45 protein-coding genes are annotated in these 45,157 nt (G+C 35.1%); 14 read left to right on the top strand and 31 right to left on the bottom strand.

Annotated features, from left to right (window positions below; all coding sequences use genetic code 11):
* Positions 1-625: 625 nt before the first annotated feature.
* From perR to bcp, 3 genes are all read right to left on the bottom strand, one after another.
* A complete protein-coding gene (gene perR, locus KM149_RS04640) occupies positions 626-1,093 on the bottom strand; it encodes a peroxide-responsive transcriptional repressor PerR (protein ID WP_016425479.1) in 468 nt (155 codons plus the stop codon).
* A gap of 84 nt (positions 1,094-1,177) precedes the next feature.
* The gene (locus KM149_RS04635) at positions 1,178-2,128 is read right to left on the bottom strand and encodes an NAD(P)-dependent oxidoreductase (protein WP_214971698.1); all 951 of its coding nucleotides are present in this window, start codon (positions 2,126-2,128) and stop codon (positions 1,178-1,180) included.
* 7 nt (positions 2,129-2,135) lie between these two features.
* Positions 2,136-2,594 (bottom strand): thioredoxin-dependent thiol peroxidase, encoded by a 459-nt coding sequence (gene bcp, locus KM149_RS04630; RefSeq protein ID WP_050330570.1) that lies wholly within the window; start codon positions 2,592-2,594, stop codon positions 2,136-2,138.
* An 81-nt stretch (positions 2,595-2,675) separates the two neighbouring features.
* Here bcp and KM149_RS04625 point away from each other — a divergent pair, with 81 nt between their 5' ends.
* Positions 2,676-3,962: a glutamate-1-semialdehyde 2,1-aminomutase gene (locus tag KM149_RS04625; RefSeq protein ID WP_165546126.1), complete on the top strand. Its 1,287-nt coding sequence runs from the start codon at positions 2,676-2,678 to the stop codon at positions 3,960-3,962.
* A 92-nt stretch (positions 3,963-4,054) separates the two neighbouring features.
* Positions 4,055-5,149, top strand: a complete 1,095-nt coding sequence (locus KM149_RS04620; RefSeq protein ID WP_165546127.1) for an FUSC family protein — start codon at positions 4,055-4,057, stop codon at positions 5,147-5,149.
* A gap of 95 nt (positions 5,150-5,244) precedes the next feature.
* Here the strand turns inward: KM149_RS04620 and KM149_RS04615 are convergent, their stop codons facing one another.
* The 4 genes from KM149_RS04615 to mutY form a co-directional block, all read right to left on the bottom strand.
* Positions 5,245-6,837 (bottom strand): FMN-binding glutamate synthase family protein, encoded by a 1,593-nt coding sequence (locus tag KM149_RS04615; protein WP_241415555.1) that lies wholly within the window; start codon positions 6,835-6,837, stop codon positions 5,245-5,247.
* A 237-nt stretch (positions 6,838-7,074) separates the two neighbouring features.
* On the bottom strand, positions 7,075-8,811 hold the full coding sequence (locus KM149_RS04610; protein ID WP_182281166.1) for an ABC transporter ATP-binding protein: 1,737 nt from the start codon (positions 8,809-8,811) through the stop codon (positions 7,075-7,077).
* A 420-nt stretch (positions 8,812-9,231) separates the two neighbouring features.
* Positions 9,232-9,774 (bottom strand): nucleoside tri-diphosphate phosphatase, encoded by a 543-nt coding sequence (ntdP, locus tag KM149_RS04605; protein ID WP_126496349.1) that lies wholly within the window; start codon positions 9,772-9,774, stop codon positions 9,232-9,234.
* A 63-nt stretch (positions 9,775-9,837) separates the two neighbouring features.
* Complete coding sequence (gene mutY, locus KM149_RS04600) at positions 9,838-10,881, bottom strand: A/G-specific adenine glycosylase (RefSeq protein WP_214971701.1); 1,044 nt, start codon at positions 10,879-10,881, stop codon at positions 9,838-9,840.
* Positions 10,882-10,971: 90 nt separating this feature from the next.
* On the opposite strand from mutY, the gene KM149_RS04595 reads away from it, so the two are divergent.
* Entirely contained in the window at positions 10,972-11,949 is a 978-nt protein-coding gene (locus tag KM149_RS04595; protein WP_060829685.1) for a metal-dependent hydrolase, read from the top strand.
* Positions 11,950-12,026: 77 nt separating this feature from the next.
* Here the strand turns inward: KM149_RS04595 and KM149_RS04590 are convergent, their stop codons facing one another.
* The 5 genes from KM149_RS04590 to sgtB form a co-directional block, all read right to left on the bottom strand.
* The gene (locus KM149_RS04590; RefSeq protein WP_050331946.1) at positions 12,027-12,800 is read right to left on the bottom strand and encodes a teichoic acid translocation permease; all 774 of its coding nucleotides are present in this window, start codon (positions 12,798-12,800) and stop codon (positions 12,027-12,029) included.
* Positions 12,801-12,808: 8 nt separating this feature from the next.
* Positions 12,809-14,338 carry an ATP-binding cassette domain-containing protein gene (locus tag KM149_RS04585; RefSeq protein WP_214971704.1) on the bottom strand — a complete coding sequence of 510 codons (1,530 nt, stop codon included), beginning with the start codon at positions 14,336-14,338 and terminating at the stop codon, positions 12,809-12,811.
* A gap of 14 nt (positions 14,339-14,352) precedes the next feature.
* On the bottom strand, positions 14,353-14,667 hold the full coding sequence (locus tag KM149_RS04580; RefSeq protein WP_037559167.1) for a YfhH family protein: 315 nt from the start codon (positions 14,665-14,667) through the stop codon (positions 14,353-14,355).
* Positions 14,660-15,463, bottom strand: coding sequence for a recombination regulator RecX (recX, locus tag KM149_RS04575; protein WP_214971708.1), 804 nt, complete (start codon positions 15,461-15,463; stop codon positions 14,660-14,662). The genes KM149_RS04580 and recX overlap by 8 nt, the downstream gene beginning before the upstream one ends.
* Positions 15,464-15,649: 186 nt before the next feature.
* Positions 15,650-16,456, bottom strand: coding sequence for a monofunctional peptidoglycan glycosyltransferase SgtB (gene sgtB, locus KM149_RS04570; protein WP_050330561.1), 807 nt, complete (start codon positions 16,454-16,456; stop codon positions 15,650-15,652).
* Between the two features lie 197 nt (positions 16,457-16,653).
* Here sgtB and KM149_RS04565 point away from each other — a divergent pair, with 197 nt between their 5' ends.
* Entirely contained in the window at positions 16,654-18,399 is a 1,746-nt protein-coding gene (locus KM149_RS04565; RefSeq protein WP_216342122.1) for a pyruvate oxidase, read from the top strand.
* A gap of 260 nt (positions 18,400-18,659) precedes the next feature.
* Here KM149_RS04565 and KM149_RS04560 read toward each other — a convergent pair whose 3' ends face one another.
* Both KM149_RS04560 and KM149_RS04555 read right to left on the bottom strand, forming a co-directional pair.
* The gene (locus tag KM149_RS04560; RefSeq protein ID WP_060829681.1) at positions 18,660-19,175 is read right to left on the bottom strand and encodes a type 1 glutamine amidotransferase domain-containing protein; all 516 of its coding nucleotides are present in this window, start codon (positions 19,173-19,175) and stop codon (positions 18,660-18,662) included.
* 76 nt (positions 19,176-19,251) lie between these two features.
* Complete coding sequence (locus KM149_RS04555; protein ID WP_164905411.1) at positions 19,252-19,413, bottom strand: SE1561 family protein; 162 nt, start codon at positions 19,411-19,413, stop codon at positions 19,252-19,254.
* Between the two features lie 113 nt (positions 19,414-19,526).
* Between KM149_RS04555 and yfkAB the strand changes: the two genes are divergently transcribed.
* Positions 19,527-20,663 (top strand): radical SAM/CxCxxxxC motif protein YfkAB, encoded by a 1,137-nt coding sequence (gene yfkAB / locus KM149_RS04550; RefSeq protein ID WP_165546136.1) that lies wholly within the window; start codon positions 19,527-19,529, stop codon positions 20,661-20,663.
* Positions 20,664-20,857: 194 nt separating this feature from the next.
* Here yfkAB and KM149_RS04545 read toward each other — a convergent pair whose 3' ends face one another.
* The 3 genes from KM149_RS04545 to KM149_RS04535 are packed head-to-tail and all read right to left on the bottom strand — an operon-like array spanning position 20,858 to position 22,854.
* Positions 20,858-21,379, bottom strand: coding sequence for an acyl-CoA thioesterase (locus KM149_RS04545; RefSeq protein ID WP_182280724.1), 522 nt, complete (start codon positions 21,377-21,379; stop codon positions 20,858-20,860).
* A 20-nt stretch (positions 21,380-21,399) separates the two neighbouring features.
* A complete protein-coding gene (locus KM149_RS04540) occupies positions 21,400-22,632 on the bottom strand; it encodes an aminopeptidase (RefSeq protein ID WP_214971713.1) in 1,233 nt (410 codons plus the stop codon).
* Between the two features lie 18 nt (positions 22,633-22,650).
* Positions 22,651-22,854 (bottom strand): DUF1128 family protein, encoded by a 204-nt coding sequence (locus tag KM149_RS04535; RefSeq protein WP_165546139.1) that lies wholly within the window; start codon positions 22,852-22,854, stop codon positions 22,651-22,653.
* A 132-nt stretch (positions 22,855-22,986) separates the two neighbouring features.
* On the opposite strand from KM149_RS04535, the gene KM149_RS04530 reads away from it, so the two are divergent.
* From KM149_RS04530 to KM149_RS04515, 4 genes are all read left to right on the top strand, one after another.
* Positions 22,987-23,445: a low molecular weight protein-tyrosine-phosphatase gene (locus KM149_RS04530; RefSeq protein ID WP_050345426.1), complete on the top strand. Its 459-nt coding sequence runs from the start codon at positions 22,987-22,989 to the stop codon at positions 23,443-23,445.
* A gap of 7 nt (positions 23,446-23,452) precedes the next feature.
* Positions 23,453-23,740 carry a YtxH domain-containing protein gene (locus KM149_RS04525; RefSeq protein ID WP_050345425.1) on the top strand — a complete coding sequence of 96 codons (288 nt, stop codon included), beginning with the start codon at positions 23,453-23,455 and terminating at the stop codon, positions 23,738-23,740.
* Positions 23,741-24,031: 291 nt separating this feature from the next.
* Complete coding sequence (locus KM149_RS04520) at positions 24,032-25,291, top strand: YihY/virulence factor BrkB family protein (RefSeq protein ID WP_060829677.1); 1,260 nt, start codon at positions 24,032-24,034, stop codon at positions 25,289-25,291.
* Positions 25,292-25,324: 33 nt separating this feature from the next.
* A complete protein-coding gene (locus KM149_RS04515) occupies positions 25,325-25,897 on the top strand; it encodes a beta-class carbonic anhydrase (protein ID WP_165546140.1) in 573 nt (190 codons plus the stop codon).
* 54 nt (positions 25,898-25,951) lie between these two features.
* On the opposite strand, the gene vraR is transcribed toward KM149_RS04515, so the two are convergent.
* The 5 genes from vraR to map all read right to left on the bottom strand — a co-directional run bounded on the left by vraR (position 25,952) and on the right by map (position 29,573).
* A complete protein-coding gene (vraR, locus tag KM149_RS04510; protein ID WP_050330550.1) occupies positions 25,952-26,581 on the bottom strand; it encodes a response regulator transcription factor VraR in 630 nt (209 codons plus the stop codon).
* The gene (gene vraS / locus KM149_RS04505) at positions 26,571-27,614 is read right to left on the bottom strand and encodes a sensor histidine kinase VraS (protein WP_165546141.1); all 1,044 of its coding nucleotides are present in this window, start codon (positions 27,612-27,614) and stop codon (positions 26,571-26,573) included. Before vraS ends, vraR begins: the two co-directional genes overlap by 11 nt.
* Positions 27,611-28,312: a cell wall-active antibiotics response protein VraT gene (gene vraT / locus KM149_RS04500; RefSeq protein WP_050345423.1), complete on the bottom strand. Its 702-nt coding sequence runs from the start codon at positions 28,310-28,312 to the stop codon at positions 27,611-27,613. The genes vraS and vraT overlap by 4 nt, the downstream gene beginning before the upstream one ends.
* A gap of 12 nt (positions 28,313-28,324) precedes the next feature.
* On the bottom strand, positions 28,325-28,714 hold the full coding sequence (locus KM149_RS04495) for a hypothetical protein (RefSeq protein ID WP_050345422.1): 390 nt from the start codon (positions 28,712-28,714) through the stop codon (positions 28,325-28,327).
* 97 nt (positions 28,715-28,811) lie between these two features.
* Complete coding sequence (gene map / locus KM149_RS04490) at positions 28,812-29,573, bottom strand: type I methionyl aminopeptidase (protein WP_050330546.1); 762 nt, start codon at positions 29,571-29,573, stop codon at positions 28,812-28,814.
* A 97-nt stretch (positions 29,574-29,670) separates the two neighbouring features.
* Here map and KM149_RS04485 point away from each other — a divergent pair, with 97 nt between their 5' ends.
* A complete protein-coding gene (locus tag KM149_RS04485; RefSeq protein ID WP_214971727.1) occupies positions 29,671-30,669 on the top strand; it encodes an FUSC family protein in 999 nt (332 codons plus the stop codon).
* Between the two features lie 93 nt (positions 30,670-30,762).
* On the opposite strand, the gene gatD is transcribed toward KM149_RS04485, so the two are convergent.
* Positions 30,763-31,485, bottom strand: a complete 723-nt coding sequence (gatD, locus tag KM149_RS04480) for a lipid II isoglutaminyl synthase subunit GatD (RefSeq protein ID WP_050345420.1) — start codon at positions 31,483-31,485, stop codon at positions 30,763-30,765.
* Positions 31,478-32,797: a lipid II isoglutaminyl synthase subunit MurT gene (gene murT, locus KM149_RS04475; protein WP_182280730.1), complete on the bottom strand. Its 1,320-nt coding sequence runs from the start codon at positions 32,795-32,797 to the stop codon at positions 31,478-31,480. Before murT ends, gatD begins: the two co-directional genes overlap by 8 nt.
* Before the next feature lie 194 nt (positions 32,798-32,991).
* On the opposite strand from murT, the gene KM149_RS04470 reads away from it, so the two are divergent.
* Both KM149_RS04470 and KM149_RS04465 read left to right on the top strand, forming a co-directional pair.
* On the top strand, positions 32,992-33,495 hold the full coding sequence (locus tag KM149_RS04470; RefSeq protein WP_016425518.1) for a ferritin: 504 nt from the start codon (positions 32,992-32,994) through the stop codon (positions 33,493-33,495).
* Between the two features lie 228 nt (positions 33,496-33,723).
* On the top strand, positions 33,724-34,284 hold the full coding sequence (locus tag KM149_RS04465) for a 3'-5' exonuclease (protein ID WP_214971730.1): 561 nt from the start codon (positions 33,724-33,726) through the stop codon (positions 34,282-34,284).
* Here the strand turns inward: KM149_RS04465 and dinB are convergent.
* Positions 34,279-35,349 carry a DNA polymerase IV gene (gene dinB, locus KM149_RS04460; RefSeq protein ID WP_165546144.1) on the bottom strand — a complete coding sequence of 357 codons (1,071 nt, stop codon included), beginning with the start codon at positions 35,347-35,349 and terminating at the stop codon, positions 34,279-34,281. The genes KM149_RS04465 and dinB overlap by 6 nt on opposite strands.
* Before the next feature lie 289 nt (positions 35,350-35,638).
* On the opposite strand from dinB, the gene KM149_RS04455 reads away from it, so the two are divergent.
* A complete protein-coding gene (locus KM149_RS04455; protein WP_165546145.1) occupies positions 35,639-35,992 on the top strand; it encodes an SdpI family protein in 354 nt (117 codons plus the stop codon).
* A 172-nt stretch (positions 35,993-36,164) separates the two neighbouring features.
* Here the strand turns inward: KM149_RS04455 and KM149_RS04450 are convergent, their stop codons facing one another.
* From KM149_RS04450 to gatC, 6 genes are all read right to left on the bottom strand, one after another.
* Positions 36,165-36,719, bottom strand: coding sequence for a metalloprotease family protein (locus KM149_RS04450; protein ID WP_182280732.1), 555 nt, complete (start codon positions 36,717-36,719; stop codon positions 36,165-36,167).
* 75 nt (positions 36,720-36,794) lie between these two features.
* A complete protein-coding gene (gene rlmD / locus KM149_RS04445) occupies positions 36,795-38,156 on the bottom strand; it encodes a 23S rRNA (uracil(1939)-C(5))-methyltransferase RlmD (protein WP_182280733.1) in 1,362 nt (453 codons plus the stop codon).
* Between the two features lie 154 nt (positions 38,157-38,310).
* Entirely contained in the window at positions 38,311-39,243 is a 933-nt protein-coding gene (locus KM149_RS04440) for a diacylglycerol kinase (RefSeq protein ID WP_016425524.1), read from the bottom strand.
* A gap of 717 nt (positions 39,244-39,960) precedes the next feature.
* On the bottom strand, positions 39,961-41,388 hold the full coding sequence (gatB, locus tag KM149_RS04430; protein WP_214971733.1) for an Asp-tRNA(Asn)/Glu-tRNA(Gln) amidotransferase subunit GatB: 1,428 nt from the start codon (positions 41,386-41,388) through the stop codon (positions 39,961-39,963).
* Between the two features lie 13 nt (positions 41,389-41,401).
* On the bottom strand, positions 41,402-42,862 hold the full coding sequence (gene gatA, locus KM149_RS04425; RefSeq protein WP_016425527.1) for an Asp-tRNA(Asn)/Glu-tRNA(Gln) amidotransferase subunit GatA: 1,461 nt from the start codon (positions 42,860-42,862) through the stop codon (positions 41,402-41,404).
* Between the two features lie 2 nt (positions 42,863-42,864).
* A complete protein-coding gene (gene gatC, locus KM149_RS04420; protein WP_050345415.1) occupies positions 42,865-43,167 on the bottom strand; it encodes an Asp-tRNA(Asn)/Glu-tRNA(Gln) amidotransferase subunit GatC in 303 nt (100 codons plus the stop codon).
* Between the two features lie 358 nt (positions 43,168-43,525).
* Here gatC and putP point away from each other — a divergent pair, with 358 nt between their 5' ends.
* On the top strand, positions 43,526-45,079 hold the full coding sequence (gene putP, locus KM149_RS04415) for a sodium/proline symporter PutP (RefSeq protein WP_060829670.1): 1,554 nt from the start codon (positions 43,526-43,528) through the stop codon (positions 45,077-45,079).
* Positions 45,080-45,157 lie beyond the last annotated feature (78 nt).

The following is a 45,157-nucleotide window of genomic DNA, read 5'->3' as shown; positions in this document are numbered from 1 at the left end:
CAAAGTACGTTGAAGTACTCAAATTATCGGAATTAACGTTGACATATTGTCATTCAGTTTTCAATGTTCATTTTTACCGTTACAAGAATCAATTATACTTTAAATATTTTGTTGTGTCAACAATTATTTAAAAGTTTTTTTAATTCTTTGTTAATAAGTTGTTGTCTTTCATTCAACATTTATTATCTTATATTGTTATCAGAGAAGATTCAAGCGTTAATTTTACACTTTTAAAACCTGATTTACAAAGTAAAGTTAATTTAAATATTGTTTGCTCGAAACGACTTTTATATCTTATCAAGCAGAATGAAATACGTCAACAGAAAATAGAGATGTTTATTAATAAATATTACTATCATTTTGTAAACTGACGCGTTAAGAGAGAATTTTATATCTTTGCATAAGAAAAACGTGGTTTAAGGATGGATAATATGCCCCTAACTTTCACATAAAAGGTCTCACTTTATTAAAAAGAGGATTGACTTCTACTTACTCATGAACATTTTTGTATCTGAAAGTCTGCACTGCGAAAGTAATAATAGGATTATGGAAGCCATCAATAAAAAAGACGCATTTAATGAAAGGATAAGTCACGTACCCTATCATTAAATGCGTTTGAAAGTTTCTATGATTCTTTTTTCTTTTCTTCAGCTTCTTTACATGATTGACAAATTCCATATATTTCCATTCGATGGTGTGTTACATCGAAATGTGTGACATGCTGCGCAAGTTGTTCAACTTCATGCAATAGCGGATAATGAAAGTCAACGATTTTCCCACATTTTTCACATATCACATGATAGTGGTTTTGTGTATCGAAATCAAAACGACTAGATGCATCACCGTATGTGAGCTCTTTGACTATACCTGTTTTCTTAAAAACTTTAAGATTATTGTAGATTGTAGCTACACTAATATTTGGAAAATCAGGCGATAATGCTTGATAAATTTCATCAGCAGTTGGATGTGAATGTGCTTTAATTAGGAAATTCAATATTGCTTGACGTTGTGGTGTAATACGAACGCCTGCTTTTCGTAAAGACGCTATTGACTCTTGTAATTGATGTTCATGAGATTCCAATTCAGCAGCCATTAGTTTCACCCGTCTCTCTAGTTAATAATAATTCTTACTTAATAACAATATAAAGGTTAAAGACTGCTTATGTCAATGGATATGTTAATATCCTTTATTCACATCAACTACATTCTCATTAACTTCACCGTTATTGAGAAAATTTTCTAAATTATTTAAAAATATGTCTGTTGCTTGTTTTTTATTGTCATCACGATTTCCTGAAATATGCGCTGTAATATAAACATTATCAAGATCATATAGTTTAGATGTAGCTTCTAATGGTTCTTTGTCAAATACATCCAAATAAGCTTTTCTAATCTCATGTTCTTTTAAACTATCTACTAAAACCGCTTCTTTTGTAATTGTTCCCCTCCCAATATTGATGAATAAAGTATGTTGATTCATCGCTTGGAAGTCTTCACGTTTTAATAAATGATAGGTTTCCTCAGTCTCTGGTAATAAGTTGACTATAATATCAGCTGATGAATAAATCTCTTGGCGTCGAGCTAACGGGTATGTTCGATCAAAATAGTCAGCCTCATGGCCAGTCGTATTAAGTCCTATAGTCTCCATACCTAAAACTTTAGCAACTTGTGCCGCTCTCTGAGGTATTTTACCAGTACCTAAAAAAAGAATACGTTGTTCACTGACAGATGGTGTCACACGTTTATGATTGTAGATTCTTTCCTGTTGCTCACTATAAGCTTCTTTCAGTTCTTTATAGTCATCTAAAATATAAGCAAATAAAAATTCCGTCAATTGTTGTGCATGGACACCCCCTGCGTTCGTAAGTGTAATACCTCTTTCATTCAAAGTTTCAAACGGTAGCGTATTGACACCCGTTGCATACCATGCAATCCATTTTAAATTTGGTGCCTTTTCTATAAATGTTTGATTTACTTCTGCGTGGTAAGTAATTAATACATCCATTTCTTTTTGAATATCATGAGGTAATTCTGATGGGTGCTTATAAAAATGAAATATCACATCTGGGTAAGCTTCTTTTAGACGCAATTCTTGATCATCTAATCGCATTAAACTGACAACAATCATATATACATCACCCTTCTAATATAGCTTTTAATTGTTCCATCTGTTCCTTAACTTTAACTTTTTCAATTACATCTAAAACTTTACCGTCCTCGTCAATCACAAACGTCGTTCTAACAATTCCCATAGATTCTTTGCCAAAAGATTTCTTTAATTGATATACACCCACTGCTTCAGATAATTGATAGTCTTCATCTACAAGTAAGTCAAAATTCAAATCATGTTTTTGAACAAAATTTTGATGTTTTCGTTTGGAATCACCACTAATACCATAAACTTTGACATTCAAATCATTAAAATAGCTTAAATTATCTCTAAAGTCACATGCTTCTGTTGTACACGTCGGTGTGTTATCACGAGGATAAAAATAAAGCACTGCTTTTTGACCTTTTAATGTGTCATTTGTAATCCATTCCTCATTTTGTGTTTCTAATTTAAATTCTGGAAATTGGTCGCCTTTTTTTAACATCACAATCCCTCTTTCTAATAACGTTTAATTTTATGATACGATAAGAGGTGAAAATATTAAATTAAAAGAGGTTGGTTAAATATGAAATTTACATTAAGTGAAGCACTTCAGAAACAATCTGATGAATATATATTAGGCGGTGTGAACTCCCCTTCCCGTTCTTATAAAGCAGTGGGCGGTGGCGCACCTGTTGTCATGAAGTCTGGTAAAGGTGCATATCTCTACGATGTGGATGGTAACCAATATATTGATTATTTACAGGCATACGGCCCAATTATCACAGGACATGCACATCCTCATATTACGAAAGCAATTCAAGAACAAGCTGCGCTTGGCGTATTATATGGAACACCGACAGAATTAGAAATTGATTTTGCACGTAAATTACGTGACGCAATCCCTTCTTTAGAAAAAATACGTTTTGTCAATTCTGGTACAGAGGCCGTGATGACAACAATACGTGTCGCAAGAGCTTATACAAAACGAGATAAAATCATTAAATTTGCTGGTTGTTATCATGGACATTCAGATTTAGTCCTAGTGGCTGCAGGAAGTGGACCATCTCAACTCGGTTCTCCTGATTCAGCAGGTGTACCAAAAAGTGTCGCACAAGAAGTGATTACCGTACCTTTTAATAATGTTGATGCCTTTAAGGAAGCAATGGCACATTGGGGCGATCAAGTTGCAGGTGTACTTGTAGAACCGATTGTCGGCAATTTCGGTATGGTTGAGCCGCAACCAGGTTTTTTAGAAGAAGTGAATCGTATCACACATGAACATGGTGGTCTTGTTATCTATGACGAAGTGATTACTGCTTTTCGTTTCCATTATGGCGCTGCACAAGATTTATTAGGCGTTTATCCAGACTTAACGGCATTCGGTAAAATTATCGGTGGCGGTCTACCGATTGGTGGTTATGGTGGCCGTCAAGATATCATGGAACAAGTTGCACCATTAGGACCTGCTTATCAAGCGGGTACAATGGCAGGTAATCCATTATCAATGAAAGCAGGTATTGCATTATTAGAAGTGTTAGAACAAGACGGCGTATATGAAAAGCTTGATCAACTTGGTAAAAGACTGGAAGAAGGCTTACAAGCAGCAATTGATAAATATAATATAAAAGCTACAATTAATCGAATTCGAGGTGCGTTAACAGTCTACTTTACAGATGAAAAAGTAACGCATTATGACCAAGCAGATGCTTCTAATGGCGAACAGTTCGGTAAATTTTTCAAACTTATGCTCAATCAAGGCATCAATTTAGCACCTTCTAAATATGAGGCTTGGTTCTTAACAACAGAACACACAGAAGCTGATATCGATAAAACAATAGCTGCTGCTGATTATGCGTTCAGCCAATTGTAAACTTCTATATTGAAAAATGCGTTACAACAGTGTATAACATGATTAAACATATTCAATATTAATTGAAATATAACATAAAGGAGCGCGATGACTTGAAACTGGGAGCTCGAATATTAAAAACCGGTATCGCCATTATACTTGCGGTTTCAATTGCTTCATTGTTACCCGGATCAACAGGCATGGTGACTGTAGCAGGCATTGCAGCGGTTGTTGCGATGCAGCCTAGTGTCTATCGTACTTTCAAAACAATTGTTGACCAATTTCAAGGTAATGTGATTGGCGCATTACTCGCTGTAACGATGGTTACGATATTTGGTAACAATGTCATCATTATGGGTGCGACAGTGATTTTGCTCATTGCTTTGCTTTTTAGAATGAACATTGCACACGTTGCAACTTTAGCTACAGTCACTGCCCTAGTCATTATGGGGCAACACAATGGATCGTTTTATATATCCGCATTTTATCGTTTTTCACTTGTCATGATTGGTGTCATCAGTTCTTTTATCGTCAATTTAACATTTTTACCTCCGAAATTTGAGACAAAAATTTATTATAATTCATTAAACATTTCAACAGATATTTTCAAATGGTTTAATTTAGTCCTAAATGATGCAACGGAGTTTAATCATGTAAAGCAAGATTTGGAACATTTACGACAAAGAATCGTAAAACTAGAACAATTTTTAGAGTTTTATAAAGAGGAACGCGCTTTTACAAAAAAACAGGTCTTTGCTCAAACACGTAAGAAAATTTTATTTAAAGAGATTGTGTTATCGACACGTGATGCTTATGATGTTTTACGTCGCATGAATCGATATCAAAATGACCTTGTCCATCTCACTCATTCGTTGCTACTTCAAATTAAGTTAGAGATTGACGAGCTAACACAGTTTCATGAGCAAATATTAATTAGTATTACTAAAAAAGCAAAATTTGACGTCTCGCACGATCAGCAATTTGTACCCAATCCTCTCAAAAAAGATATTATGACAGCATTTCAAGAGGAAGTGATTCATAATCCGAATCCTTGTGGGTTCTCTTATGCGAATATTATGCATATCATCTCTTCATTAGAAGAATATCGTTATAATCTGGAACATTTAGATCGACTGCGTGTTAGTTATTTTAAATATCATGCGACAGATCCGGATATTGATATTATTGAAGAGGACTTTGACTTATAAAAAGACATTGCCTGTTTTATTATGAACGGCGTTAAAAAAGACGGCTAAGCACATCAACACTTTAATGTGAGATGAGATAGGCCGTCTTTTTATTTTTACTCCATCAAACTGTCATTGACCAGTTTGAGTTGATAACGTTTAATAGTATCCAATTGTCCATTTTGATGTTTAATCGTAACATGTCTCGGTCCGATTTCTGTAGGGCTTTCGACGCCAACTGCTGCAGCAATATTAAACAAGCCCTCATGCAAACTCGTAATATAATTAACAACACGATATTGTTTTTCATCTACCACTAAGGCGCGTTCTTTCTTTGCATCTGTTGTCGCTACACCTGCGGGACAAGTATTTTTATGACATTGTTTACTCATAATACATCCGACACTGATCATCATCGCTCTTGCAACATTAACTAGATCTGCCCCTAATGCTAAAGCAATAGCATTTTTATCTGGTGTTATTAATTTTCCAGAAGCAAATATTTTGATACGTTCTCTAATCCCATGCGTTTTAAGCAACCCGTCTATGATTGGTAAAGATGTAAATAAAGGTAATCCTACACCATCTTGCAATTCTTGAAAAGATGCGCCAGTACCCCCTTCACCTCCATCTATCGTAATAAAGTCAGGATAAATGTCTAAATGTTTCATCGTTTCAATGAGTGTTACAAATTCATTTGCATGACCTAATACCATTTTAAATCCTACAGGTTTTTGGCCTAACTGACGTAATTCTTCTAGCCATTCTAATAAATCTTTAGCATTTTGTATAAATTCAAAGCGGTTAGGTGAATCGATTGTTTCATATGGCTTAAGTCTTCTAATTTTAGCAATCTCTTCTGTTACTTTTTTACCTTCAATATGTCCTCCTCTTGTTTTAGCACCTTGAGCCAGTTTAATTTCAAAAGCTTTTACTTGATCTTTTTTGGCAATTTCAACAAATGCTTTTGAATCAAATTGACCTTGCTCATTTCTAACACCAAATAGTCCTGGCCCAATTTGAAAAATAATATCCGCTTCCCCTTTTAAATGATGTGGGGAAAGTCCGCCTTCACCTGTGTTCATCCATGTGTTCGCCATCCCTAGACCTTTTGAAAGAGCGGTTATGGCATTCTTCCCTAACGCACCATAGCTCATACCCGATTGACCGACAAGACGCTTTGCAAAATAGGGGTGCTCAATATTTTCACCAATTTTAACGTACTGTTCAGGTGAAAGTAAAAAAGGATCGACATTTTTTTCTACTGCTTTTTCTTTACGATTGACGAGACCCTCATTTTTTATTTGATATAAGAAAGTTGTAATTTGATGTGTATTATCAACTTTTAAAGCAGGCTTTTGTGTTGGAAACATCGCATTGTTAATAAAAAAGCCATGTTGATAATTTTTTTGTGTCCCAAAACTAGCACCTCTATTTTTATATTTCCCTGCTAAAACAATATCTTGATAATCTAGTCTAGAAAAAGGTTTATCTTCATTATCATTTAAAAAAAGATATTGCCTTAATTCAGGACCAATATGTTCAAGAAAGTATCGGACTCTCGCAAGAACTGGATAATTCCTGAGAACGCTATGTTGCTTTTGACCTTTATCAAAAATTAAAAATGCTACTGTAGCAATAATTAAAAACAGAAGTAACCCCACTAAAATGATATTGACGATCAATTGCAATATTGTTAGAAAAGACACTTGCCCATCCCCTTATATTTTTGATTGTATTATACCCTATATTGTATCGTCATATCATATTTGACTCCTTTTTAGTTTCAAATCAAAAGCAGGATTGTTCTGTCTTTCAAAGCAGAATAACCAAAATCTCACAAAAGAATATCTTTTGAAGTCTCATTACTAAAAAAGAGCAAACAAGAAATCTTATTCAACAAAGATTCCATTTGTTTGCTCTAATTTAATACCCTTTTTCGATTATTATAGATTTTGTATAGAATAAAGTCGTTCATATGCGCCTTGCTTGTCAATGAGTGTTTGATGTGAACCTTGTTCTACAATTTCACCATTTTCAATAACTACAATTTTATCGGCGTGTGTAATGGTTGACAGGCGGTGCGCCACAATGATTGTAGTTCTATCATGACTTAATGTATCAAGTGCTTCTTGTATGATTGCTTCACTTTCTAAGTCAAGTGCACTTGTTGCCTCATCAAGAATCAAGATAGGTGGATCATTTAAAAAGATACGTGCAATAGATAATCTTTGTTTCTGCCCACCTGATAATTTCACACCTCGTTCGCCTACTTCAGTATCATAGCCTTGCGGTAAGTCCATAATAAAGTCATGGGCATTCGCAAGCTTAGCAGCCTCAACCACTTCTTCAAAAGTTGCGTCAGGTCGTCCAAGCAAGATATTTTCTTTTACTGTATCAGAAAATAAAATATTGTCTTGTTGTACCATACCGATTTGTCGTCTCAAACTACCCATATCGAACGCTTTAATATCGTGACCATCAATGGATATACGTCCCTTTGTAACATCATAAAATCGAGGAATCAAATTGATTAAAGTTGACTTACCGCCTCCACTCATGCCTACAAAAGCGACTGTTTCACCATGTTTAATATCTAAATTCAAATGCTTTAACACATCTTTTTCATCAGGTTGATAGCGAAAAGAAACATTTTCTATTTCGATGTGACCTTCCTTAATCGCTATCGGTTTTGCATAGTCAGTATTTTTAATATCATATGGTTCATCAAATAGTTGAAAAACACGGTCCATTGATGCAAAACTTTGTGTCAATGTAGTAAAAGAAGAGACGAGTCTTCGTAAAGGGCCATAGAGTTGTTCTAAGTAACTCACAAAAGCAGCTAGTGTCCCTACTGTAACTGAACCTGTAATTGCTAAATAAGCACCGTAGCCGATTACAATTAATGGACCAATATCAGTTACTGTATTAATCGCTGAAAAAGAATAGGCGTTCCAACGTGTATGTTGAAATGCTTTATTTAGAAAATTTTTATTTCGATGATCAAAGTTTTTGGCTTCATTATCTTCAATAGCAAAACTTTTAATGACTGCCATACCATTTACACGTTCATGTAAAAAACCTTGTGCTTCAGCTAATTTTTGAGAACGCTGACGTGTAAGTGCTCTTAATCTTCCAAAGAAAAAATACACAGTCAGCACGTAAAATGGTAAGATGACAATCGCCGCAAACGTTAATTGAACGTCTAAAAAGAACATGACAGAAAGTGCGATTATAATAGTGATACAATCGAGCCAAATATTCATTAGGCCTGTCATAATAAAGTCTTTTGTCTGTTCTACGTCATTAATGACACGTGAAATGACTTCGCCCGCTTTATTATTCGCATAAAACTTAGCACTTAAAGCTTGAAGATGATCATACAATTTTTTACGTATATCGTATAAAATTTTGTTACTTGTCCACTGTGCCATATACTGTCTCAAAAACTCAATAGGTGGACGTACAATAATAAAAATAAATGCTGCAATTAACATTGCAACAAACAGTCTCATTAGCTTATCATCCACAGTTAGTGCAACATTGTTGATGACATCATCAATGACAAACTTGATGAGGAGTGGTATGAGTAAAGGAATACCAAATTTTAATATCCCTATAATAATTGTTCCAAATATTAGCCATTTATACGGCTTCACAAACTCTAAATAACGCTTAATCATGCGCTTGCCCCCCAAAATTATATACTTCCAATTAAGAATTTGTGCGCACATTTTTGATAATTCGTTTTCAAATAAGTCAGCTATTCTGCGTATTGCTTCAATTGAACAACCGTCATCATCATCTCACTGAACCTCATATATTGATTAAAATAGGTAATCGGTCAATATAATATGATTGTATTGATATAAAGTACAACGATTTGAACGGGAGTAAGACGGAACACCATTCGCTTCCAAATCTTACTCCCGTATTTAAAATCATTGTTTGAACGATATACACTATCCGATGTATCCAATGACACCGTCTTAAACAGGATATGTAAGAAGATGTTTTCATAGCATCTACTCCATTGCTTATCGAACCGTTTGCAAAATTAAACTTCAAAATCGACAAAATTCATGATATTTACACGCTTAATTTTAAATATTTTTATATTTTTGAAAACGTTGACGCCACACTTTAATAAAATCTGGGGCAAATGGTCCCTTTTTCTGTTCAATCCATTGTTGAAGAATATCTACATTACGTCTTAAAATCAAATCTATATCTTTCGGATAATTCATTTGATTCATATGTTGTTCATATTCATCCTCATCAAGTAAGTGATATTTACCATTCGGATAGACTTTAATATCTAAATCATAGTCGATATACTTAAGGGCTTCTTCATCGCAGACAAATGGAGATGATAAGTTGCAGTAATAGTAAATACCATCTTCTCTAAACATACATATGACATTAAACCAATATTCTGAATGAAAATAGACAATCGCAGGTTCACGCGTTATCCAAGTTCGGCCATCACTTTCGGTCACTAATGTATGATCATTTCCACCAATAACCACATCGGCTGTTCCCTTGAGAATAGTCGTTTCTGACCAGACACGATGAATTTTGCCATCATGTTTATAAGATTGTATTTTAATCGATTCCCCTTCTCGAGGTACACACGACTTGACCACTTGCCACACCTCCTTAATTGATATAACCTCGACTATTATATCACAATCAATCTGGTTACTTAATTATTCAGCTTGATGAAGCTTTTTAAAAATTTTACTCATTGGGACTGGAAAAGAATAGTGTTCTTTTTGTTCAGGCACCAACCAAAGTCTTTCTTCTGCCACCTTGCGCTCATCTTCTTGTGCAATTTCTGCCAAATGGACATGAAGCTTCCAAGTAAGGTGTGTAAATTGATGCTTTAATATCATGACGTCTTTTTCTTTAATTTTTAATGAAGCTGCGATAACAGCTTCGGATGATGTTTGACTATTTTGTTCAGCCATTGGAAATTGCCACATTCCTTTTAACAATGAAGATGTTCTTTGTTCAATTAAATAACGGCCTAGATGGTCTTGAATTACATAAACATCAAAGTTCAGTTCTTTTTTCTTTAGTTTTTTAGTTTTCACAGGACGCTCTAACACTGTCCCATTTGCGTATGCTTCGCAGTGGTCTTGAACTGGACAAAACATGCATAGAGGTGATTTCGGCGTACAAACAAGAGCACCTAATTCCATCATCGCTTGATTAAAATCGCCTGCTTCAGAAGCAACATATGGCAATAGTTCTTGCTCATATGCTTTTCGGGTCGATTGCAACGCTGTATCACGACTATCATCATTCAAGCGAGACCACACACGAAAAACGTTGCCATCAACTGTGGCTAAAGGTAAACCATAAGCTATACTCATCACTGCCGCTTGTGTATAGGGACCAACACCTTTTAAAGACAAAAATGTATCAGGATGCTGAGGTACGATGCCATTATACTGATCAACGACTTCTTTAGCAGCTGTATGAAAATTACGTGCACGACTATAATATCCCAAGCCTTCCCATAATTTTAATACGTCCTCTTCTTTTGCTGCGGCTAAATCTTCAATACGTGGAAATTGTCTGATAAAACGTTGATAATAATCTCTAACCGTATCGACTTGTGTTTGTTGTAACATGACTTCACTCACCCATATGTAATATGGATTTTTAGTTTCTCTCCAAGGCATTTGTCGTTGCTCGAGTGCAAACCATTCTAACAAATGCGGCTTAAAAGAAATTTCGTTTAACATTTCTATTCCCCTTTTAAATTTGAATAATTTACCTTCAACTCAGTTGTAGATTATAATAAGATTAAGATATTTTGAAAAGAGTGAGACAATATGGATACTGCTACTCATATTGCTATCGGTATAGGCCTAACAGCAGTAGCAACAACAGATACAGCATTAGGCGGAAATTTTGCTGCAACTGCTACTGTATTAATTGCTGGTTCGTTAATTCCTGATAGTGATACTGTACTAAAATTAAAAAATAACGCAACCTATATTTCGAATCATAGAGGGATTACCCATTCTATTCCATTTACAATATTTTGGCCTTTACTATTAACTTTATTAGTTTATGTGTTTTTTAAAGATTTAGATCCATTTCATATTTGGTTATGGGCACAACTCGCTGTATTTTTGCATGTATTTGTTGATATATTTAATTCATACGGTACACAAGCATTGCGGCCTATTACAAATAAATGGATACAACTTAGTGTTATTAACACGTTTGACCCTATTATTTTTACAATTTTGCTTATCGGCATTTTATTATGGGCATTAGGATTACATCCTTATGTTGTTTTCGGACCTGTATTAATCATCTTGATTCTTTATTACATTTTGCGCTTTCAAATGCGTTTTTGGTTAAAAAAACAAGCTTTAAATCAAGTAGAACATTTAGGCACTCCGATCAAAGTGTTTGTCGCACCGACCATTCGATTTAAAGAGTGGCGTATTGCAATTCAAACAGAAAAACATGATTATGTCGGACGTAGTTATGGTCGAAGTATCGTGTTTAGTGATAAAGTTGAGCGCCAACCTTATCCAAGTCCAGAAATTATGCAATATGCACAATATGATCATAATATAAGAGCATTTTTAAATTTTTCTTCGATTTACCGTTGGCATATTAAACATATTGATAATGACACAACTGAGCTTCGATTTATTGACTTACGATATTTAAAAAAAGGTCATTATCAATTTGTTGCTATCGCCCATCTCGATAAAGAAATGAAAGTTGTACATTCGTATACGGGTTGGGTATTTAGCGAAGAAAAGCTGATGAAAAAGTTATATGCACATTGAATCATACATGACAAAACCTAGTCCCCATTATACGGGACTAGGTTTTTTGATGAATTTCACTCAATCCATTGATTAAATTAAGATTTAAGTTGTTGATGTTCATTGGGTCTCAACTGTGTCACGTAATCCTTCAATGCGAAGCTAAAGACAATCATTAAGCCCATAAAACAAAAGAAGTAAATATGATATCCCAAATTATTAATTGCATCTTTACCTATAATCACTGACTGTTGCATTCCGTTCACTAAATAAAAGATAGGATTCAGCATCAATAACCGTGTTTGCCATCCGCCATCTGGAATATATAAAATAGGCGATAGACAAAATACGATTAAAGACACGATATAAAATACTTTATCTAATTTTGGATATAAAATATAAATCATTCCTAATAAACATGAGATCACCGTAATAAAAAACAAACTCATTACAATATAGAACAACACACCGATTACTGTTGTGTCTGTATTGAGAGGTTTTAACCAAGCCATCACAAGCGTTAATATGAGTAAGACTAAACTATAGAGCGCACTCGACAATAACACGTGAAAAAACGGTGTACTATTGTAATGACGGGTCACATAATAGTCTCTCGGAAAAAAGCGGTAATTAATAAAGATGGCAATCCAAATGACGCCGAAAGTCATTAAGCCTGTAAGTCTATAATCTATTGTCGCTAATTTGACATCAACAGTTCCTAACCACCTAAAAATCATCGTGATGATTAATGTCAGTAGGATACCTATAGCGAAAGTCAATAACGTCCATTTTCTATGCATTTTTAGGCGATATATACTATGTCGGTATATTCTAGGAATGTTTTTGTAAAAACGAATTAAATTCTCAACCATTTTTCCACCTACAATTCGATATAAAGCCATTTTGAATTTTTTAAATCTGCAATAAAATAGCCCTCATCCGTTTTCGTTATCCATACATCACTTTTAATATGGTATTTATCTTCTAATTTTGACTTGTCCACAATTGGATACGTAAAGCCCATTAAATGATTACGGTCGTCAAATAACATTGAAATCGGTTGTTCAATGACTGGCTCAACGAAGCGGTCTTTCTTTCCAGGTACAAGTGTATCATTCACTTTCTCATGAGATTTATGTAATTCCCCATTAAAGTAATCAACATAATTGATATAATTACTTTTCATATAAGGTTCTAAATCTTTGCGATTCACATCTTTGTATAAAGCAGCAGGATTAAAATATTCAAACTTTCCTTTATCAGCTTTATAAAAAGAACCGTTGACTTGTATTTTATATGTCGCTTTATTTTCACCTACGATAGTTGCTATCGCATAGTGCGGCATCGTAATCGTTTTGCGTCCATGCTCTAAAGACGTTAAAGTGACCGAACTTTCATTAACAATCCCATATGCAAGTTTTTCTTCATAAGGATCTTTTGCTTGTTTGGAAATTGTAGGTTGTGTTGTTATTTGTGTGCTGTCTATTTTACCTCCCCCACTAATTACGAGGAGACTTGCCGCACACATGCCAACCAAAAATAAGATAGACCATAACCAGATTCTTGAAAGAAAAGCAGGCGGCTTTGCGTGATGATAACGCTCAATTCTTTTAAAATTATAGGTGAGTTCCGGCATTCTACTGCGATTTCGCTTCCAATCTTCATCAAAATGCTTTTTCTCTTCATCAGTTTTAAGTGAATCCATGTCACGCTGATGTGCCCTAAATTTAGGATAAACTTGGCTAATGGCACCTTCTTTTCTTAATTGACCATGCGATATCCAAGCCAAATAGTTGCTCACAGCTTTCACTTTATCAACATCATTGTCGATTGTAATCCACGTCCACTCACGCTCAACATATTCTTGCATCATTAGTTTTGCTTTTTCAAAAAACGCTTCATTCAAATAACTTAAAATATGACTTAATATCACAATTTCAGCATCAGAAGAACGGGCCAAACTAAATAGCAATTGTGCATATTGTGCATCTGTAAGTTGACTTACTCGCTCTGTTTTCACCTCTTCTAGATGTGCATATTTAATAATTTGTGACACCTTGTGTGCAGCCGCATCATAAGGATAAAGTTGAACGACGTCATTGACATAATCTTCAACCGTTGTATCCTCAACTGATTTTTGATTCATATTTGCATAAAACATCGAAGCTTTTCTTACAATTCGACCTTTATCAGGTTGAACCGTGCCTGCTAATATTTCACCTACTAATGATTTGGAAGCATCCGTTTCACCGATGATACCTAACGCTTCACCTTCATAGACATATAGCGAAATATTATTCAGCTCAATATCTTCGGGCTGATAACTAAAAGGTTTAAGCACATTTTGTTTTTTTTGATTGCGATAATAATGTGTTACATTAATCATCTTCAAGACAATTGAACTACCCATGCGCGCTACCCCTTTTATAATTTTAATAATGAAATTGGCAATCCTTCTTCGGGGTCACTATGATTAATTCTAAACCCCCAAGCAAAGATTCCTTTCAAACGTTCAACTTTAAAAAAGTCTTCTGTACCATCTTTCAATTTATATATTTTACCTATTTCTATCTTATCCGTATCGATAAGGTAGCTTTCAGCAATAACGACTTTATTGGCATAGACATCATATTCATTCATGATACCGTTCATTTCTGCTTTTCGCATTTTCTCTTTACTCGTTTGGATCACATGTAAAATCTCTTGCCTATCCATTTCACTTAAACGTTTATCACTCATTTTCGATACCACTTTCTGATAATTTTTGTCTAATCTCATCGTATTGATAGCCTTTTCTCAACAACCCTTCTACAGTTTTCATATAGAGAGGTTGCCCACTGTATTTCTTCTGATTTTTATTATAGACTTTCTCTAAATCACGTTGCAATAATTTGTCTATCATTTCTGAATCCTGTTCTATTTCGAGTTGATCCATTACTTTATAAATCGTCTCTAAACGATATCCTTTTTGTTGAAGTGATTGTTGAATCTTCAACTTCACCTTGGAGACAGGCCCTTTTTTCTGTTTCATAATTTTTTCACCTAATGCCACAATAGCATCTATGGGCTGCTCTTCTTCATATAATTGAACGCCTTCATCAATTAAATCCGCTTCTATGCCAGCTTCTATTAACTTCTGTCGAAAAATTTCAGGCCCTTTATCCGTCGTACGAAGTAATGTATTTTTTAAGCTTATCATATAGTCACGATGATCTATTAATTGAAGATGCTCACAATAATCTATAGCACGAGCGATGACCGTCTCTGGAAAGTCTTGCTTTAAGAGATGTAATTTAATCTCCTTACGCGTACGTTTACGATAAGATAAGTATCGCATTGCTTGATTGATCGCTTGTCTATCATACTCTTCTTGATTGATCGCATCAATTTGATTTTTATCAACGATGTCACCCTTTTTTAAATTAAAGGCTACAAGCGTATCCATTGAAATGCCCATTGTAAAAACTTGATCTATATAAATATTAAATCTCTCTTTATTGTTTTTTTGAACTTCTATTTTAGTTATTTTATTCATTTTATCACCCCAAATCATCACAAAAGGGAGTGGAACAGAAATCGATTAGATTTCATTGTCCCACCCCTGTCTGGTTGACTCACATTAAGAATGCTTAATATAAGCTAGACTTAACTCAGCCATATACTATCAATGGATCAATTTTAAAAACTTCTATGCACTCTTTTATTATGCCATATATTTGTGTTAAGCACCAAGTTGTTGCAACGCCTCAGTGTATTCTTGTCCACTAATATAATTTTGTTGCTTCATTTTTTCTAACGTCATTTTAGTTCGATTAATAAAAGCAGGTGACATATCATTAACATCATATACTGAAGGTGCATTCACTTTGCTTGCAAGGATAGCACTTTGTAGTACAGTGATTTGAGGTAAATTCGTATTTTGTTGATTCGTTGTTGTTCCGAAATAATAACGTGCTGCAGATTCAATCGTATAATGATTGTCTCCATAAAAAATATTATTCATATAATAACTTAAAATTTGCTCTTTACTATATGTTCTTTCAATGCGTCTCGCAACAAACATTTCTTTTAATTTTCTTGTCACCGTCTGTTGATTATCATAATAAAAGTTTTTAGCGAGCTGTTGGGTAATCGTACTTCCCCCTTGCAAACGATTTTTATCTTTTATCGACGCAAAAATGGCTCGAATGCTCCCTTTATAATCGACACCCGAGTGATGGTAAAACCGTTTATCTTCAACTGCAATAAAGGCGCCCCTCGTATATTTAGGCATTTGCGTTGCACTCACATAACTATCTTTTTGCTCTATACTTTTTAAATCAGATACATCCGCTTGCTGTGAGAGCATATACATCAAACCAATAAACAATGCAGCAATAAAAATTAAGACAAAAATCAATGTACGAAAAATGCGTCTTGGCTTCTGTTTTTTAGGTGGTTGACCCACAGGCTGGTAATACGTATTGTAATGTGGCGCATTGTCATGGGGTTGTGCGGTAGACTTCCCCATTCGGTCTTTTCTTCTCATCCATGATGACCTACTTTCTCATTTCAATTCACTAATTACTGTGAGTTTATCAAGTCCAATAGAATTTATCTATATTTTTAACCAAAAATCAGTCTGTAGGATGAGGATAAGCACGTATTTTGAATATTGATGCATAAAATGAAAAAATGGGTATATGAGTCTTATAGGTTACTATATTGGAAAGGGAGTCGTAATAAATGGGAAAAGTAAAAGCGAATATGGCACTTATAAAAGCATTAAAAGCTTGGGATATTGATCATGTATATGGTATTCCTGGAGATTCTATTGATGCAGTTGTGGATGGACTTAAAAGTGCTGAAGATTCAATCAGATTTATTCATGTTCGTCATGAAGAAGTTGCGAGTCTTTCAGCTGCGGCTTATACAAAACTTACAGGTAAAATTGGGGTTGCATTAGGAATAGGTGGTCCTGGTGCAGTACATTTATTAAACGGCATGTATGATGCCAAACTCGACAATGTACCGCAATTAATCCTTTCAGGACAAGCCGACAGTGATAAACTCGGTACAAAAACATTCCAAGAAATTAACTTGCCAAATTTATTTGAAGATGTTGCTGTCTATAATTACCAATTAAAAGACAGTGATGCTGACAACGTCTTCCAAATTGTGGATGAAGCCATTCGTACAGCCTATGAAAAGAGAGGGGTTGCGGTACTTACACTTCCTAACAACATTTTGAACACTAAAATCGATGATAACTTCCCTTCAGAAGTTAAACCCTATCAAAAAGAAAGACAGCAACCCGCTATACATGAAATCCAAAAAGCAGCACGTTTATTTAACGACAGTAAACGTCCAGTTATCCTTGTTGGTAAAGGAACTGAAAATGCGAAAGCAGAAGTACGTCAATTCATAGAAAAAGGTAAAATCCCTACAATTGTCACATTACCGTCTAAAACGATTGTCGGCGATCAACACCCTTATAATTTAGGAAATATCGGTAAAATTGGTACAAAACCATCGTATCAAGCGATGCAAAACGCAGACTTGCTTATTTTAGCGGGGACGAATTATCCGTATGTAGACTATTTACCTAAGAAAGATATTCCAGCTATTCAAATTGATGAAAACCCTGAAGCTATCGGACACCGTTTTAATGTTGATGCCCCTATTGTAGGTGATAGTCAACTGGCACTCCAAGCCCTGATTGAAGCGATTGACCCAGTTTCTGACCGTCCATTTTTATCTGAAATGTTAGAGCATAAAGAAACTTGGGAAGGCTGGATGAATGAAGACAAGAAAAATACAGCTAAACCTATTCGTCCAGAGCGCTTAATGGATGCAATAAATAAAGTAATCACTGACGATACGGTCATTGCAGCTGACGTAGGAACATCTACTGTGTGGTCAACACGTTACCTGAATCTTGGCGTTAATAACCATTTTGTTATTTCAAGTTGGCTCGGTACGATGGGCTGTGCACTTCCAACTGCAATCGCCTCACGCATTGCTTATCCAGGACGCCAAGTGATTGGCATTACGGGTGACGGTGCTTTTGAAATGGTAATGCAAGACTTTGCTACCGCTGTTCAATACCGCTTGCCGATGGTACTATTTGTGCTCAACAATACGGAATTATCATTCATTAAATACGAACAGCAAGAAGCTGGAGAATTAGAGTATGGCATAGACTTTAGTGATATGGACTTTGCTAAATTTGCAGAAATTTGTGGTGGTGTTGGTTATACGCTTGACAACCCTGACGACATTGATGCTATTGTACAAACAGCTGTACAACAACATAGACCGACTATCGTTAATGTTTATGTCGATAAAAACGCTGCGCCACTCCCTGGTAAAATCTTGCCAGAGCAAGCGCTAAATTATGCAAAATGGGCATATCGCAGTTTAACTGAAGAGCGTAAATTTATTTTTAACGAAATACCTTCATTGTCTACAGCTGTTAAACGTTTTCTTTAATTAATTGTTGATACAAGTACTAATACTTCCAAGCATAAGCGAGCTATATTGAAGGCGCATATTAAGGAAAGGTATACAGGTTTTTGCTAGAGAATTTGTATGCTAGTTATCATTCGGAGCGAGTTGGAAATCCTTTCGATTTCTACCTTGCTCCTTTTTTATTGTCCACTTCTTCATTTAAAAAATGTAATTCTAATTAAAACAAAAAAACTACCGTCAAAATAAGTTTTGACGGTAGCCTTCTGAAATTGAGTCTTGAATTATTTTAATGCATTAACAATTTCTCTGTTAAAGTCATCTAAGTCATCAGGAACTCTACTTGTCACTAAGTTTTTGTCCACGACAACTGACTCATCCACCACTTTAGCGCCTGCATTTGATAAATCTTTACGTACATTAAGCACTGCAGTCAATGTACGACCTTTTAATTCATCTGTATCAATTAAAATTTGTGGGCCATGACAAATGGCAAATGTTGGTACGTCTTCTTTTAAGAAATATTTTGCGAAAGTCCCATATCGTTGTTCTTCATCTCCACGTAATAAGTCTGGAGAGAAACCACCTGGCAATAGTATCGCATCATAATTTTCAGGTTTTGCATCAGCAATACTTACATCAACAGTTGCTTTTGCACCATGTTTACCAACAACTTCCGAATTGGCAGCATTTCCGATTACTTCTATTTCATGTCCAGCTTCTTCTAAAGCTTCTTTTGGACTTGTAAATTCAATATCTTCAAATTGGTCTGCTAATAATACTGCTACTTTTTTTGCCATGATTCAATCACCTTTCTTTATTGTATCTAGTGTATTAGATACCCGAATTGAATATGACTAAACATCACAAAATAAACTATTTACGTAACTGACTCACTTTTACCTCCAGTTGATCTAGTAAATGGATCCACTCATCGATATCTTCAACACTCACCTTATCAGGTTTGGTATGTTCTAATTCTTCTAAAAATTGAGATAATCTTTCTTTTATTTGATTCATCGTTTGTGGCTCTTTCATACTTTGCGATTCTCCTTTATAATTGCATTGTCATAGCTATATTAACATGAAATTGATATTCCTCAATAGCCAATATCAAACAATCATGTATTTTAAGATGAGGAGTTTTGATTATGATAAGCACCAAAAAGGATCCTATTACTATTAAGAATGATCCGTGGGAACCCTATTCAGATATCAATCAATACGGGCAACCTGTACTCAGTAATGTTGAATTTACAACAACGAACTTGTGCAATATGCGTTGTAGCCATTGCGCCGTGGGTTACACGTTACAGACGAGAGACCCTGACCCGCTTCCAATGTCGCTCATTATGCAACGACTAGATGAAATTCCAACTTTGCGCACGATTTCTATTACTGGCGGAGAACCTATGTTTTCTAAAAAGTCTATTCGTGAAGTTGTTAAACCATTATTAAAATATGCCGAACAACGGGGTATCTATGTACAATTGAATTCTAATTTAACCCTACCTTTAGATCGATATTTAGATATTGCTGAATATATCGATGTTTTACACATTTCACATAACTGGGGCACAATTGATACATTTACTGAAGTTGGATTTGGCGCAATGGATAAACAGCCCCCATTAAAGGCGAAATTAAAACTCTATGAACAGATGATTTCAAACGCTCAAAATTTAAGTCGTCAAGGGATGTTTGTGTCAGCAGAAACAATGTTAAATAAAAGCACTTTGCCTTATTTAGAATCGATTCATCATGAAGTAGTTCACGATATGAAATGTCAACGTCACGAAGTGCATCCCATGTACCCTGCTGATTTTGCGAGTCAATTAGAAGTACTTGATCTTAATACGATGAAATCTGCTATCTCACATCTATTAGATGTGCGCGATAAAGACACTTGGATGTTGTTCGGAACATTACCTATTTTTCCTTGTTTACAAGATGAAGCTGATGCACAATTAAGAGAAAAATTGAAACAAGCCCCAAATGTATCGACTCGTAATGATCCGGATGGCAGAAGCCGTTTAAATGTAAATGTATTTACTGGTAACGTTATTGTTACAGATTTTGGCGATGAAACCGGTACAATTTCAAACATTAAACAAGACCGTTTAACAGATGTATTTCAGCGTTGGATGGCGACGCCACTATCAAAAGCGATTAATTGCCATTGTCCTCAATTTGAATGCTTAGGTCCTAACATTCTAGTTAAAAATATGTATTACTCAAACGTTGATTTTAAAAAACAAGAACAACGGATGCACCATATTTTTTCTTAATTCATTGAAAATATCCATATACTAAAAAGGCAAAGATGTGTTTACAAAAGTAGAATGGTCACTTCTGTAAATCATCTCTGCCTTTCTTTTTAACTAAACTCTAAACGTATGGTTTACTATTACGTCAAATTTGTATTTAAACCATCCTCAAGTAGCGTATCATCGTGAGTGATACTATTTCAATTTAATCGTTTTTACTGCTTACGTTTTAAGTCAGAAATAAATTGTAATGTTTTTTTGCTTTCTTTTCTTCTTTCTTTACGACGTTTTACCCGTACTTCAGCTGTTTCATGGAACCATTTCTCAGCTTCTGTTTCAGGATAGACGTCAGGTACTTTTGTAGGTTTGCCATCCTCATCCAAAGCAACAAAAGTTAAAAAACTTAATGCCGCTAGCTCTTGCTTATTGTTATGAATATCTTCAATCATAATTTGAACACAAATCTCCATTGAAGAACTCCCTGCATAAGATACCATAGCGATATAAGTCATGATATCACCATTTTTAATCGGTTTTAAAAAGTCGACAGAATCCGTTGAAGCAGTTACAACAGTATTATTTGCATGCTTCATCGCACAAATTGCAGCAATTTCATCGATATTGGCCATCATTGTACCGCCAAACAGTGTGCCTAGATGATTGGTATCTGTTGGAAATACTTGTCTAGATTTATATACTTTTGAATCTTGCATTGCTCTTTTTTCAACATTTGTCATTTTCTAAACCTCTTTTTATATCAATTTGCCCAGTTTCCATCTTTAAAAACTAACTCTTCAGATCCATCTGATTTAACTCCATAAATATACAAATCACGGCTACCAATCATAAAGTCGACATGCTTAAGCGAATCATTTAAGCCATGTGCTTTTAATTCTTCGCTCGTCATCTCTGTGCCTCCTCTTAGGTTAAAAGCATAAGCTGCACCTAATGCGATATGGCAAGAGGCATTTTCATCAAATAATGTATTATAAAAAATAGTATTACGATTAGATATCGGTGAATCATCAGGAACTAAAGCCACTTCACCTAAGCGACGAGCGCCATCATCTGTATTTAATAAAGCGTCAAGCACTTCTTGACCTTCTGCTGCTTCAAAATCAACGACGCGACCTTCTTCAAATGTCAGTTTGAAGCCGTCAATAATTGTACCATTATAACTTAAAGGCAATTTATTCGAAACAGTGCCATTCACGCGTCGGCAGTCAGGTGCTGTAAAGACTTCTTCAGTTGGAATATTAGCGATAAATGCTTGTCCATCAGGTGTATAGCTCGTTGCATCTTCCCAAATATGACCTTTCGCCAAGCCAACGACTAAATCTGTACCTTCAGAGATAAAATGAAGTGCATCATAGGCTTTATCATTAAGGTAATCGGCTTTCTCTTTTAATAATTGTGTATGTTGCTCCCAATTGGCGATTGGATCATTTCCATCGATTCTGACGATATTCAATATGTCATCTAAAAACTTCGTAAAAGCAGCTTGTGGCTCTAAATCTGGATAAACACGCTGCGCCCATGCTTCTGATGGATAACAAGCCACAACCCAAGGAAATGCATTTTTTTGTGATTCCACCATATACGGTTTAAAAGCACGACTTTGATTTAATTGAGCGGCTTTAAGTTTATTCGTATCTATGCCATTCAACAAATTAGGATCTTCGGTAATCAGTGCTAAGTTACTTGCACCACGATTCGCATAATCCATACGTTCTTCTACATCATAGGCCTTCACATCTTTTTCAAAAAATGAAGCGGGTTCATATTCATATGCATAACGTTTCAGTTGTGGGTCGGCGTATTTCACTCTGACGTCAGAAGCACCTGCAAGATAAGCTTCTTCTACGATACGTCTCGTAAAATCTACAGCCTCAACTGTCGTTCTTATAAACACAGGTTGTCCTTTCTGAACGTTCATTCCAACGTTGACGAGTAATCTTGCGTATTGCTGTAATCTTTCTTCAATTGTCATTAAAATCCCCCCAATTGTCTATTTTCTTAAATCACCCAATGCCTCTGTAATACCGGACATTTCACGAGGTGTAAAATCCTTTTTTGTTGATACAAAAGCATAAATATCTTCTATTTCTTCGCGATGGGATTCGCTGTAGTTATCTGGATCAATCAAACCTGGATTTACTAAGTTTAATCGATTGCGTATTTCTATAATCATTTCTTCAATTGTCTTTGACATGATTACCATCCTTTCGTCTACAATATTTTATCAAAGTGACGAATATTTGAAAAATTTTTAACAGAATTACTTTCGTATTGTTTTAAAAACAGCTAAAATGGGCATATAGATTAGGACACGGAGGTTATCTACATGACAACAGTTGCTTTTGTATGTTTAGGCAATATTTGTCGATCTCCAATGGCTGAAGCAATTATGCGTCAACGCCTTAAAGATCGCAATATTGACAACATTGAAGTATACTCAAGAGGAACGGGCAAATGGAATTTAGGAGAGCCCCCTCATGAGGGTACTCAAAAAATTTTAAAAGCGCACGACATCCCATTTGATGGTATGATTAGTGAATTATTTACAGCACAAGATGATTTTGACTACATTATTGCAATGGATCAAAGCAATGTAGATAATATTAAAAAAATTAATCCTCATCTTAAAGGGAAGTTATTTAAATTATTAGAGTTTAGTGATATGACAGAAACAGATGTACCTGATCCATATTACACAAATAATTTTGAAGGCGTCTATGAGATGATACAATCTTCTTGTGATCATTTAATAGACTATATTATTCAGGATACGCGAAAGGAGTAACAACATTATGCAAAACAAATTATTACCGGGGATTTTAATTGGCGCTACAATTGGTGGAGCGATTGCATTGATCGACAAAAACACACGTCGTTCACTTAAATCATCAGTTCATCAAATTAAAACAGGTGAACGTTCAAGCGAGCCATCTAAATTTGCAGAATTGAAAGATGAGTTCTTCTATTGGAAAGATACAATTGATGAAATTCGTCGTAACAATCCAGAATTAGAACGTTCATTGCGTCAAGCTAAAGATACATTCGTTGAACGTAAAAACAATAAACAAATCGGTTTATAAGTAAAAACTTTTAAACAATAAGCGGGGATAAGCGCACAACAGATTCACGTCAACTTCAACACCGCATGCCAACGCTATGAACGTGTGAGCTACAATAACCAGATTAATAGAAATTTAAATGAAGTTTGAATTTCACGCATTTGTTGATGGACTATAGTTGCTCACCCGCTCTATGCCGTAAAACATGTACAGTTCGTTGGCGTTACGCTCTTATCACGGGCAATTTCAATGCATTCTTTTAGAATGTACTCAGAGATTGCCTTTTTTAATATCAAAAGAAGGAGCTTCGATATGTCAAAAAACGAAGAAAAATCAAAAAGCCTTGTAGATGAGGTGAAAAGCAAGTTCTCAAATGACCATCATTCTAAAAATGAAGGGCAGCATCCTAATCGTAAAGGCGATGCAAAAGGTGAAATTGAAGAAGACCGTATTTATGTTAAGCCTCAACAGTTTCAATCTAAAGAAGCATCTAAAGACAACCAAACCTTCTTTGTCTCAAGAATAAACAAACCAGTAAAATATACTGACCGCCCTAATTTTGTTAGTTATTTGATTTATCGTATAGGAAAAGATGATGCCTCTGGTCTCGCTGCACAGTTGGCTTATTACTTCATGCTTTCATTGTTCCCAATGCTTATCTTTATTTTATCTTTAGTTCCAATGTTCAATATCGATAGACAAGCAATTATTGATCAAATTAAAGATAAAGCGCCTGCCGATACAGCCTCCATCATTACGAGTATCATAAATGATGTCATGGGCAATGCCAGTGGTGGATTGCTCTCAGTCGGTTTAATTTTGGCTTTGTGGACAGCTTCGAACGGTATCACTGCGTTAATGAATTCATTTAACGTCGCATATGATGTTGAAGATAGTCGTAATTTTATCGTATCAAAAGCATTAGCAGTATTTTTCACTTTACTCGTTGGAATTACTCTACCTGTCACACTCGTTCTATTTACTTTTGGTCAACAAATCGGGAACTTGTTATTTGGGCCACTCGGTTTAGACGAGCAAGTACGTTGGGTATTTAGTCTTATTCGTACAGCGTTGCCTGTTTTAGTCATATTTATCGTATTTGTAATTTTATATACCGTTGCACCTAATGTGAAAATCAAACTAAAATCCGTACTACCTGGCGCGTTATTTTCAACAGTTGCATGGATTTTAGGTACACTTGCTTTTGGTTTTTACGTTTCAAACTTTGGTAACTATTCTAAAACTTATGGTAGTATCGGTGGTGTCATTGTTTTAATGCTTTGGTTATACATCACTGGATTCATTTTAATTATTGGTGCTGAAGTAAATGCGATAATGCACCAGCGTAAAGTAATTAAAGGAAAAACACCTGAAGAAGAAACGTATGATGAACTTGAGGCCAATAAGGACGATGATTTAGCGACTGCGTACAATAACTATGGGACACAGTCGGATAAATTTGAACAACATCAAAATCAAGATGTAAAATCATCAATAGATTCAGAATCTAAAAAAGTTGAACATTCCCATACGGGACGTTCAAAGCATATTAAAACAACTGACGATAAATAAGACTGAATTTGAAACACATTGGAGGCGCTTAGGGTGACATTATTAGATCAAATTTTAAAATACAATAAAGACTTTGTGGCAAGCAAAGCTTATGAACAATATAGTACAAGTAAAACACCATCTAAAAAGGCTGTATTGCTGACTTGTATGGATACACGATTACAAGATTTATCAACAAAAGCACTTGGTTTTACAAACGGTGATTTAAAAGTCGTTAAAAATGCTGGTGCTACAATTAGTCATCCTTATGGTTCAACGATGCGTAGTTTACTTGTTGGTATTTATGCACTGGGTGCTGAAGAAATTATTATTATGGGGCATAAAGATTGTGGTATGGGGAATATTGATGTCGACGCTGTTATGAAAACGATGGAACAACGGGGTGTCGATCAAAAGACGTTTGATATATTAGAGCACTCTGGCATTGATGTTCCTAACTTTTTAAAAGGCTTTGATGACGTTTATGAAAATGTTGAAAAGAATATACAAATGATTTATTCTCACCCCCTATTTGACAAGAAGGTACCTGTTCATGGATTAGTCATTGATCCGCACACTGGTGCGTTAGATCTTGTCCATGATGGTTACGGAAAAAATTCAATCTAATGTTTTTAAACAAGCGGGACAGAAGTCAAAACGATTTCTGTCCCGCTTTCTATATTATTCAATTAATCCATGTTGAAAAGCATAAATCACTGCTTGCGTGCGATCTTGTACTTCTAATTTACTTAAAATATTACTCACGTGCGTTTTCACTGTTTTAATCGTAATATGAGAAGCGCTTGCGATTTCTTGGTTTGAATATCCTTTTGATATCAATAATAGTATTTCCATTTCACGCTCAGTCAATAACTCATATAATTCCGCTCTTTGTTTCATACGATTTCGCATTTTCACAAGTACTTCTGCTTCAAATACAGACTCGCCTTGACTCGTTTTTCGTATCGCTTCCGCAATATCACTTGCACTTGTCGTTTTAAGAATATAACTATCGACACCTGCATCTAGGGCACGATAGACTTCTTTATCCTCAATATAACTTGTGAGCATGACCACTTTAATGTGTGGTAAATCTTTTTTGATTTGTGTTGTCGCTTCAACACCATCCATGTCTGTCATCACAAGATCCATTAAAATTAAATCCGGGTGAAGTTCATGTGCTTTTTGAATAGCCTCATTCCCTGAAGCTCCTTCCCCTACAACTTCAATATCCGGTTGCGTGGATAAATAGCTAGATATTCCAATTCTAACCATTTCATGATCATCTACAAATAACACTTTAATTGTCATTATGTACCTCCTTATCAAGTGGTGCCTTTACTTCTATTCTCGTCCCAGCGTCTGGCAATGAAACGATATGAAATGTTGCCCCGATTTCTATTGCACGTTCACGCATATTTTTAAGTCCATAGCTTTGCTCTAATTTGTCATCTACATTAAAACCGATACCGTCATCTTGAATACGCAGTAATAAATAGTCTTCACGATTGAGCAATTCGACAGTAACTTGTTTTCCTTTAGCATGACGCAATGTATTAGAGATTGCTTCTTGAGTGATTCGAAATAAGTGGTCTTCTATCCCTTTAGGCACTTCAAATTCGTCAATTTCTTGTACAACTTTCATTGGAACTTTTCTTTGTAGATCTGTAACTAATGATTTAATACCTTCACCTAACGAGCGGTCTTTAAGTCCTATCGGTCTCAAATGTAACAATAACGCCCGCATCTCCAACTGAGAATCTTGAACCATTTTTTCTAAAGTTGGAATTTGCTGATCTAGTGGTGGGATTAAATCCGTTTCTTTGATTGCGGATAACATCATACTTGCCGCAAAGAGTTGTTGGGACACACTATCATGTAATTCCCTAGCCAGCCGTTGTCGTTCATCTTCAATAATTTTTTTTACTTTCAAATCGTTCATATTATAAGATTCATTCGTTAAATTTTGAGTTTTAATACGCATTTTATGAAGTTCTTGATTTAAAGGGACAAGGGCCTGATACAGTTCAATCGTCTCATTATATAATTCGATATGTTGGTCATTTATACCTACTGTTTCCCCTTCAAATGCACGTTCAATTTGTTGCTTCAACCAATCATTTTGTTGATTGATTTTATAGGCAAGTACGCTACCCACAATAATACAGAGAAAGATAACAATTAAATTTAAAAAGATAAATACGGGAATCCCAAAAATCTGGGTATAAAACATACCTTGAAAATAAATGATATTAGTAAAAACCTTATCAATAAAGAAAAAAGCAGTAAACATACTGTAGACTAAAATCAACATTGAGCCTATGGCACGAACGTAATGGTTCATCGATAAACCACCTCAACATCACCTATAAATGTTGAGACGAAAATATTAACGGTATAATTTTCAACTTTATGTTGTGAGGTTAACTGAATGTTGTCATTTTCGATTTTACATTGTTGACGGTCGAGCGTCACTTTACCATAAAATGCAGAAACATTTAATTTTACATTATAATTTAAAGGTACAATGACTTGTACTTTACCTACAATATGACGAATGACAACATGGTTTTGCATCTTCAAATTGGCCGCTTTCGTCATGTCTATTACAATATCACCCATGCCATGTTGAATTTGCAAATCTTCCCATTTATACACATAAACTGGTGTTTTTTGGTCACCAAACCATTTTTGTTTAATAAAACTATGTTTTTCAGTCGTATCATCCGTAGATAATATTTCTAAAGGTTTACGTTTATAAATAATATAACGTACCGCTACGATGATAATAAAAATAAATAAAATAATCAGCGTGTATTTATTGGACAGTAATGTAAATAAAATCATTAACGTCCCAATCCAAAAACAGAGTAATCCACGCACTTTATGAAAATAAATATAACCGACATACATTAAAATACTACCAAGTAATAACACGAATAAAAAGCCGATTTTTTCAAAAAAGATATAGTAAAAATTGGCTATAATCATAAGAGCAGTAAATATAATGAGCAACTCGGTCGAAATATATTTTTGTGTCATATTTCCACCTTTCTAGTATGCACGTAACAATAATTGAAGTAAATCGCATTCCCTCTTTACGTAATTTTTATCTTCATTCAACTGTTGGTAAAATGCTTCTAATTGCGCATACTCTTTTTCAATTTCGTTCAAATCATCTTTAATTGTATTAATATCAACGCCATAAATATTTTTTGCACAATGAATATGATGTTGATCCATCAGATCGATATATTTATTTTCTAATTCAATTGTTCTTCTGTCAATCATCAACTGTAACTGTACTTTTTTATGTTGCATATAATACAAAGCTTGGTCGATATCATGTATTTTCAAATCTAAGTGGTTTAAATATTGATTGAATACTTGATGATAAAGTTCATAAAAAAATCTTTCAAAATAGGCTCTTAATAGTTGTACCATAATCAAATCACCTCATATGTTACCCCTATTATAAAATGGTCCTGCGCCTTAAGGAATAGGCTACAGAACCATTTCTATTTAAGACTTAAGTCTCAATCTATTCAGCATCGATGCTTTTTGTTGTTAATACTGGTCCATCTTTTGTGACAATCACCGTATGTTCAATTTGCGCAACAAAACTTTTATCTTTAGTTTCAAATGCCCATTCATTTTTACCTTCTGTAACATAAGTTGCATTTGAAGAAATAAAAGGTTCGACTGCAAGTACCATACCTTCTTTGAGTAACGTTTTTTCTTGAGGATCAAAATAGTTTAAAACATGTGCAGGTGCTTCATGTAAAGATTCACCTACACCATGACCTGTTAAGTTTTTAATAACTTTCAAATCATTTTTACGCGCTGTCGCATGAACAGCTTTCCCGATTTGACTCAACTTTGCGCCTGGTTTCACTTTTTTCATGGCAGCATCAAACGCTTCTTGAGCGACTTCACATACTTTATGTTTAATTTCTTGATCTGTCTCGCCTACGACAAATGAAATACCTGTGTCTGCATAATAACCATTTTTCAGTGCAGATACATCAATATTCACAAGATCTCCTTCGCGAATCACACGTTTGCTTGGAATTCCATGTGCGACTTCTTCATTCACGCTAATACAAGTTTGGCCAGGAAAATTTTCATCATGAATCGGTGCAGAAATCGCACCTGAAGCTTCAAACATATCTTTCGCAATATTATCTAGCTCTTTTGTTGTAATGCCTGGTTTTGTTGCTGCTTTCATAGTATCTCTAATATTTGCGCAGATTGCACCAATTTCTTTTAAAGCTTGTAATTCTTCATCAGTTTTTACTATCATTTTTATCCCGTTCCTTTTAAAAATTTATACAGTCCTTATTATAACAAAAAATTTTTGATATACTAATAATGAACTATGGAACAGGAGATTTTGAATTATGAAGGATAAATGGTACAAAAATTTAGTAGGTGCCCGCACACTTAAAACCGGCTTAGCCACTTTTTTAACTGCATTGTTTTGCTTATCACTGAATCTTAACCCCATTTTCGCTATTTTATCAGCAGTTGTGACAATAGAACCCACCGTTAAGGCTTCCATTCGAAAAGGCTATAAGAGGCTTCCAGCCACAGTAATGGGCGCATTTATCGCTGTCGTCTGTACTTATTTTTTGGGCGATGATTCCGCATTTACATATGGATTAACTGCGACACTTACCATTTTATTATGTATCAGATTTAATTTACATGTGGGAATTACCGTTGCCACTTTAACCGCATTAGCGATGATTCCAGATATTCACGACAATTATACATTCAACTTTTTTTCTCGCTTACTTACTGCAATTATAGGCTTAGTCACGGCTGGATTGGTCAACTTTGTGATTATGCCTCCCAAATATTACAATCAAATTGATGCCTTAATAGAAAAATCTGAAAGAGAAATATATCATTTATTTGATGAACGGATGAAGGAACTTATGTTAGGTTTATTTCAATCCGATAAAAGTGATAAAGCAGTCGAAGCACTTCATGTGTTAAACACCCGTATTGAAGAACTTTTAGGTTATCAACGTGATGAGTTGAAATATCATAAAGAAAAAAATCACTCTGAAGAATGGTTGCGTCTTCGTAAATTAACCAACCGGGCACATGAAAATCGACTAATGATTACCCATTTATCCAACATCATCTATTTACCAAAAGATGCGATGATGTTATTTAGTCATGATGAAAAAATCGCTATTATTTCAATTTCTCAACGCATTGATCAAATTTTCAAATGCGGAACGTTTATGCCAGAAAGAAAGGCGGCTACAACACTTAAAAATTCAGTTAAAAGTTTAAATGACTTTGATCAAAACCAAGTTAAAAGTCATACCATTTATGAGATATTGTTGATATATCGTCTTCTTCTTTTGAGATACAGGGTAAAATAACTAAGACAACAAACGTTAGATAGTCTAACAATAAAAGCGTGAGATAGTAGAACTCAGAAAGTTCTTATCCCACGCTTTTATTGTTTATCAAACTTATTTTTGTTTTCGTGTACGGTCAATTAATACTTGTTTAGCTTGTTCTTCTTCAGCATTATCAATATGAAGGGGTTCAAAAGGAATACCTTTTCGTTCTGCAGCAGCTTTCAATAAATAGTCCGTCATTTCATGGTTCTTTGGTAAAATTGGACCATGTAAATAAGTTCCTAACAAATTTTTATAATGTAGACCTTCTTTTTTGTCTGTATCATTATTACCATAACCATAGGTCACAGTCCCTAGCGCATCATATTGATGATACGTCCGTCCACCATGATTTTCAAAACCTACAATCGTACCAAAAGTCTCACTTTCGATTACAATGTCCCCTGTCAATCGCTCTTGATTCGCCTCTGTATAAAAATCAAGAATGTGTAAACCTTCGAGTACTTCACCGCTTGGTGTAATATATTTTTCTCCTAAAAATTGATATCCACCACAAACTGTCAATCCTGGCATTCCATCTTCAATGGCTGTCTTCAACTCTGTTTTTATTTTACGCAATGACTCAGTCGCTAAGCTTTGTTCTCGGTCACTGCCACCTCCGATAAAAAACAGGTCCGCTTTTGATAAATCAATATCACTTGTATCGTTGATATCTACGACATGAAGTTGAATATTTCTTTGTTTTGCTCGATATTTGAGCGCCATAATATTACCAATATCACTATATAAATTTAATTTATCTGGCATAAAATGATAAACCGTTAACTCATGCATTAGGCTCATCCTCCTCAAACGAGCGATTTAATTGTTCAAGCATTGGTGCTAAAGACGTGTAGTTTGGAATCGCAACTGTAAAACTATCATAATTCATAGTCATTGCTGTAGCTTTATAGATATCTTTTTCAAGAATAATTGGAACATTTACTTCCGCGATTTTTAAGCGTAATTGTAATTCTTCCGCTCTTGCCCCTGTCACAATAATCGCTTCTATTTCTTGCTCGCTTAACTTTTCAAAATCGGCGTCATAAATCCATGATGTATCTTTACCATCTGCCGCAAAATCATTTAAGCTGATTACATATACTTTAGATTCATTTAATTTCTCTCCCATCGCAATGGAAGCATTCATACCAGCAGGGTTTTTAGCTAAATTAATGAGCGCTTTTTTTGTACCTCTTTCGAAATACTGCATTCGACCATTATCAGACGTATATGTTTCAAAACCTTTTTTAATAGCTTCATTATCTAAACCAAGCTCTTTTAAAACTGTATAGGCCGCTAACGCATTATACGCGTTAAAATCCCCAGCTATTTTCATATCAAATGTCGCATCATTGACATTCATTTTAATAAAAGGATCAATTGTAAATGATTTCACTTCGTATTTTGGGGTTTGGCGATTGAAACCGCATCGACATGTATAATGACCTAACTGATTATAATGAATATGGGAATAGTTTAAAAGCGCCCCACAATTCGGACAGTAACGACTTTCATTCATCGTAGACTGTTCAAACGTATACGCATGTGCTTTCATACCGTAATAAGTGACGTGATCACTCGCAATTTTCAAGCGACTGACGAACGGGTCATCTGCATTTAATAACAGATGAATACCTTTACCTTGAATCGCTGAAATAATACCGTTCACCATAATGTCAATTTCTCCAAAACGATCCATTTGATCTCTGAAAAAATTAGTAAAAACCATTTTCGTTGGCGTCATTTCCTTTAAAACACGAGGTATTGAACCTTCGTCAATCTCTATAATTGCAATTTTTGTTTGATTTGAAGATTGAACAATGAAAGCTGAAGTGATGCCAGCTGCCATGTTTGCTCCTTCATTATTGTGAATAATTTCAATGTTATTCGCTCTTAATGTATGACCGATTAAATTAGAGGTCGTCGTTTTACCATTTGTGCCACTCACAAATACAACTTCATCAACACGACCTGCTAATTTACGTAAAATATCTTTATCAATTTTTCTCGCAACTTGACCTGGCAAATCTGTCCCTTTTCGGCCTGTTGCACGACTTGCTTTTCTGGCAAGTTTTGCCATATGAATTGCTGTCCATTGTCTCATAGCACTTTCTCCTCCAATTTACTTAAAACATTATACCATGACGCGCGATTTTACAAAATAAATTAAACGATGAAGATTAACGCCCCTATTTTTAGGATATATTTATAGTCAGCCAGTCGAATTGCATTTTTGCATCAATGGGTTAAAAAAGGTAAAATGTCTGTGGGGCACAATCTTACAATGGGGTGACTTTTATGTTAAATCAAAAATTACTAGATGCTTTAAATCAACAAATGAATCATGAATATTTTGCAGCTCATGCGTATATGGCTATGGCTGCATATTGTGACTATCATTCTTATGAGGGCTTTGCAAATTTCTATATAGAACAAGCTAAAGAAGAACGTTTTCACGGTCAAAAAATTTATGATTACATCAATGATCGTGGTGAAAAAGCTGTATTCAGTGACTTGAATGCACCTAAAGTTGACTTTAATTCTATACTTGAAACGTTTGAAGATGGACTCAAACAAGAACAACATGTCACAAAACATTTTTATGAACTCTCTGAAATCGCACGTGAAGAAAAAGATTATGCCACAATTTCATTTTTAAACTGGTTCTTAGATGAACAAGTTGAAGAAGAAGCGATGTTTGAAACGCATATCGATTATTTAAAACGTATTGGCGATGATGCAAATACCCTTTACCTATACGAAAAAGAATTAGCTTCACGTCGATTTAACGACCAAGCATAATTGAAATAAGAATCAGTTATATTCAGCAAAGTCGGTTGCTGTTAAACAACGATTTATATTTTTATCATGCGAAACTTTTAAAATTAAATGAGACATCCATCTCTACGCTATTGTTTTGATGGATGTCTTATTTATATTCATCATGCAATCTATCATTATGAAAATTATTTTTATGATTTCTTAGATTATGTTAATATTTATATATCTTTTTTAACGGAGTTGAATGACATGGCGAGTAATGCCTTTGTAGCACTCGATTTTGAAACTGCCAATTATAAAAGAACAAGCATTTGTTCAGTGGGTATGGTCAAAGTGATTGATAATCAGCTGACTGAAACATTTTACACATTAGTCAATCCGAAAGATTACTTCTCACCGCAAAATATTAGAATACATGGTATTCATCAAAGCGATGTACAAGATGCACCTGATTTTGCGTATGTGTATCCTTATATGTTGCAATTTATAGATAATTTACCTGTTGTCGCGCACAATGCTGCATTTGATATGTCTGTATTGCATGCTAGCATTCAAGCTGCAAATATGCAAACGCCTCCAATGACTTACTTTTGTTCTTATCAATTATCAAAACGTACTGTTACTTCCAAAAGACACGGTCTTAAACATATGATGTCACATTTTAAATTGGATTTTCATGGTCACCATGACGCTTTAAATGATGCTAAAGCATGTGCCATGATTACTTATCGCCTTTTAAAACACTATCCAAGTTTAGAAAATGTGCTTCAAATTTACGGTAAGCAACTGACCGATAAAGATTCATTATAAATAATCATAAATGGTCATATTTCGAAAAAACGCATCTTGCAAACTACCGACTGTGACCCCGATTAATCGAATCGGCGTATCTGCTTCTTTAAGCTCATAATAAAGTTCGTAAGCCACTTGATAAATGTCTTCCGCTTCCCTGACCGGTGTATTTAAACTTCGCTGTTTGGAATAATTTTCAAAGCGGTCCGTCTTAATTTTCACTGTCACAGTTCGTCCCGCTTGATTCAATTTTTCCAGTCGCTCGGCAATTTTATCACACAGCATTTCAATTTTTTGTAATATCTCTTCGTCATCATTCGTATCGATTGAAAAAGTACGTTCTGCCCCCACACTTTTCCGAATCCGCTCTGATTTAACACTTCTCTGATCACGCCCCCGTACACGCTCATAAAGATGTTGGCCTTTCTTTCCAAAAAGTTGCACAAGCTCTCTTTCTGATTTTTGATATAAATCTTTTCCAGTAAAAATGTCATGTTGTTGCATCTTCGCTTTTGATGCCTTCCCTACACCTGGAAAATCACCGATATCTAACCCCATTAAAATATCATGTACATTGTCATAATCAATGACTGTGAGTCCATTGGGTTTATTCATCCCACTGGCTAATTTGGCAAGAAACTTATTATATGAGACACCTGCGCTTGAAGTCAGCTTCGTTTTCTCATAAATGTCTCGCCGTATAAATTGAGCGATACGAGATGCAGGAAGGTCGGGTCGTACTAAATCAGTAATGTCTAAAAAAGCCTCATCTAAAGACAAAGGTTCCACTTGATCTGTATAACTTTTAAATATATCCATAATTTGTTGAGAAACTTCTCGATACACTTCATATCTCGGCGTAACATAATAACCGTCCGGGCATAACTGGTGGGCTCTCGCCATAGGCATGGCTGAATGTACACCAAAAGCTCTAGCTTCATAAGATGCTGTAGAAACCACACCCCGACCACTTGCCTTTCCACCCACAATAACAGGCTTTCCTCGTAATTTCGGATGATCACGTACTTCCACTTGTGCAAAAAAGAAATCCATATCAATATGAATAATACGACGCTCGCCCATATAACACCCTCCTCTCATCCATCGCTTTCCTTCACATACTTTAATTTAAACGGATAGGTTGGTTTTGTTCTATCAATTTGACTGGCTCTTTAAATCTAACTCGTGAAAATCGCGCTCTATTTACTTAGACAAATATGATTATAGCTACATCAAAACATTTAATATTGAAAAACAAATTAAAACCAATCGCCCAATTACCAAAAATAATTATGCTATAAGTTGCTAAAAAATACTATAATAAGAGAGATTAGCAACTATACAGCCTACCTAACAAAGGAGATGAAAACCTATGTTATTAACAGTCATCAATTTGATTTATATACTCGTTATAAAATTAATACACTTTGCGCTAAAAAATCATATTGGTGATCAACCCAACCTATGGATTGGTTTTAGAACGCCTACGACATTAAAATCGAAAGAAATTTGGCTATTTGCTCAGCGCCAATTTTTAAAGGATTTTCTCAAGATCAATATAATTTCACTCATTATCGGCATCGGTTGGTTGATTTATGATTTGCTTCACTTTATTCAAGAAACATCAATCATCATACAAGCTTTTGTCATTATCTTCATCACTTTTATCATCGTTATCACCACAGAGATTAAAGTACGAAAATTTGCTAAGACACAGCAAAAATAAATACCTAATTAGCTTCGGAATTCCCGTGGATAATGATGTTAGACCCATTGACTTTATAACTCATTTCATAATAAAAATCGACTACACTTTAATGAACGGTGCACTGTGACATGCCGTTCGTTTTAGTGTGGTCGATTGTTGATCTTCACATGTGCATTTATCATTGAAGATTTTAATCATTCATTTTATTTGTATAGTGCGTTGGCTTCTGTTGATATAATATTAATCCGTCTTCTGTCATTTCAAAATACTGTGCTTTTTTATCTTTCAACGCGATAAAAACAAGGTAAAAAGAAATTAAACAATAACCCATGTAAATCGCAAAAACAAATATAACAGATGTATAAGGCAGGTTGATGAAAATAACAAATAACAATAAACAAATTAAAACGGATGGCAGTAACATTACCGTTAAAAACGTAATTCGGTTAAAGAAATACTCAGGCAAAAATGTTAAAAGTACACCGTTTTTCAGTTGATAGGAACGTGATTGCTCATTTGAAATCATCTTCAAAAGTAATGTTTTCATCCCCTCATGAAAACAAACGATAACCAAAAAACCTAAAATACCGATAATTATATTTGTAAAAAAGCGTTGTTCTTGAATTGTAGTGACAATCATCGCCCATTTATAACTCAATACAATAAAAGCTAACACAACTATAACCTGAAGCAATAAGAAGCGCTTCATCACTTGCCTATTATGAAAAAGGTCAATTCTATACATGCATTCACCCTCTTATGATGTATCTGTTATCTCTATTATAACTTACAATTGTATACAGTTGTAGCGACTAAAGCCCTATTTTCTTTCTAAAAGTGCCACAGTTTCAACATGTGTTGTATGAGGAAACATATCTACTGGCGTTATCTCTTTTAATTCATATTGATCGGTGAGACTTTCGATATCTCTTAACTGCGTACTTGGATTACAAGAGACATATACAATGCGTTGAGGTGCAAGTTGATTCAAAGTCTGAATAAATGTTTCGTCACAGCCTTTACGAGGGGGATCAACGGTAACAACATCGGGTTGAATACCTTCTTTCTGCCACTTCAAGATAACATCTTCAGCAGCACCCGCAACAAATGTCGTATTAGAAATATGATTTTTTTGTGCGTTTCGTTGCGCATCTTCAATCGCTTCAGGTACCACCTCTACCCCATACACATGTTTCGCATGCGGCGCCATAAATAAGCCAATTGTCCCTATGCCACAATATGCATCTAGCACCGTTTCACGACCTGTTAACTTAGCATATTCGAGTGCTTTCGCGTATAACTTTTGTGTTTGTGTGACATTAATTTGATAGAATGACAAATCTCCAATTTCAAAAGTAAGCTGTTCCAATTGATCTTCAATGATTTCTTGACCATAGATTGTACGAGATGTTTTTCCCATAATCACGTTGGATCGATCATGTTGAAAGTTCAACTTGATACTTTTTATATTTTTAAATTTTTGTGTTAATGCCGCTACAATTTCATCTTGATATGGAAGTTTCGTCCCATTTATCACAAAGATAACCATAATCTCTTGTGTATAATAGCCTTTTCTAACAACTAAATGACGGACTAAGCCTTTATGTTGTTGTTCATCATAAGGCGCGATGTGATATTTTTTCAATAAATCCTTCACCATATTCATCATTTCATTTTGGTCATCATATTGAATGAGACACTGTTCCATATCAATAATTTGATGACTGCGTTGACGATAAAATCCCATTTCGACTTCATTATGACGCCCTGTACCTACAGGAATTTGTGACTTATTACGATAATGCCAAGGGTGCTCCATTCCAACTGTAGGATGAATAGGCACATGTGTCATCTTCCCTTTGTGATGGAAAAGATTAATCACTTGTTTTCTTTTCATCTCCAACTGCGCTTCATAAGAAAGGTGTTGTAATTGACACCCACCACATTGTTGATAATAGACACAAGGCGGTTCGACACGGTCTTGACTTGGTGATTGAACTTCTATTAACTTCCCTATCGCAAAATTCTTTTTAACTTTAATAACTTTATATTTTATTTTCTCATCGACTAAAGTTTGTGGAATAAATATCGGATAACGTTCCTTTTTAACTACACCATGTCCTTCATGTGTGAGATCCACAACTTCCCCTTCATAAACTTCATTTTTTTTGACTAAACCCATGTTATTCAACTCACTTTTTCGAATTAGAAGTCCTTTTAACCAAAGATAAAGGAGTGGAATCAAATCTAACACTAGATTTAAAATTCCACCCCACGTTGATGTGTTGCTTCATCAAGATAGTATAACACGATACGATGGTGACACTTCATCCAATTTATTCAGACTGCGTCGGTTCGTCAATCAGTAATTCATTGCGATCTTGCCCTGGCGAAAAGACCTCGATATGACGAACTAAGTTTAAAAAGTTCGCAGGTAACTGACCCCCGTACTCACCATCTACATTTAATGGCATATCGCTGAACGAAGAAATATTAATCGACTGTGCCTTATGGTAGTGTACTTTTGGATGTTTAATATGTTCCCCTCTAGAAGCCAAAGTCATAATATGACCGAGTTCAGCTAAATTTGCTTTTTCCACAATTAATAAAGTAAATTTACCGTCATCTAATTTGGCATCCGGCACTAGTTTTTCAAATCCTGCCATTGAATTCGTTAATCCAAGTAGGAACAACATAATTTCACCCTCAAAAACATGTGAATCATATTCAATTCGGACATCAACCGCATGCATCTGTGGCAACATTTCAAATCCTTTAATGTAATATGCAAATGGGCCAACTATTGATTTTAACTTGCTAGGTGCCTCGTACGAAACCTCTGTGATTTTTCCGCCACCCGCTAAATTAATAAAATAGCGACTATTCATTTTTCCAATATCGACTTGAACTGTTTTGCCTTCCAAAATGACATCAACCGCTTCAAATATATCTGTAGGTAAATGGAGCGCTCTTCCAAAGTCATTAACTGTTCCCATAGGAATCAATCCAAGCTTAGGACGTTGTGGCTTTTCGGCAATACCATTCACGACTTCATTTAATGTCCCGTCACCACCTGCAACAACTAACAAATCATAATGCGCATCTATAGCTCGCGCAGCTTCTTCCGTTGCATCGCCTACCCTTTGTGTGGCATAGGCACTTGTTTCATAACCAGCCTGTTCCATTTTAACAAGCACGTCAGGCAAAGCTCGTTTAAACATTTCTTTTCCTGATGTAGGATTATAAATTATTCTCGCGCGTTTTCTCATTTCTATCCCTCAATTTTTCAGTACTCACAACTTATATTATAGTAAACATTGTTGTATTGAAAGCTAAAAACGTCTAAATTTAATCAAATTTATTCAAAGTAGCGACTGCTCCTCTATTGTTCCCATCACAAATAGACATTTAAGGTTGACGTTAAAGGCTTTTGATGCTGTAAATCTAACTATTTCTATGCACTTAAAACATTTGGTATATTATCAACCTTTATTTCAAGATTAATTATTTGAAACTAGTTTATAGTTATGATTTTATTTGATTAAATATAATTAATCATGTATTTTTTGTGTATAAACATTATTTAAGAATTTCTGCAATGAAATGAATATCGGAGGTAACTTAGTGAAAAAGGCGAAGGAAAATTTGGATATTTATATGAGAAGCTTACCTTTTTTAGGACTGATAATTAGCTGTTTCTCACTTATATTGTTTTTCTTTATTTTGAAAGCCGATGGAGATTTTTTTGTCATTTTTGCTTATTGTTTAGTACCATTTCTTGTTAATACATCTGTGTATGGGGTATATATGCTTTTTAAAAAGAATCTATAATCTAACGATCGGTTTTTAAAAAGTAGATAGGACATTTATGATTTTAAGACTAAATTTTAGATAATACGTTTGTACTTGAGCAAGTCTTTTTTTAATAGAAAAAACGGGGCTGAGCGTGAAAACCCAGTCCCGTTTGTTATATTGAAATTAAACCCTTATTGCTTTTCTAATTCTTGTTTTAACAATTGGTTTGCTAATTGTGGATTAGCTTGTCCTTTAGATAATTTCATGATTTGACCTACTAAGAAGCCCATCGCTTTTCCTTTTCCGTTTTTAAAGTCTTCAACAGATTGTGGATTACTTGCAATTGCTTCTTGAACAAATTTAAGAATTTCACCTTCATCTGAAATTTGAACAAGCCCTTTATCTTTCATGATTTGCTTAGCATCCCCACCATTTTTAGCTAATTCAGGGAATACTTTTTTCGCAATCTTACTACTCATCGTAGCATCTTGAATCAATTTGATCATGCCTGCTAAGTTCGATGGTGTAAGTGCTGTATCTTGTAATTCAATTTGGTTTTTATTTAAATATTCATTAACCCCGCCCATTAACCAGTTTGAAATGAGCTTCACTTCTGCACCTTCAGCCACTGCTTCTTCAAAGAAGTCAGACATTTCTTTTGTTAATGTTAAAACGTGTGCATCGTATTCAGGTAAACCATATTCTTTCACATATTTATCTTTACGTGCATCTGGAAGTTCAGGGATTGAGGCACGAACACGCGCTTTCCAGTCTTCATCAATGTACAATGGCACGATGTCTGGTTCTGGGAAATAACGATAATCATCTGATGCTTCTTTAACACGCATCAAAATTGTTTTACCTGTTGATTCCTCGAAACGACGTGTTTCTTGTAGAATTTCGCCACCATTTAAGAGTTCTTCTTCTTGGCGTTTAACTTCATATTCTAAACCTTTACGAACATTGTTAAATGAATTTAAATTTTTCAATTCGGCTTTTGTACCAAATTTTTCTTGTCCGTAAGGTCGTAGAGAGATGTTCGCATCACAACGTAACGAACCCTCTTCCATTTTACAGTCAGATACACCTGTATATTGAATGATAGAACGTAATTTTTCTAAATAAGCATATGCTTCTTCTGGTGAACGAATATCAGGTTCTGAAACGATTTCAACAAGAGGTGTCCCTTGACGGTTTAGGTCAACAAGTGAGTAGCCGTTTTTATGTGTCGATTTCCCTGCATCTTCTTCCATATGCAATCTTGTAATACCAATACGTTTTGTTTTACCGTTCACTTCAATATCAATATAACCATTTTCTCCAATAGGTTGATCTAATTGAGAGATTTGATAGGCTTTTGGATTGTCTGGGTAAAAATAGTTTTTACGGTCAAACTTAGATTCTGTAGCAATTTCCATATTTAAGGCCATCGCTGCACGCATTGACCAATCCACTGCACGACGGTTAACCGTTGGTAAGACACCAGGATAACCTAAATCGATCACGGTTGTGTTTGTATTTGGCTCAGCACCGTATGCTACTGGTGCATTCGAAAACATTTTTGAGTCTGTTTTCAATTCAACATGGACTTCAAGTCCGATTATTGTTTCAAAATGCATTGATTGCCACTCCTTATAATTTTTGATATTGATCGTGTAAATTAAATTGCGTTTCGTATTGATGTGCCACACGGTAAACTGTTTTTTCATCAAATGGCTTACCAATGATTTGTAAACCGATAGGACGACCATTTTCTGCTAAACCACAAGGTATAGAGATACCAGGTAAACCTGCTAAGTTGACAGGCGTAGTTAACAAATCGTTCGCGTACATTGTTAATGGATCGTTGATTTCAGCTCCGATATCAAATGCGACAGTTGGTGTTGTCGGTCCTAAAATAACATCATAGTCTTCAAATACACTTTCAAAATCTTGTTTGATTAATGTACGGACTTTTTGTGCTTTTTTATAATAGGCATCATAATAGCCTGAACTTAATACATACGTACCTAATAAAATACGACGTTTTACTTCTTGACCGAAACCTTCACTTCTTGAAAGTTTGTATAATTCTTCTAATGTTTGTGCTTCTTTAGAGTGGTAACCGTAACGAATACCATCAAAACGTGCTAAGTTAGATGATGCTTCCGCTGAGGCAATCACATAGTAAGAAGGGATACCATAAGATGTTCTAGGTAATGATACTTCTTCAACAATTGCACCTAAAGATTTAAACGTTTCTGCCGCTTTCAATACCGCTTCTTTGACTTCTGGGTCGACACCTTCGCCAATATATTCTTTAGGTAAACCTATTTTCATTCCTTTAATATCTTGCCCAATTTCTGATGTGAAATCAGTTGATCCATCTGGAGCACTTGTTGAATCCATTTCGTCTTCACCAACAATGGCTTCTAAAACAAGCGCATTATCTTTCACATTTCTTGTAATTGGACCGATTTGGTCTAACGATGAGGCAAATGCGACAAGGCCGTAACGAGAAACACGACCATAAGTAGGCTTCAAACCAACAACACCACAGTAGGCTGCAGGTTGACGGATAGAACCTCCTGTGTCAGTACCTAATGTGAATGGCACCAAACCAGCTGCGACTGCTGCTGCTGAACCTCCTGAAGAGCCACCAGGTACAGCTTTATGATCGAATGGGTTAACAGTTTTTTTGAAGTAAGACGTTTCTGTAGATCCACCCATAGCAAACTCATCTAAGTTGACTTTACCGATTAACACACCATTTTCATGATGCAACTTTTTCATCACTGTAGACTCATAAATCGGTACAAAACCTTCTAACATTTTACTTGCACAAGTTGTCTCAAGACCTTCTGTGATAATATTGTCTTTGATACCCATTGGAATACCAAACAATTTACCATTGATTTCGCCTTTCGCTTGTAATTCATCTAATTCTTCGGCTTTTTTAATTGCATTTTCTTTATCTAACGCTAAAAATGATTGGATTGTAGGATCAGTTTCTTCGATTGCTTGATAAATATCTTTCACAATTTCTGAAGGCTTAATTTGGTTCTCCTTGATCATCTTTTGCAGATTTTCAATAGACTCATAACGGATGCTCATATTTATGCGTCCTCCCCATTCATAACTGCCGGTACTTTAAATTGTCCAGCCTCAACTTCTTTTGCATTACTCAATACTTTTTCTTGTGGCAACCCTTGTCCTGCCACGTCTTCACGTAAAACATTTTGTAGATCTAATACATGATGCGTTGGTTTCACTTCTTCTGTATCGACAGCATCAATTTGATGACAAAAATTTAAAATACCTTCTAATGTTTGCTGCATATCACTTGTTTCTTCTTCAGTCACATTTAAACGCGCAAGATTAGCAATATGTGCAACCTGGTCTTTGGTAATTTCAGCCATGATGATATAGCCTCCTTAAAAATACTCTTTTATCTATAAATTGTACCAAATTCTAAGCTAAAAATCTAAAATATTTCAAAGTTCATTAAAGCATTTACTGGCCTTTAATTTGATTTTTTTATCTAAGCTATCCCTCTTTAGCTTTGGTCGGTCAAAATTCAAATGTTTTAATTAGTCGATTCCAAGTCGTCCGCTAAAACTGTTTTATAATGAATAATACAATCGATTCATAATCACCAACTGTTCCCAACATGTTTCGAAATTGTTTTTATCTTAAAAAGCGAAATACTGCTGTTCATTCATTTTTTATTCTGTATAATAAACCATATGTCACTTAAATCAAAAGGGGAGGATTCATATGTTTTTAGTTGGTTCTACTTTATCTAGCCAAGTCAATCCAGACTGGCAAACATACATCATGATTATCATCTATTTTGCCATCTTACTTGGCATTGGCTACTACGGATACAAACAAGCAACAAGCAACTTAAGTGAATACATGTTAGGTGGCAGAAATATTGGACCGTGGGTCACAGCATTATCTGCTGGTGCATCCGACATGAGTGGTTGGATGATTATGGGGTTGCCGGGAGAAGTGTACTCAACAGGTTTGTCCGCGTTGTGGCTTGCCATCGGTTTAACTTTAGGTGCTTATATTAACTATTTAGTCGTTGCACCAAGATTACGTGTACACACTGAAATAGCGGGCGATGCGATTACATTGCCAGACTTTTTTAAAAACCGATTAAACGATCAATCCAATTTAATTAAAATTATTTCTGGTTTAATTATTGTTGTTTTCTTTACACTTTATACGCATGCTGGACTTGTTTCAGGAGGAAAGTTATTCGATAGTGCATTTGGCTTAAATTATCATACTGGCCTCGTGCTTATCGCTGTCATTGTCATTCTCTATACTTTCTTTGGTGGTTATCTTGCTGTTTCAATTACAGATTTCTTCCAAGGGGTCATCATGTTAGTGGCAATGGTCATGGTGCCAATTGTCGTCTTACTTAAACTTAACGGATTAGATACTTTTCATTCCATCGCAGAGATGAAACCGACAAACCTCGATTTATTCCGTGGTACAACTTTGATTGGTATTATTTCATTCTTTGCTTGGGGACTAGGTTACTTCGGTCAACCTCATATTCTCGTTCGTTTCATGTCCATCCGTTCGATTAAATTATTCCGTTTCACACGCCGTATCGGTATTAGCTGGATGGCTGTCGGTTTATTAGGTGCCGTATTTGTTGGTTTATTAGGAATCGCATTTGTACCGGCTCAAGGTGTCACAATTAAAGACCCTGAAACTTTGTTCATATTGATGAGCCAAGTCCTCTTCCATCCATTGGTAGGCGGATTCTTGTTAGCCGCTATTTTAGCAGCCATTATGAGTACAATTTCATCACAATTACTCGTTACATCTAGTTCGTTAACAGAGGATTTCTACAAGCTCATTCGTCAGGACAAAGCAGATACAGAAAAGCATGAAAAAGAATTTGTTTTAGTCGGTCGAATCTCAGTAATCATTGTAGCATTAGCTGCTATTGCAATTGCATGGACACCAAATGATACGATTTTAAATTTAGTAGGAAATGCGTGGGCAGGTTTTGGTGCTGCATTTGGTCCTTTAATGATTTTATCTCTTTATTGGAAAGGATTGTCTCGAACAGGCGCAATCAGTGGTATGATTGCTGGTGCACTCACAGTGATATTATGGATTGTCTTTGCACATCCTTATGGAAAGTTCAATGACTTCTTTAATTTATATGAGATCGTTCCAGGTTTTCTAGCAAGTTTAATTGTTACAATACTCGTCTCAAAAGTTACGAAAAAACCAGGTGATTTTGTTGAACAAGACTTAAACGAAGTCAAACGTCAACTTCAAGAAGCGAAAGCACATCAATAACGCTTCATTGCCTCATACACACTATTCATTATATAAAGCATCTGGGAAATAAATCCCAATATAAAGAGGAAGCGCTAA

This window comes from Staphylococcus coagulans (genome assembly GCF_022557135.1).
GTDB lineage: Bacteria > Bacillota > Bacilli > Staphylococcales > Staphylococcaceae > Staphylococcus > Staphylococcus coagulans.
Note: the sequence above shows the minus strand (reverse complement) of the source record. Positions and strands in the feature narration are given on the sequence as shown.

Excerpts from the sequence above, each read along its gene's own strand:
- perR (WP_016425479.1), bottom strand. The coding sequence starts at position 1,093 with ATGGCTGCTGAATTGGAATCTCATGAACATCAATTACAAGAGTCAATA.
- KM149_RS04635 (WP_214971698.1), bottom strand. The coding sequence starts at position 2,128 with ATGATTGTTGTCAGTTTAATGCGATTAGATGATCAAGAATTGCGTCTA.
- bcp (WP_050330570.1), bottom strand. The coding sequence starts at position 2,594 with ATGTTAAAAAAAGGCGACCAATTTCCAGAATTTAAATTAGAAACACAA.
- KM149_RS04625 (WP_165546126.1), top strand. The coding sequence starts at position 2,676 with ATGAAATTTACATTAAGTGAAGCACTTCAGAAACAATCTGATGAATAT.
- KM149_RS04610 (WP_182281166.1), bottom strand. The coding sequence starts at position 8,811 with ATGATTAAGCGTTATTTAGAGTTTGTGAAGCCGTATAAATGGCTAATA.
- mutY (WP_214971701.1), bottom strand. The coding sequence starts at position 10,881 with ATGTTAAACGAAATTTCTTTTAAGCCGCATTTGTTAGAATGGTTTGCA.
- KM149_RS04595 (WP_060829685.1), top strand. The coding sequence starts at position 10,972 with ATGGATACTGCTACTCATATTGCTATCGGTATAGGCCTAACAGCAGTA.
- KM149_RS04590 (WP_050331946.1), bottom strand. The coding sequence starts at position 12,800 with ATGGTTGAGAATTTAATTCGTTTTTACAAAAACATTCCTAGAATATAC.
- KM149_RS04585 (WP_214971704.1), bottom strand. The coding sequence starts at position 14,338 with ATGGGTAGTTCAATTGTCTTGAAGATGATTAATGTAACACATTATTAT.
- KM149_RS04580 (WP_037559167.1), bottom strand. The coding sequence starts at position 14,667 with ATGAGTGATAAACGTTTAAGTGAAATGGATAGGCAAGAGATTTTACAT.
- recX (WP_214971708.1), bottom strand. The coding sequence starts at position 15,463 with ATGAATAAAATAACTAAAATAGAAGTTCAAAAAAACAATAAAGAGAGA.
- sgtB (WP_050330561.1), bottom strand. The coding sequence starts at position 16,456 with ATGAGAAGAAAAGACCGAATGGGGAAGTCTACCGCACAACCCCATGAC.
- KM149_RS04565 (WP_216342122.1), top strand. The coding sequence starts at position 16,654 with ATGGGAAAAGTAAAAGCGAATATGGCACTTATAAAAGCATTAAAAGCT.
- KM149_RS04560 (WP_060829681.1), bottom strand. The coding sequence starts at position 19,175 with ATGGCAAAAAAAGTAGCAGTATTATTAGCAGACCAATTTGAAGATATT.
- KM149_RS04555 (WP_164905411.1), bottom strand. The coding sequence starts at position 19,413 with ATGAAAGAGCCACAAACGATGAATCAAATAAAAGAAAGATTATCTCAA.
- yfkAB (WP_165546136.1), top strand. The coding sequence starts at position 19,527 with ATGATAAGCACCAAAAAGGATCCTATTACTATTAAGAATGATCCGTGG.
- KM149_RS04545 (WP_182280724.1), bottom strand. The coding sequence starts at position 21,379 with ATGACAAATGTTGAAAAAAGAGCAATGCAAGATTCAAAAGTATATAAA.
- KM149_RS04540 (WP_214971713.1), bottom strand. The coding sequence starts at position 22,632 with ATGACAATTGAAGAAAGATTACAGCAATACGCAAGATTACTCGTCAAC.
- KM149_RS04535 (WP_165546139.1), bottom strand. The coding sequence starts at position 22,854 with ATGTCAAAGACAATTGAAGAAATGATTATAGAAATACGCAATCGATTA.
- KM149_RS04530 (WP_050345426.1), top strand. The coding sequence starts at position 22,987 with ATGACAACAGTTGCTTTTGTATGTTTAGGCAATATTTGTCGATCTCCA.
- KM149_RS04525 (WP_050345425.1), top strand. The coding sequence starts at position 23,453 with ATGCAAAACAAATTATTACCGGGGATTTTAATTGGCGCTACAATTGGT.
- KM149_RS04520 (WP_060829677.1), top strand. The coding sequence starts at position 24,032 with ATGTCAAAAAACGAAGAAAAATCAAAAAGCCTTGTAGATGAGGTGAAA.
- vraR (WP_050330550.1), bottom strand. The coding sequence starts at position 26,581 with ATGACAATTAAAGTGTTATTTGTAGATGATCATGAAATGGTTAGAATT.
- vraS (WP_165546141.1), bottom strand. The coding sequence starts at position 27,614 with ATGAACCATTACGTTCGTGCCATAGGCTCAATGTTGATTTTAGTCTAC.
- vraT (WP_050345423.1), bottom strand. The coding sequence starts at position 28,312 with ATGACACAAAAATATATTTCGACCGAGTTGCTCATTATATTTACTGCT.
- KM149_RS04495 (WP_050345422.1), bottom strand. The coding sequence starts at position 28,714 with ATGGTACAACTATTAAGAGCCTATTTTGAAAGATTTTTTTATGAACTT.
- map (WP_050330546.1), bottom strand. The coding sequence starts at position 29,573 with ATGATAGTAAAAACTGATGAAGAATTACAAGCTTTAAAAGAAATTGGT.
- KM149_RS04485 (WP_214971727.1), top strand. The coding sequence starts at position 29,671 with ATGAAGGATAAATGGTACAAAAATTTAGTAGGTGCCCGCACACTTAAA.
- gatD (WP_050345420.1), bottom strand. The coding sequence starts at position 31,485 with ATGCATGAGTTAACGGTTTATCATTTTATGCCAGATAAATTAAATTTA.
- murT (WP_182280730.1), bottom strand. The coding sequence starts at position 32,797 with ATGAGACAATGGACAGCAATTCATATGGCAAAACTTGCCAGAAAAGCA.
- KM149_RS04470 (WP_016425518.1), top strand. The coding sequence starts at position 32,992 with ATGTTAAATCAAAAATTACTAGATGCTTTAAATCAACAAATGAATCAT.
- KM149_RS04465 (WP_214971730.1), top strand. The coding sequence starts at position 33,724 with ATGGCGAGTAATGCCTTTGTAGCACTCGATTTTGAAACTGCCAATTAT.
- dinB (WP_165546144.1), bottom strand. The coding sequence starts at position 35,349 with ATGGGCGAGCGTCGTATTATTCATATTGATATGGATTTCTTTTTTGCA.
- KM149_RS04455 (WP_165546145.1), top strand. The coding sequence starts at position 35,639 with ATGTTATTAACAGTCATCAATTTGATTTATATACTCGTTATAAAATTA.
- KM149_RS04450 (WP_182280732.1), bottom strand. The coding sequence starts at position 36,719 with ATGTATAGAATTGACCTTTTTCATAATAGGCAAGTGATGAAGCGCTTC.
- rlmD (WP_182280733.1), bottom strand. The coding sequence starts at position 38,156 with ATGGGTTTAGTCAAAAAAAATGAAGTTTATGAAGGGGAAGTTGTGGAT.
- KM149_RS04440 (WP_016425524.1), bottom strand. The coding sequence starts at position 39,243 with ATGAGAAAACGCGCGAGAATAATTTATAATCCTACATCAGGAAAAGAA.
- gatB (WP_214971733.1), bottom strand. The coding sequence starts at position 41,388 with ATGCATTTTGAAACAATAATCGGACTTGAAGTCCATGTTGAATTGAAA.
- gatA (WP_016425527.1), bottom strand. The coding sequence starts at position 42,862 with ATGAGCATCCGTTATGAGTCTATTGAAAATCTGCAAAAGATGATCAAG.
- gatC (WP_050345415.1), bottom strand. The coding sequence starts at position 43,167 with ATGGCTGAAATTACCAAAGACCAGGTTGCACATATTGCTAATCTTGCG.
- putP (WP_060829670.1), top strand. The coding sequence starts at position 43,526 with ATGTTTTTAGTTGGTTCTACTTTATCTAGCCAAGTCAATCCAGACTGG.